Source organism: Kitasatospora sp. NPDC001159 (assembly GCF_053598235.1).
Window position 1 is genome coordinate 1 of sequence record NZ_JBSFJV010000065.1, and the last position, 48195, is coordinate 48195.

General features: G+C 69.4%; 49 protein-coding genes and 1 pseudogene. 26 read left to right on the forward strand and 24 right to left on the reverse strand.

The features are described 5' to 3' along the window. Positions 1–49: 49 nt before the first annotated feature. The 12 genes from ACWC9T_RS27875 to ACWC9T_RS27930 form a co-directional block, all read right to left on the reverse strand. Positions 50–1501, reverse strand: coding sequence for an ATP-binding cassette domain-containing protein (locus ACWC9T_RS27875; protein WP_449823809.1), 1452 nt, complete (start codon positions 1499–1501; stop codon positions 50–52). Between the two features lie 159 nt (positions 1502–1660). Continuing rightward, entirely contained in the window at positions 1661–2149 is a 489-nt protein-coding gene (locus ACWC9T_RS27880) for an NUDIX domain-containing protein (RefSeq protein WP_449823810.1), read from the reverse strand. A gap of 64 nt (positions 2150–2213) precedes the next feature. Next, a complete protein-coding gene (locus ACWC9T_RS27885; protein ID WP_449823811.1) occupies positions 2214–2798 on the reverse strand; it encodes an AAA family ATPase in 585 nt (194 codons plus the stop codon). After that, complete coding sequence (locus ACWC9T_RS27890; RefSeq protein ID WP_449808006.1) at positions 2795–3235, reverse strand: NUDIX hydrolase; 441 nt, start codon at positions 3233–3235, stop codon at positions 2795–2797. The genes ACWC9T_RS27885 and ACWC9T_RS27890 overlap by 4 nt, the downstream gene beginning before the upstream one ends. Before the next feature lie 499 nt (positions 3236–3734). Further along, complete coding sequence (locus tag ACWC9T_RS27895; RefSeq protein ID WP_449823812.1) at positions 3735–5630, reverse strand: glycoside hydrolase family 15 protein; 1896 nt, start codon at positions 5628–5630, stop codon at positions 3735–3737. 31 nt (positions 5631–5661) lie between these two features. Then, a complete protein-coding gene (locus ACWC9T_RS27900) occupies positions 5662–6141 on the reverse strand; it encodes a hypothetical protein (RefSeq protein WP_449823813.1) in 480 nt (159 codons plus the stop codon). Positions 6142–6260: 119 nt separating this feature from the next. Next, positions 6261–6506: a hypothetical protein gene (locus ACWC9T_RS27905; protein ID WP_449823814.1), complete on the reverse strand. Its 246-nt coding sequence runs from the start codon at positions 6504–6506 to the stop codon at positions 6261–6263. Next, the gene (locus ACWC9T_RS27910; protein WP_449823815.1) at positions 6503–7021 is read right to left on the reverse strand and encodes a helix-turn-helix transcriptional regulator; all 519 of its coding nucleotides are present in this window, start codon (positions 7019–7021) and stop codon (positions 6503–6505) included. Before ACWC9T_RS27910 ends, ACWC9T_RS27905 begins: the two co-directional genes overlap by 4 nt. Before the next feature lie 32 nt (positions 7022–7053). After that, entirely contained in the window at positions 7054–8565 is a 1512-nt protein-coding gene (locus tag ACWC9T_RS27915) for a glutamate ligase domain-containing protein (protein WP_449823816.1), read from the reverse strand. 98 nt (positions 8566–8663) lie between these two features. After that, on the reverse strand, positions 8664–10100 hold the full coding sequence (locus tag ACWC9T_RS27920) for a glutamine synthetase family protein (protein ID WP_449823817.1): 1437 nt from the start codon (positions 10098–10100) through the stop codon (positions 8664–8666). Next, positions 10097–11596, reverse strand: a complete 1500-nt coding sequence (locus ACWC9T_RS27925; RefSeq protein ID WP_449823818.1) for an amino acid permease — start codon at positions 11594–11596, stop codon at positions 10097–10099. Before ACWC9T_RS27925 ends, ACWC9T_RS27920 begins: the two co-directional genes overlap by 4 nt. A gap of 52 nt (positions 11597–11648) precedes the next feature. Beyond that, positions 11649–12554, reverse strand: coding sequence for a hypothetical protein (locus ACWC9T_RS27930; RefSeq protein WP_449823819.1), 906 nt, complete (start codon positions 12552–12554; stop codon positions 11649–11651). 454 nt (positions 12555–13008) lie between these two features. Between ACWC9T_RS27930 and ACWC9T_RS27935 the strand changes: the two genes are divergently transcribed. Continuing rightward, positions 13009–14334 carry a DNA-binding protein gene (locus ACWC9T_RS27935; protein WP_449823820.1) on the forward strand — a complete coding sequence of 442 codons (1326 nt, stop codon included), beginning with the start codon at positions 13009–13011 and terminating at the stop codon, positions 14332–14334. 64 nt (positions 14335–14398) lie between these two features. Here ACWC9T_RS27935 and ACWC9T_RS27940 read toward each other — a convergent pair whose 3' ends face one another. Continuing rightward, complete coding sequence (locus ACWC9T_RS27940; RefSeq protein ID WP_449823821.1) at positions 14399–15436, reverse strand: NAD-dependent epimerase/dehydratase family protein; 1038 nt, start codon at positions 15434–15436, stop codon at positions 14399–14401. A 253-nt stretch (positions 15437–15689) separates the two neighbouring features. Here ACWC9T_RS27940 and ACWC9T_RS27945 point away from each other — a divergent pair, with 253 nt between their 5' ends. From ACWC9T_RS27945 to ACWC9T_RS27970, 6 genes are read left to right on the forward strand one after another with little or no spacing between them, the layout of a single operon-like run. After that, positions 15690–15830 carry a hypothetical protein gene (locus ACWC9T_RS27945; RefSeq protein WP_449823822.1) on the forward strand — a complete coding sequence of 47 codons (141 nt, stop codon included), beginning with the start codon at positions 15690–15692 and terminating at the stop codon, positions 15828–15830. A 13-nt stretch (positions 15831–15843) separates the two neighbouring features. Beyond that, entirely contained in the window at positions 15844–17034 is a 1191-nt protein-coding gene (locus ACWC9T_RS27950; RefSeq protein WP_449823823.1) for a cupin domain-containing protein, read from the forward strand. Next, complete coding sequence (locus ACWC9T_RS27955; protein WP_449823824.1) at positions 17031–17876, forward strand: aldo/keto reductase; 846 nt, start codon at positions 17031–17033, stop codon at positions 17874–17876. The genes ACWC9T_RS27950 and ACWC9T_RS27955 overlap by 4 nt, the downstream gene beginning before the upstream one ends. Further along, on the forward strand, positions 17857–18705 hold the full coding sequence (locus tag ACWC9T_RS27960; RefSeq protein WP_449823825.1) for a hypothetical protein: 849 nt from the start codon (positions 17857–17859) through the stop codon (positions 18703–18705). Before ACWC9T_RS27955 ends, ACWC9T_RS27960 begins: the two co-directional genes overlap by 20 nt. A gap of 3 nt (positions 18706–18708) precedes the next feature. Then, entirely contained in the window at positions 18709–19539 is an 831-nt protein-coding gene (locus ACWC9T_RS27965; RefSeq protein ID WP_449823826.1) for a hypothetical protein, read from the forward strand. A gap of 52 nt (positions 19540–19591) precedes the next feature. After that, positions 19592–20362: a class I SAM-dependent methyltransferase gene (locus ACWC9T_RS27970; RefSeq protein ID WP_449823827.1), complete on the forward strand. Its 771-nt coding sequence runs from the start codon at positions 19592–19594 to the stop codon at positions 20360–20362. A gap of 50 nt (positions 20363–20412) precedes the next feature. On the opposite strand, the gene ACWC9T_RS27975 is transcribed toward ACWC9T_RS27970, so the two are convergent. Further along, positions 20413–20712: a DUF397 domain-containing protein gene (locus ACWC9T_RS27975; RefSeq protein WP_449823828.1), complete on the reverse strand. Its 300-nt coding sequence runs from the start codon at positions 20710–20712 to the stop codon at positions 20413–20415. Beyond that, positions 20709–21566 carry a helix-turn-helix domain-containing protein gene (locus ACWC9T_RS27980; RefSeq protein ID WP_449823829.1) on the reverse strand — a complete coding sequence of 286 codons (858 nt, stop codon included), beginning with the start codon at positions 21564–21566 and terminating at the stop codon, positions 20709–20711. The genes ACWC9T_RS27975 and ACWC9T_RS27980 overlap by 4 nt, the downstream gene beginning before the upstream one ends. 318 nt (positions 21567–21884) lie before the next feature. On the opposite strand from ACWC9T_RS27980, the gene ACWC9T_RS27985 reads away from it, so the two are divergent. From ACWC9T_RS27985 to ACWC9T_RS28015, 7 genes are read left to right on the forward strand one after another with little or no spacing between them, the layout of a single operon-like run. Continuing rightward, the gene (locus tag ACWC9T_RS27985) at positions 21885–23099 is read left to right on the forward strand and encodes a cytochrome P450 (RefSeq protein ID WP_449823830.1); all 1215 of its coding nucleotides are present in this window, start codon (positions 21885–21887) and stop codon (positions 23097–23099) included. Beyond that, positions 23096–23599 (forward strand): dCTP deaminase, encoded by a 504-nt coding sequence (locus tag ACWC9T_RS27990; RefSeq protein WP_449823831.1) that lies wholly within the window; start codon positions 23096–23098, stop codon positions 23597–23599. Before ACWC9T_RS27985 ends, ACWC9T_RS27990 begins: the two co-directional genes overlap by 4 nt. Beyond that, positions 23596–24135 carry a dCTP deaminase gene (gene dcd, locus ACWC9T_RS27995; RefSeq protein ID WP_449823832.1) on the forward strand — a complete coding sequence of 180 codons (540 nt, stop codon included), beginning with the start codon at positions 23596–23598 and terminating at the stop codon, positions 24133–24135. The genes ACWC9T_RS27990 and dcd overlap by 4 nt, the downstream gene beginning before the upstream one ends. Next, a complete protein-coding gene (locus ACWC9T_RS28000) occupies positions 24128–24781 on the forward strand; it encodes a hypothetical protein (RefSeq protein WP_449823833.1) in 654 nt (217 codons plus the stop codon). Before dcd ends, ACWC9T_RS28000 begins: the two co-directional genes overlap by 8 nt. Next, on the forward strand, positions 24778–26544 hold the full coding sequence (locus ACWC9T_RS28005) for an amino acid--tRNA ligase-related protein (RefSeq protein WP_449823834.1): 1767 nt from the start codon (positions 24778–24780) through the stop codon (positions 26542–26544). The genes ACWC9T_RS28000 and ACWC9T_RS28005 overlap by 4 nt, the downstream gene beginning before the upstream one ends. Beyond that, positions 26541–27386, forward strand: coding sequence for a class I SAM-dependent methyltransferase (locus ACWC9T_RS28010; protein WP_449823835.1), 846 nt, complete (start codon positions 26541–26543; stop codon positions 27384–27386). Before ACWC9T_RS28005 ends, ACWC9T_RS28010 begins: the two co-directional genes overlap by 4 nt. A 26-nt stretch (positions 27387–27412) precedes the next feature. Beyond that, complete coding sequence (locus ACWC9T_RS28015; protein ID WP_449823836.1) at positions 27413–27952, forward strand: AAA family ATPase; 540 nt, start codon at positions 27413–27415, stop codon at positions 27950–27952. Between the two features lie 95 nt (positions 27953–28047). On the opposite strand, the gene lysS is transcribed toward ACWC9T_RS28015, so the two are convergent. Then, positions 28048–29805: a lysine--tRNA ligase gene (gene lysS, locus ACWC9T_RS28020; RefSeq protein WP_449823837.1), complete on the reverse strand. Its 1758-nt coding sequence runs from the start codon at positions 29803–29805 to the stop codon at positions 28048–28050. 272 nt (positions 29806–30077) lie between these two features. Next, positions 30078–31439: a glutamate--tRNA ligase gene (gltX, locus tag ACWC9T_RS28025; protein ID WP_449823838.1), complete on the reverse strand. Its 1362-nt coding sequence runs from the start codon at positions 31437–31439 to the stop codon at positions 30078–30080. Positions 31440–31689: 250 nt separating this feature from the next. Between gltX and ACWC9T_RS28030 the strand changes: the two genes are divergently transcribed. The 3 genes from ACWC9T_RS28030 to ACWC9T_RS28040 all read left to right on the forward strand — a co-directional run bounded on the left by ACWC9T_RS28030 (position 31690) and on the right by ACWC9T_RS28040 (position 34209). Beyond that, on the forward strand, positions 31690–32094 hold the full coding sequence (locus tag ACWC9T_RS28030; RefSeq protein WP_449823839.1) for a GNAT family N-acetyltransferase: 405 nt from the start codon (positions 31690–31692) through the stop codon (positions 32092–32094). A gap of 425 nt (positions 32095–32519) precedes the next feature. After that, the gene (serS, locus tag ACWC9T_RS28035) at positions 32520–33818 is read left to right on the forward strand and encodes a serine--tRNA ligase (RefSeq protein WP_449823840.1); all 1299 of its coding nucleotides are present in this window, start codon (positions 32520–32522) and stop codon (positions 33816–33818) included. A 250-nt stretch (positions 33819–34068) separates the two neighbouring features. Beyond that, entirely contained in the window at positions 34069–34209 is a 141-nt protein-coding gene (locus ACWC9T_RS28040; RefSeq protein WP_449808036.1) for a hypothetical protein, read from the forward strand. Positions 34210–34226: 17 nt separating this feature from the next. Here ACWC9T_RS28040 and argS read toward each other — a convergent pair whose 3' ends face one another. Next, positions 34227–35951 carry an arginine--tRNA ligase gene (argS, locus tag ACWC9T_RS28045; protein WP_449823841.1) on the reverse strand — a complete coding sequence of 575 codons (1725 nt, stop codon included), beginning with the start codon at positions 35949–35951 and terminating at the stop codon, positions 34227–34229. Between the two features lie 346 nt (positions 35952–36297). Between argS and ACWC9T_RS28050 the strand changes: the two genes are divergently transcribed. Further along, on the forward strand, positions 36298–37095 hold the full coding sequence (locus ACWC9T_RS28050; RefSeq protein ID WP_449823842.1) for a methyltransferase domain-containing protein: 798 nt from the start codon (positions 36298–36300) through the stop codon (positions 37093–37095). Positions 37096–37155: 60 nt separating this feature from the next. Here the strand turns inward: ACWC9T_RS28050 and ACWC9T_RS28055 are convergent, their stop codons facing one another. Then, entirely contained in the window at positions 37156–37656 is a 501-nt protein-coding gene (locus ACWC9T_RS28055) for an NUDIX hydrolase (RefSeq protein ID WP_449823843.1), read from the reverse strand. A gap of 166 nt (positions 37657–37822) precedes the next feature. Between ACWC9T_RS28055 and ACWC9T_RS28060 the strand changes: the two are divergent. After that, positions 37823–37993 (forward strand): annotated as a pseudogene (locus tag ACWC9T_RS28060) (IS701 family transposase); the annotation flags it as partial. Between the two features lie 106 nt (positions 37994–38099). On the opposite strand, the gene ACWC9T_RS28065 reads toward ACWC9T_RS28060, so the two are convergent. From ACWC9T_RS28065 to ACWC9T_RS28080, 4 genes are all read right to left on the reverse strand, one after another. Then, positions 38100–39275, reverse strand: a complete 1176-nt coding sequence (locus ACWC9T_RS28065) for a cytochrome P450 family protein (RefSeq protein WP_449823844.1) — start codon at positions 39273–39275, stop codon at positions 38100–38102. Positions 39276–39277: 2 nt separating this feature from the next. Beyond that, the gene (locus ACWC9T_RS28070) at positions 39278–40522 is read right to left on the reverse strand and encodes an MAB_1171c family putative transporter (RefSeq protein WP_449823845.1); all 1245 of its coding nucleotides are present in this window, start codon (positions 40520–40522) and stop codon (positions 39278–39280) included. 18 nt (positions 40523–40540) lie between these two features. Beyond that, on the reverse strand, positions 40541–41038 hold the full coding sequence (locus ACWC9T_RS28075; RefSeq protein WP_449823846.1) for a regulator component: 498 nt from the start codon (positions 41036–41038) through the stop codon (positions 40541–40543). Positions 41039–41140: 102 nt separating this feature from the next. After that, positions 41141–41851: an SDR family oxidoreductase gene (locus ACWC9T_RS28080; RefSeq protein ID WP_449808043.1), complete on the reverse strand. Its 711-nt coding sequence runs from the start codon at positions 41849–41851 to the stop codon at positions 41141–41143. Positions 41852–42273: 422 nt separating this feature from the next. Between ACWC9T_RS28080 and ACWC9T_RS28085 the strand changes: the two genes are divergently transcribed. Then, complete coding sequence (locus ACWC9T_RS28085) at positions 42274–43098, forward strand: MmyB family transcriptional regulator (protein ID WP_449808044.1); 825 nt, start codon at positions 42274–42276, stop codon at positions 43096–43098. A gap of 4 nt (positions 43099–43102) precedes the next feature. On the opposite strand, the gene ACWC9T_RS28090 is transcribed toward ACWC9T_RS28085, so the two are convergent. Continuing rightward, entirely contained in the window at positions 43103–43546 is a 444-nt protein-coding gene (locus tag ACWC9T_RS28090; protein WP_449808045.1) for a Secondary metabolite protein, read from the reverse strand. A 579-nt stretch (positions 43547–44125) separates the two neighbouring features. Between ACWC9T_RS28090 and ACWC9T_RS28095 the strand changes: the two genes are divergently transcribed. The 6 genes from ACWC9T_RS28095 to ACWC9T_RS28120 all read left to right on the forward strand — a co-directional run bounded on the left by ACWC9T_RS28095 (position 44126) and on the right by ACWC9T_RS28120 (position 48037). After that, positions 44126–44281 carry a hypothetical protein gene (locus ACWC9T_RS28095; protein WP_449808046.1) on the forward strand — a complete coding sequence of 52 codons (156 nt, stop codon included), beginning with the start codon at positions 44126–44128 and terminating at the stop codon, positions 44279–44281. 1 nt (position 44282) lies between these two features. Beyond that, complete coding sequence (locus ACWC9T_RS28100) at positions 44283–45320, forward strand: hypothetical protein (RefSeq protein WP_449808047.1); 1038 nt, start codon at positions 44283–44285, stop codon at positions 45318–45320. Continuing rightward, complete coding sequence (locus tag ACWC9T_RS28105; protein ID WP_449808048.1) at positions 45320–46027, forward strand: ATP-binding protein; 708 nt, start codon at positions 45320–45322, stop codon at positions 46025–46027. The genes ACWC9T_RS28100 and ACWC9T_RS28105 overlap by 1 nt, the downstream gene beginning before the upstream one ends. Before the next feature lie 109 nt (positions 46028–46136). Further along, entirely contained in the window at positions 46137–46712 is a 576-nt protein-coding gene (locus ACWC9T_RS28110; RefSeq protein ID WP_449808049.1) for a WhiB family transcriptional regulator, read from the forward strand. After that, positions 46709–47728, forward strand: coding sequence for a DUF2637 domain-containing protein (locus ACWC9T_RS28115; protein ID WP_449808050.1), 1020 nt, complete (start codon positions 46709–46711; stop codon positions 47726–47728). Before ACWC9T_RS28110 ends, ACWC9T_RS28115 begins: the two co-directional genes overlap by 4 nt. A gap of 84 nt (positions 47729–47812) precedes the next feature. Next, positions 47813–48037: a hypothetical protein gene (locus ACWC9T_RS28120; RefSeq protein ID WP_449808051.1), complete on the forward strand. Its 225-nt coding sequence runs from the start codon at positions 47813–47815 to the stop codon at positions 48035–48037. The last annotated feature ends 158 nt before the right edge of the window (positions 48038–48195 follow it).

A 48195-nucleotide genomic window follows, 5' to 3' on the forward strand; every position in this document is an offset into this window, starting at 1 on the left:
CGAACAGCCCATCCTCGCCATGCACACCGGGATCATCCCGCACGAATGATCACGAGACGCAGGTGGGTTGCCTGTTACTGAGACACGCTCCTAGCAGGGCGACGCTGCTGAAGAGTTGGTCGCGGTCGGCGGTCGCGGTGTCGATGCCGTCCCACCGGACGCGGCCCTGGTGCGGCTGGTAGACCCCGCACAGGATGTTGGCCAGGGTGGACTTGCCCGAACCGTTGGCTCCCACCAGGGCGATGACCTTGCCCCGGGGGATCGTGAGGGTGACCTTGTCGAGCGCGGGGGTGTCGCGGCCGTCGTAGGTGAAGGAGACGTCCTCGACGGTGATCGTCTCGGGGCGCTCGGGCAGCGGGGTGCCGCCGGTGGGGATGGCCCGGCGGTGGCCCTCGCGGCGCAGCTGGTCGAGGTCGCGGACGAACAGGCTCTCCTCGTACAGGCCGTTGATCTGGGAGACGAGGCCGCCGATGCTCGCGGAGCCGGTGCGGATGGCGACGACGGCGGTTCCGGCGGCGGCGAGCGGGATCGTGCCGTTGATGACGAGCGAGCCGAGGAGGGCGAACGCGCCGAGGGTGGCGGCGCCGGCCAGGGCGGCGGAGAGCAGGTCGGTGCGGGCCTTCGCTCCGGCGAGGCGGGCCTGTTCCTGTTCGGCGGCGCGGGCCATCTGCTCGTAGTGGTGGAGGATGAACGGCCCGGCGGCGTGCACGCGCTGCTCGGCCGCGGAGTAGGGGCGGATGAGCATGTCCGCGAGCAGGGTGCTGGCCCGGTTGTGCTGGAGCCAGGCCCGGGTGGAGGCGTAGTGGCGGCGGGCGGTGCGTACCGCGCCCCATCCGCGCGGGGCGGCGATCAGCACCAGCATGGGCAGTAGGGCGGGGTGGAGGATGGACAGGACGCCGGCGGCGGAGACGAGGCCGAAGGTGGCGGTGAGGACGGAGGTGGCCTGGCCGATGATGCTTTGCAGCGACATCGCGCCCCAGCGGGCGCTGTCGACCTCGGCGAGGAATGCCGGGTCTTCGATGGCCTCCAGCTCGGAGCGGCTGACGATGCCGAGGAACTCGATGGTGGCCCTGCGGAAGACCGCTGGCTTGAGGCGCTCGCCCGCCCAGCCCGAGGCTGCGGACAGCACCGAGGACAGGCCCGCGATCACCCCGACCGCCACGATCGCCGGCACGGCGGCCCGCAGCACGTCGGCGACCTCGCCGGGAGCGAGCAGGGCCGTCAGCGCGTGGTTGGTGGCGATCAGCGCGACGGCCGCCGCCAGGCCGCGCAGCAGCTCGGCGCCGACCAGGGTCACCAGCGCCGCGCGGTCGGCGTCCCAGGCCATCCGCCCGGCCAGACGCAGGAAACCCGGCATCTGCCGCGCCACCGCCCAGAACGTCACCTTGCCGCTGGCCATCTCATGCTTGGCCCAGCCGTAGTCGTAGCGCATCGGCCCGCCGAACAACAGCTGCTCGCTGTCCGGCACCGGGTCCGTCGAGGTCTCGGGTGCGCTGGTCACATATTCCCTTTCGCAGAGGGGGGATCGCGATGGTCGGGGGCCGGTGCCGTCAGGGACCGGCGTAGCCGCGGGCGGTCGGCGCGGACCGGGCAGGGCCGAACCGGCTGGCACCGCGCCCGGCGGGCGCACCCGCCCGGCACGGTGCCGACCGGGCGCCGGTCACGTCTCGACGAGCTGCCGCTGTCCGGAGGCGGGGTCGAATCCGTGGGTGGAGAACGCTGGCCCGCCGGCCAGGTACGCCTCCACCGCGGCCTTGGAGGTCGGGAACATCGGGCTCGGCAGGACGCCTGCGGCCGGGTGCCAGCCCACCTCCAGGTGCTTGTCCGGCTCGACGTTGACCAGCTCGCCCGTGAACTCGCTAGTGGCGAAGACGAACAGCATGAACCCGCCGAGCCCGTCCCAGCCCTCCTTGGCCTGGATGGTGTGCACCAGGCGCAGGTCGGACGGCTTGACGATGAGCCCGGCTTCCTCACGTAGCTCCCGGGCGGCAGCATCGGGGATCTCTTCCCCGGGGTCGACCTTTCCACCCGGGATCGTCCACGCGGGGCCCGGGGTCCAACTGCGCTGGGCGTAGTGGACGGTGGCGATCCGGTCGGTGTTCAGGTCGTGGACGATGACGCCGACCGACAGCCTGTTCGTCTCGTGCATCAGGGGCTCCTGGTTGAAGGTTGAGGGGGTAAATGGAGGGGGCGACGGTCGAGTACCTGCGCTTCTACGTGTCGCGCGGGGGCAACTCCGAGAGCGCGGTCTCGCGCATGATGCGGTCGACCGTGTCGTGGAGGGTGCTGTCGGTGCCGATGACGGTCTCGATTCCGCCGGGAAGGACGTCGTGTTCGCGGTACCAGTCGCGCAGTTCACGCTCGGTGACGGCTGTCAGGTACTCGCGATCGGCCTTCGAGGCGTGCCGGACCAGCGTCTCGTCGATCGGGATGTCGAGGTAGTAGCAGCGGGTGACGCCGCGGTGGTCGCCCACCAGGCGGGTGAGCATCTCGCCGTAGTGGTCGGCGTACAGGATGCCTTCGATGACGACGTGGTAGCCGGCGCCCAGCGCGTACCGTGCCACGGTGTCGATAAGGCCGATGTTCGCGCCGCCGGGCCGGTCCCGCTCGCGCAGCACGATGCGGCGCAGGTTGTCCTGCCCGACGACGGCAAGGCCTCGCCCGAACCGGTCCCGGATGCCCGCCGCCACCGACGACTTGCCCGAGGCCGAGTTTCCCCGAATGACCACGAGCCGGGTCTCCGCGCTCCCCGCAGGCGTCCCGGCTGCCGGGAGCCCCGGGTGGCTCGTGGTGCTCATGCCGGCCATCCGACGACGGACAGCGGGCGGCCGGCGGTGATCTGCGCGAGCGCGTCGGCGGTGTAGCCGACGATCGGCTCCGGAAGGTCGTCCAGCGGCCAGAAGCGGAGGGCGGTGCATTTGTCCGGTTCGCGGTTGGTGATCTTGCCGGTGTAGGTGCGCGGGGCGAAGAACAGCTGGAGGCGTCCGGCACCGTCGTCGGCGTCGAGGTGGTGAAGGGTGTGCACCAGGTCGAGATCCTCTTCCCGAATGGTGATGCCGAGCTCCTCGTCGGCCTCACGGGCCATGCCAGCCAGGACGGACTCTCCCGCTTCGAGGTGGCCTGCCGGAGCATGCCAATGTTGAGCGGCGAACGTGGTGTTGGCGCGCTGTCCGAGCAGCACCCGGCCGTTCTCAATCAGGACCAGGTGGACTCCCACGACCAGCGTGTGCGGCACGGGACATCTCCTTCCCAGGGGGGAACCGGCGCGGGGAGCGTGGCCGGTTCAGGGCATGGCAAAGCTGCGATCAAACTGGTGATCGTTCGTCGTACGTGAGTGCGTAGGCAGGTTTCCCACCGTAGGCGGCCCGGCAGGGCCGGGTCGGCGTGTCGCGGCAGAAGCCACACGATCCGGTGAACAGCCCCAACTCGTCATACTGATAGGGCGGTTGCGGATCGAACAGGGCAGTGTGCCACGGGGGACTGACAATCGCGCCAAGCGGCGGGAGGCGGGCGTTCACATCTCCGCCAGGGCGCTGATCCGGCTCCGGAGACGCTCGGCGTCGCGGGTGCTTCCGCGGTTTTCGTACCGCCGGAGGCTCGCGGTGTACACGGCGTCCGGGCGGCAGAGCGTTCGGCGGCCTGCCCGAGGAGGTCGGCGGCGTAGGTCGATTGCGCCTCTCCGAGTAAGGCTCGGGCCCCGGCAACGTTCAGCCGACGCACCTCGCTGCTGCCCACTACGCCACCACGGTGGCGGGGAGCGCCTGGTCGACGGCGGCGCGCGGCCCGGGCAGTGCCGGGCGCCGGGCTTGCGGTCGGCTGGCCAGGCGAACGGCGGCGTCCGTCATGCTCCAGTGGGAGAAGCCCTGCGGGTAGTTCCCGAGCTGCCGCCGGGCGAGGGGGTCGTACTCCTCGGCGAGAAGCCCGAGATCGCTGTGGAGGGCGAGCAGGTGGCCGAGCAGCTCGCGGGCTTCGGCGTGCCGGCCGATGACGGCAAGGCTCTCGGCCAACCAGAACGAGCAGGCCAGAAAGGCTCCCTCATGGCCGGCGAGCCCGTCCACGTTGCCGTCGGCATCCCCGCGGGTGGCGTAGCGCAGCACCAGCCCGTGCTCGGTGAGCTCGCGCTGGACAGCCTCCACGGTGCGGATGACACGCTTGTCGTCCGGCGGCAGGAAGCCGACCAGGGGCAGGAGCAGCAGGGAGGCATCGAGGGCCCGGCCGCCGTAGGACTGGGTGAAGGTGCCGGTCTCGGAGCTGAAGCCGCGCGCGCAGACGTCGGTGTGGATCTCCGCGCGCAGGTGGGCGAGCTGGACGAGGACGGCAGGGTCGGTGGTGCTCCGGCGTTCCAGCAGCCGCAGCGTTCGGTCCACGGCTACCCAGCACATGACTTTGGAGTGGGTGAAGTGCCGTGCCGGGCCGCGGATTTCCCAGATGCCCTCGTCGGGCTCCCGCCACCGCTGCTCCAGCTGTTCGGCGAGCGCCAGGAGCAGGTCGTCGCACTGCGGGGACGGAGGGAGGCCGGCGTCCTCGGCGAGCAGCAGGGTGTCGGCGAGTTCGCCGTAGACGTCGAGCTGGAGCTGGTCGGCGGCGCCGTTGCCGATGCGCACCGGCCGGGAGCCGTCGTAACCGGGCAGGTGGTCCAGGGTCTCTTCGTCGAGGTCGGCGTCGCCGTTGACGCGGTAGATCGGCTGGAGGCGCTCGGGGTTGACGGTGTCGACCAGCCAGTTGCGCCACTGCCGGGCCTCGTCGAGGAAGCCGAGTCGCAGCAGCGCGGCGATGGTCAGCGCGCTGTCGCGCAGCCAGACGTATCGGTAGTCCCAGTTCCGTTCGCCGCCGAGCTGCTCGGGCAGGGAGGTGGTGGGCGCGGCGACGACACCGCCGCCCGGGTGGCAGAGCGCCTTGAGGGTGAGGGCGGAGCGCAGCACCGCCTCGCGATCGGGGCCGCGGTAGGTGCAGCCGGCTGCCCACTGCTCCCAGAACTCCGCGGTCGCATCGAGCTCGGAGAAGGCGTCGGGCGGAACGGGTGCGGGACGGTGAGAGGGAGCCCAGGCGAGGGTGAGCACGACGATCTGGCCGGCGTGGACGGTGAAGTCGGCCCGGCACACACCCCGCCCGTTGGCGGTGTGCTGGGGGCCGTCGAGCCAGTACGAGTCCGGGTGGGCGACCACCCACAACCGCGAGGCTCCGCGGGCGGTCCGCTCGATGCGCGGCCGGGTAGCGCCGTAGCCGGGACGGGGGCGGAAGACGCTGGCGACGCGGACCTCGCCGCTGATGCCTTCGACGATCCGGAAGATCCTCGGCTCCGCGTCGTCGCTGACCGTGGGTGCCGGCATGAAGTCGGTGACCGCGACCGCACCGGCGGGCGTGTCCCACTCCTGGCGCAGGACCAGGGAGTTGCCCACGTAGTGGCGGCGGTCGGCCGCCGGGGGCGGTGAACCGTCGTACACGGCCGGGCCGACCCGCCACAGGCCATGGTCAGCGTCGCCGAGCAGCGAGGCGAACACCGCAGGCGAATCGAAGCCGGGCAGGCAGGCCCAGTTGATGGAGCCGTCCAGGCGGACCAGGGCGGCGGACGCGGTGTTGCCGAGGAGAGCGTGGTCCTCGATCCGGGAAGGGGCGGTGGTGATGCGCATGGGGTCCTGACGTGGGTGGATGGGTGGGTGGTCAGCGGTGAGCGGGGGCGGGGGCCTTGAGCGCGGCGAGGGCGGCGGCGACGGTGTCGGCGAGCGTGTCGGCTACCGGCAACCACGGCATGAGGCTCGCGAGTAGCACGCGGTTGGCGCGCTGGACGGGGTCGGCCGGGTCGCAGCCGATGACCACTGTCCCGCCGTACGGGGAGAACAGACCGGCCTCGTAGCAGTCGTGCACGCGCACGTGGCCGATCGGGTTCCAGAACAGGACGACGTCGGTGCGCCGGATGTTGCGGTCCTGCCAGCCGAACGGCTGCCACACGCGGTAGGGGTCGGTGGTCGGGTTGCGCGACGGCCGGGGGTTGAGCACCGTGCCGTCGAAGCCCGCGGTCGCGAACAGGTCGACCGCTTCGCTCTGCCAGTCCGGGCAGCCAACGGTTGCCCCGGCGAGGAACACCGCCGGGCGGCCATCCCGCTCGTACGGCTGCGGTGCCTCGACGTATCGAAGGTTCACCGGGCGCCGCCGGAGGGAGTGGGTCCGTGGAGGACGGTGAGGATGATCATCTGTTCTCTAAGGTCGAAGGGGTGCGGCCCTGGCCCGAACGGCCGCCATGGGTTACTGCGGGTGTGCTTTCAGCCGGACCGGCGGCGGTCGCTCGGACGATCCGGGTCTTTCGGGGGCGGCGCGCGGTGGCTCACCAAGCGGTCGGCCACGCCGAGGGTGCAGAGGGCGACGACGGCGAAGGTGCCCAGGTAGAGCGGCTGTCTGAAGGCGGCGCGGTGATCCAGCAGATAGATGGCGCCGCCTCCGATCAGAACGCCGAGCAGGAAGCAGAGCGCAGCGAGCCCGATGCGCCCGATGCCTCGGTGAGCGCTCACGGGGCCACCGCCTGCGGTTCTGCGGTGGGAACGAGCGGGCCGGCCGGCCAGGCGGGGTCGATGTTGTTCAGCCAGACCAGCTGGGCGAGGACGCCGACGACGACGGCCTGCGGCTGGGAGTCGACGTTCAACTGGCTGAGCAGGCTCTTGGCGTAGGTGCGCATCGTGCTCGGCGCGATGCCGAAGTCGGCGGTCAGCTCGGGCGTGCTGCGCCCGCCCGCCCAGCCGCGCAGGATCTGCAACAACCGCGGGGCCAGCTGGGGGTTGATGGTCAGCGCTCCGCTGGGGTGCACCGGCTGGGTGACGATCCGGTGGGCGGTGGACCAGGCGGCGAGGTGCAGCACGGTGCGGGTGCCGGTGGTGACGAGCAGCGCCTCGATCGCGCTGCGGACGTCGTCCGGTTTCAGCTTCGTTTCGGGGTCGGCGGCGATCTGGTCGTGACTGGCGCCGGCGGCGACCAGGACGATCAGCCGGCGCTCGGCGGCGGTGAGGGCGGGCAAGGGGCCGATGGCCACGGCGTCGTCTCCAGCGGGATGGTTCGGGCGGGTCACAGTTGCTGAGGGATCGGCATGGCGGGGGCAGCGAGGTGGAACAGCAGCCTCGGACCGAGGCGCTCGGCCGCCTGGCCGGTGCCGATGACCAGGACGAGGTCGCCCTCGGCGGTCATCTCGAAGATCCGCTGCTCCGGGGCGGGTTCGTCCGGCCCGAGGTGGATGCGGTGGACCGCGCCCTGTCCGAGCTTGTGAACAGCGGCCTGCTCGACGGCCTCCAGCGGGTCGGGCCCGGCGTCCTCGGTCAGCGGTGTGCTGACCGGCAGCAGCACCGCGTGATCGGCGTCGCCGAGGGCGGCGCCGATTTCGGTGGCGTGCGCGCTGGTGCGGGCGATGCCGTCCGGTTCCACGACGACGACCAGCGAGCCCTCGGTGAGCATCCGGGCGGCCGTGACGTCCTGCGCGATCTCGCGCGGGTGCCGGGCGCGGGAGTCCACGACGGTGACGCCGGTCTGAGTGCCGAGCACAGCCAGCGACCGCTCGGCCCCGCGGAAGCCCCTGGCGCGCTGGGCGACGGCCTGCGGGTCCTCTCCGACGACGAGGGCGGTGGCGATGGCCGCGCACACCGCCAGGGCGTGGTGACGGCCGGCGACCGGCACGGTGAACTGGTGCCGCTCACCCCGGTGGTGGAGGGTCAGGAGGTACTCGGTGCCGAGCCAGCGGGGCGGGAGGACCCACACGTCGGTGCTCTCCTCCAGGCCGACCGTGACCACGGCGGGGCCGGGGCGGTCGCTGAGCCGCTCGTGCACGATTTTGGCGCCCTTGTCCCACAGCGGCAGCACCACCGTGGCGGAAGCGCGGGCGAGGGCGGTGGCGGCGTCCAGAGCCTCGATGGTGTCCGTGAAGTGCGGGGCGTTCATGGTGGCGGTGGTGATCAGCGTCACGGTCGGGGTCGCCCTGCGGACGGGCTGCGGGCCGTGCGGGAGGTGGCTCCAGGAGGCGGCCTCGTGCGTGCCGGCGTCCGGGCACAGGTCCACGACTAGGCGCTGGCTGTGGATGCCCTGTCCGGGAACGTTGCCTTGGGCCGCGGCGGTGAGAATCCAGGAGGTGCGTCCGTCGTCGAGGACAGCGGCCAGGGCCGCCGCCGCGGTGGCGGTGTCGTGGCTTCCGTAGACGGCCACCAGCGGCCCGCCGTAGCCCCCGGCCAGCATGGTGAGCGCGAGCGCGCGCGTGAGCACCGGCAGCCCCAGGGCCTGGGCCTGGTCGAGTTCCGGGAGCGGGCCGGTCGTCGCGCCGGACCACACCACGGCGGTTCGGTCGGCCTGGACGTGCTCGGCGTCGAAGCCCACGACAATCTTGACGCCGGCCGTATGCAGCCGAGCGGCGGCCGGGCTGTCCTGCTCGGCATGGGTGATGCTGGCGGTGACGTCCAGCTGGCGCGTGGCCAGCCACAGCGCGAGGCCCTCCATACCGGGGGCGGTGGCGTCGACCAGGTGGGCCCCGGTCAGCAGATCGGCGCCGGCAGGGCCCAGGTTCGTACGGGTTGGGGGGCGGGTGGTGGTGTCCATAGGAGGGCTTCCTCGGCAGGGTCGGAGACAGAGGGGTGGGGGTTGGAACCGGGCCGGTCGCGGGTCTCGGGGGTTTGGCGCCGCTACCGGCCCGGGGCTCATGCCTGGGTGAGACCGCGCTCCAGCTCGACATCGCTCACGGCGGCGGCGTGGTGGTCCAGGTCCAGGCGTGCGACGGCGGCCAGGTGGGCGACGACGTGCTCGTCGAGCAGCTCGCCGGCCAGCGGGCTGGTCTCGAACGCGGAAACGGCCTCGGCCAGTGACTGCGGTACGGGCTCGGCCTCGCGGTCCAGATAGGTGTCGCCGCGGGTGGCGGCAGGGGGCTTGAGCCCGGACTCGATACCGTGCCGGATCCCCGCCAGGACCGCCGCCGACGCCAGGTAGGGGTTGGCATCGGCACCAGGCAACCGCACCTCCAGACGCAGACTGCGGCCGTGACCGACCACCCGAACCGCACACGACCTGTTGTCCCGCCCCCAGCTGAGGCGAGTCGGGGCGAAGGAGTGGTCCCGCAGGCGCTTGTAGCTGTTCACGTACGGCGCCCACAGCGGGCCGAGGGCCGCAAGCGCCGTCAGGAGTCCGGCCACTGCCTGCTCGCCCAGCTCCGACAAGCCGCTGCCGAACTCGGGACCGGCCAGCAGCACCGGCTGGTCGTCGACGTCGTGCAGCGAGACGTGCAGGTGCATGCCGCTGCCCACCCCGCCCGGCAGGGCCGCCATGAACGACGCCGTCATGCCCAGCTCTTCCGCGACCGCCTTCACGGCGTGCTTGAACAGCACGTGCTGCTCGCACGCCGCCGCCACCGGCCCGTAGGGAAAGGTGACTTCGATCTGACCCGGCGCGCCCTCGCCTTTCACGGCCTCGACGGGCAGGTCGGCGCCGGCGAGGATCTGCCGCAGACGCCTGCTGAACTCCCGCACCGGCAGCGGCTGGTCGAGGGCATAGTCGCGGTTGTCCCACACGGCGGGGCGAAGTCCGCGGAAGCCGGCCGCCGCCGCGTCCCGGGCGGTGCCCTCGAAGAGGACGAACTCCGTCTCCACCCCCACCTTCGCCGTCAGCCCGAGACCGGCGAGACGCTGCTCCTGCTCGGCGAGCACGGCGTCCGGGGCAAGCGGGTGCGGCAGGCCCACGCTGATCGGCTCCGCGAGCACCAGGGCGGTGGACGGAAGCCAGGGCAGGACGCGGGCGTGCTGGGTGTCGGGCAGCAACGCGACATCCCCGAACCCGGACTCCCACGAGAACGACCCGCTGCGCGCAGCCGTCATCCCCAAGTCGGTACCGAGCACGTACCCGCACATCTCCGGCGAGAGCCCACCCGAGCGCATCCGCTGCACCAGCGAGGCCGCGTCGAATTCCTTGCCCTTGAGGCGGCCCTGCACGTCGACGGTCGCGAGCAGCACCGTCGTGATGTCGAAGGCGTCCACCAGTTGGTGCAGCGGTCCGGTCGGCGAGGGCGCCACCGGAGAGTTGCCGGTGGTGCGGTACCGGGCGGCCCGCATCGTCGCGGTACGGCCGGGGCGTCGGCGGCTGGTCACACGACCTCCTCGGTCAGCTCGACCAGCTCGGCCGACTGCTGGACCGGCGGCGAGTACAAGCGTCCCGCCTTGAGCCACCATGCCCAGGCCAGCAGCAGCACCACCGCGAGCGCCACGGGCGCGTAGTTGAAGGTGTCGACTGTCACCGGCGCGGACTGCGGCAGACACACCAGCACGCTCACCACGGCCACCCAGCCGACCGCGATCCACCCGATCACCGGACCCCGGCGACCCAGATTCCACGGCCCGGGCTTGAAACGGCGGCCCTTGCGCAGCCGGAGGTAGACCGGCACCGCGTACGCTGGCGTCATTCCCACCACGTTGACCGCGGTCACCGCGCCGTACGCGGTCGCGCTGTACAAGGACGGCAGCGCGAGCACCAGCGCGGCCCCGAGCGACAGCCACACCCCGGCCACCGGCGTCCCGGTGCGCTCCGACACCCGGCTCCACAGAGCCGAGCCGGGAAGCGCGCCGTCCCGGGAGAACGCGAACACCATCCTCGAGGCCGCCGCCGTCTCCGCGTTGCCGCAGAACACCTGCGCCACGATCACCACGGCCAGGAGCACCTTCGCCCCGGTCGTCCCGAGCGCGTCGATGAAGATCTGCGCGGGCGGCACGCCGGTGGGCGAGTTGAGGACGCCGTCGTAGTCCTGGACGGCGAACAGCATGCCGGCCAGCAGGACGGCGCCGGCGATCCAGCTCACCCAGATCGAGCGGACGATCCCGCGGGGCGCCGACAGCGACGCCTTGGTGGTCTCCTCGCTCATGTGCGCGGAGGCGTCGTAGCCCGAGAAGGTGTACTGGGCGAGCAGCAGCCCGACCGCGCTCACGTAAATCGGGTTGCTCCAACCGGTGTTGTTGACGAAGTGCCCGACGACCCAGCTGACGTCCTGGTGCTGGGTGGGTACGATCGCGAGCGCCCCGACGATCAGCACGACGCCGCCGATGTGCCACCACACCGAGATGCCGTTGAGCACCGACACCAGCCGCACGCCCCGCAGGTTCAGCACCGCATGGAGCAGCAGGATCGCGGCGAAGATCCCGAACAGCCCGGCAGGCGTCGGCGAGTACCCGAACTGCATGTTGAGGAACGCGCCGACGAAGGATGCGGCACCGTAGTCGATGCCGCAGATGCCGCCCACCAGGCCGAGCAGGTTGAGCCAGCCGGTCATCCAGCCCCACCGGGGACCGCCGAGCTGGTGGGCCATAAAGTACAGCGCCCCGCTGGTCGGGTAGGCGCTGGTGACCTCGGCGAGGGCGAAGCCGACGAACATGACCAGGCCGCCGACGCCGATCCAGCCCCAGATGATCACCGCCGGTCCGCCGGTGTTCAGGCCGAAGGCGAGCATCGTCATGCAGCCGGACAGGATGCTGATGACCGAGAAGGAACTGGCGAAGTTGCCGAACTCGCCCATCCTGCGGCGCAGTTTGGGCTGGTAGCCGAGCTGGAGTAGGCGTTCCTCGTCGGTCGGTGGTGCGGCCTGGGCGGGGGACATCGGGACAACCTCCATGCGGAAAGTCGGTGATGGGAACAGGAGTGGTCGGGGCTCAGGCCAAGGCGGTCGCGCGGCCGGCAAGAGCCTGGTCCCGGGCGGTCAGCAACAGAGCCTCCGCCTGGCCATGGGAGTCGGCGACATGGGCCCACGGCGCCTTGGATGCGAACTGGCCCAGAGCGCCGAATACCTCGACGGCGGCGCCCATCTGGGCCGACGCCCACAGCGCGTGGGCGAGATGGCTGAGATCGACGACCGGCCACGACCCCGGCGCCGCCACGGACCAGCTCTCGAACGCGCGCCGAGCACGGGAGAAGTGGGGCTCCCGGAGCCATTGCCGGAGCACGACCGCGGTGCGCCTCGGCTCGGTGCGGTACTGGTCGACCGACAGGTACAGCGGCAGAACTGCGAGCGGTGATCCGGTCGGAGCCTTCGACATGGCGAGGTGAACGAAGTCGGAAGCCGCCGGCCGGTAGACCCGGAGCCAGTAGCGGAGCATGCGATGGTGGGCCTCCCGGTTGCCCGGATCGCGTGTGAGCGCCTCGTCGAGAAGCCCCCACGGGCCGAGCGGCAGCATCGGGTCCGACGAGCGATACCGGTGCTCAGGGCGGCTCTTGGCGCGATCCAGTGTCGCCAAGGCGAGCAAGCACACCCACGGCACAGGGTCCGGGCGCACCGCTTCGGCGGCGGCCTGGCACGACTCGCGGGCCTCCTGCTCCAAGCGCTCGGCCTTCGGCGAGCCGGCCTCGGCTGCGGCCAAGGCGTGCTCGACCGTTACCCTGGTGCGCAGGATGGCGAGCTCGGGATCGTCCGGCTCCTCGCGCCCCCAGTCGGTGAGGACAGTCGAGCGGGCGGCGACCAGTGCCAGGACCTGCGTACGAGAGGTCCGCAGGTCGGCGTTCTGCGTCGAAGCCAGCAGCCGCTGCGTCGACAACCAGCGCCCGGCCCGCAGGTCGTCCACTGCGGTCCGGAGCGCACCGTCGAACCCGGCAGGGTGATAGACCGGTCTGGGCTGAGCAGCAGCGTTGGGCGCGGGTGGCATGACCTGTTCCCCTTTCATGGTCCACCGGGACGTCAATCCGCCTACTGTCTGCGGGGCCCGAGCACGTCAGCGTGAAGGTCGGCGGACAGCTGGGCACAGCCAGCGGTCGGGAAGAAGGGCGAGAAGCGTCTCGCTCACTTCGCGGACTGCGATCTAGGTGATCGGCCACCTACTGTCGCGCCCTGGCCGAAACAGCGCCACGGCACCCGGGTGTCATCTCACGCCTTGCGTAGCCATCACCCGGTCATCGGGGTGTCATCTCGTCAGATAAAGCTGTGAGAAAGGCGCTTGTCGGGTATGGCTGGACCAGGTCCTCCGCGCACAGGCGGCGGCCGGGCCGGGGTCGAGACCATTGGGGGCGGAGGCATGCGGAATGGCGAGTAAGACGCTACTGGGTGCCCTGGTCGAGAAGGCGGGATGGGAATTCCCGGACTTCCACAGGGAACTTCGACGCGCCGGGAACGAACTGGCACGAACGCTTAAAGACCCCCGGTTTCGCGACCTGGACATGTCGGAGGTGACGTTCAGGCGCTGGACTGCCGGGACGGTGAGCCGACCGACCTCCGTCTTCACTCAGACGATCCAGCACATGTTCGACAGGACGATCGCAGACCTCCTCGCGCCGCCAAGTGAGGAAGATCCTGCGGCAGTTACCCAGCAAGACCTCGAAAGAGAGCTCGCGATGACCGCACGCGAAGCATCCGACCACGCCGCTTCCGTGGCGTCCGCCTTCCTCTCAGACCTGTCCATCGACCAGGTCCAGGACGACGTTCGCCACCTCGCCCGCACCTACAACAACCGGTCACCCTTCGAGGTGCTCCGTGAAGCCCGGCAGCTTCGGACGAACGCCGAAGGTCTTCTGGATCGCACCCACATTCCCGAGCAGAAGCAGCTGCTGCTGATCGCGATCGGCCAGACGACGGCGCTGCTGGCCCTGGCCGCCTTCGGACTCGGCTCCCTTGGCGAGGCGAGCCGACTCGCTCGTTCCGCGGGCATGTACGCCGAGGTCACCCGCTTTACCCCGCTGGCCGCGTTCGCGGCTGGCACGCTCGGCATGTTCGCCTACTGGGAAGGGCGGCCTGGTGAGGCGCTCCGCTTCATCCGGCAGGCGCAGTCGTTCCCCGGTGTCGGTACGGCTGGCCAAGCACGCATCGCTTCGATCGAGGCCCGAGCTTACGGGCACCTCGGTGACCAGCGCAGGGCCGCAGCGGCGGTCGCACGCTTCCTCGACGTGGACGCCGTCGAACGCGACGACCTCCACGACGATGTGGCCGGCGAGTTCCTTCACGGTCCGGACCGGCTCGCCCGGTCGCACGGCACCACGTTCGTGCTCCTGCGTGATGGCGCCAGCGCGCTGGAGCACACCCGACGGGTGCTGGAGCTGCAAGCCAGCCTGCCTGCCGAGCAGAGGATTCCCCGGATCGACGCCGAGGCCAGGACCGACCTCGCCGCAGCGTTGATCCTCAACGGTGAGGTGGAGGAAGCAGCCGAAGTCCTCAAGCACATCGCGGACCTTGCACCCGACCGGCGCGCCAAGGGCCTCGTCGAGCGGGTCGTCCACGTCGGCAAGCTGCTCACCACCGAGTCCGTCCGGACGTCACCGGTCGCTGCCGCCCTTCGAGAGGGACTGGAGGAGTACACCCGAGTCGCGGCCCCGCGACAGTTCGGGGGCGCCGCCGCACGGCTAGCCATCGAGTAGAACAACAGAACCGCGACGGATGGGCGACCGCCACCATGGCGGTCGCCCATCCGTTGCATCCTGCTCAGCGAAGAGAGCCGGCAGCCGCCAGAATCGCCCGTTCCCGGTCCGCGTCGATTCCGAGAGCGGCTGCCCGCGGGTGCGGGATCGGGGCATTGCCGGCCTGGAGCCACTCCCAGGTGTCCCGGACCGTCTCCTCCAACGGGCGGCACCGGAACCCGGCCGCGTACGCCGGTTCGGAGTCGACCTGCCAGACGCCCTCACCCGTCCGCCACAGCGGCACTTCCGTCCACTGCCGGACGCCGTGCTCCAGCAGCACCTCATCCGGTACCCATCGGAGCTCTCCCTTGCCGCCTGTCACCGCGAGACAAGCCCCCAGGAAACTGCTCATCGTGTCTCGGTCGATCGGCGCGGTGGCGTTGTAGACGCCCCCTCCAGGCCGTTGAGCGAGATCGACGGCGAAACGCGCGACGTCACGGACGTCGACCGGCTGGATGGTCTTGCTCGCCGATCCGGGTGCCAGGATATGACCGCCGCGCTCGGTCCTCCGGAGCCACCACGGGAGCCGGCCGACATACTCACGGGGCCCGAGGATCACACCAGGGCGAACCAGGCAGGACCGCTCCGCGCCGAAGGTCTCGACCACTGCCCGTTCAGTGCCGGCCTTCTGTCGCCCATAATGCAGATTCGGGCCTCGCCAGCCCTTCGGGTTCCTGCCGTACTCGCGGTCGGCGTCGGCAGGACCGTCCAACACCGGATCCCCCACCTTGAGCGGGTGGTCCGGCCAGCCCGCGTACACCGACACCGTCGAGATGTAGACGTAGCGCGCGGTGGCGCTCTCCAGCGCCCTCGCCCCGGCGAGAACCACGTTCGGCGGCTGCTCGGCAGCTGACGTGTCGATCACTGCGTCCCACGGACCCTGCGCGGCCAACCTGGCCAGATCCTCGACCGACGTGCGGTCGCCAACGACGTGCCGCACGCCAGGCAGGAGCACGCCGGATCGCCCTCGGTTGAACGTCGTCACGCCCCAGCCGCGCCCCAGCGCCTCCTCAATCACGGCCGTGCCCAGAAACCAGCCTCCGCCGATCACCAAGATGTCCATGCCCGGAATCCTGCCCAGAACGAAGGCCCGTTGGCCACCCTGTCGTAGTGGCGAAGCCGAGACGCCGCAGCTCGCGGCCGTGATCGTGGTGAAGATGACACCCCGATGACACCTGCGTGCGAATCAACCCGCGAGATGACAGCTGGACGACATGGCCCTGCCACGCCGTGCTCGGAACACTGGGGCACTCAGCCGCTGCAACACCTTCCGGTCCCCGGAACGGCAGAGCAGCGCCAGGAGGAGAGGAGATCCGATGGAGAGCATCGCATCCGCGGTCCAGCCGGAGGAGGAGGGCGGCCTGCTGGTCGGCGTCCGCAACATCCAGGCCGCGCGTTCGCGGGCCGACGTGCCGTCCGACAACACCGGTGGCCGTTCCGACCAGAACGACACCTGAGAGACCGCCCACGATGCACAAGACCGCCTCGTGGGCGGTGCGCCTGGGTGGGGAGCAGTTCCTCACCCAGGCGCTCCACCGCTCCTACGCCGTGATCACTGCCGGGGGCGCCGACACCGCTCCCCTCTTGTCCTGGGACGATCTGAACACCATCCTCGCCACCCACCGCATCGACCCGCCGCGGCTTCGGCTGTCGATGGATGGGCAGACCGTCCCTGTCGGCCGGTACTCGACCCCGGCGACCAACCGGCGTGGGGTGACCTGGAATCGGCTGCACCCCGCGCAGCTCCACGCTCAGCTCGCCGAGGGCGCCTCGCTCGTGGTGGACGCGATCGACGAGATCCACCCGCCGATCCGCACCGCCGCCGAAGCGTTGGAGCGCTTCATCGGCACGCCCGTGCAGACCAACCTCTACGCTTCCTGGACGGAGAAGGAGGGCTTCGGCCGGCACTGGGACGATCATGACGTGGTCGTGGTCCAGCAGCACGGGGCGAAGCGCTGGCGGCTGTGGGAGCCGACCAGGCAGGCCCCGACCTTCCGCGACGTGGATTCCCCGGAGGAACCCGAGGGTGAGCCGGTCGCGGACGTCGTCCTCCACCCGGGCGACGTCCTGTACCTGCCGCGCGGCTGGTGGCACAGCGTCACTGCCGACCAGGGCAGCGAGTCGCTGCACCTCACCTTCGGACTGGTCGCCCAGACCGGCGCCACGCTCCTGGGCTGGCTGGTGGACGAGCTGCACGAGAGCACCGCCGTGCGGAAGGACGTGCCGCTCCATGCCGGAGCGGACGAGAAGGCCGGGTATCTGGCCGATCTGAGGACTGCGGTGCTCACCGCGCTGTCGGACCCTGACCTGATCGACCGCTGGGCCACGGCCTCCGGCACCACCCACTTCGGCCGACCGGCCCCGTCCCTGCCCTTCGTGGACACGCTCCCCGCGGAGCCGGAGATCAAGGTGCGGATCACCGCCCCTCGCGCCGAACTCACCAGCGACCCCACCGCCCGGACCGTCACCCTGTCCGCAGCCGGAACCGCATGGGACTTGTCCGAGCGGGTCGAGCCTGTCCTGCAGGCCCTGCTGACCGGCGACCCGGTCAGCCTCGGGGAACTCGCCGAAGCTGCCGGGCTGGAGGTCAAGGACGTGGCCACCGTCCTCACCATCCTCGTCCAGGGTCAGGCCCTCGCCGTGGTCGGGGTCGGCCGGTGAGCCCGGACCTCGGCCTGGGGACCTACCGGGTGCGCGCCGCCGGCGAAGCGGCGCGCACCGCCCTCACGGCCGGCGCGAAGTGGATCGACACCGCCCCCAACTACGGCCACGGCCGGGCACACCACGACCTGGCCCCGGTGCTCGCCGATCACCCGACCGCCAAGGTGACGACGAAGACCGGCTTCTACCCGGACGGCCACCACAGCATCGCCCCACTGGACGTCCGCGCCCAGACTGAGGAATCGCTCGCCGTCCTCGGTCGTGCCGACATCGTCTTCGTCCACAACCCCGAACGGTCCGACCACGACCAGCAGCAGCTACACCACAACCTCCGCGCCGTGTTCGCCGTGCTGGAGGAGTTCGCGCAGGCCGGCCGCATCGGGGGTTACGGCGTCGCCACCTGGGCTGGCTTCACCGATCAGGCGTTCACCATCGCCGAACTGATCACGCTGGCCATCGAAGCAGCCGGGTCGGCGAACCACCACCTCGCCGGCGTCCAGCTGCCGGTCAGCCTCGTCATGGCCGAGCCGATCACCCAGGCCCTCGACGGAGCCGGGCCGCTCGCCCATGCGCGCGACGCCGGGATCACCACGTTCGCCTCCGCACCCCTGCACGGCGGCGAACTGCCGGGCCTGATGACACCCGAACTGGTGAACCTCATCCAGCCGGGATCGACCCCGCACACCGCCGCGTTCCAGCTCATCGGCGCCTGCCCCGCGCTGGACGTCGTCCTCACCTCGACCAGCACCCTCCAACACTGGGAGGATGCCCGGAACGCTCTCGCCCAGCCGATCCCCGACGCACGACTCAGGACGGTGCTCGATGTCCTTTCAGCCGGATGACGACACCCGGCACGACCTGACAGTAGCCCACCAGAAGGCCGCCGGATTCCTCAGCTTGGTGTGCACCGGACCGCGGGTCTTCGGCACCTCCGGCACCACAGTCGGCCGCCAGGCCGAGAACCTCTGGCTCCGGGTCTCCAGAAGCAGCCGCCTCCGGGCGCCCCGGCCGACCGGCCAGGGCGCCCTCGGCGCTGAACAGCTCGTCCCCGCCTCCGTCCCGCGCCCCCGGCTCCACGACACCGTGGACTGGACGGAGGCTGGCTGGTTCTACCAGGCCGACGTTTTCGACCTGGTAGGTTCCGCGGTCTCCTCGACCCCGGACCTCCGCGATGACCCCGGCCTGGACAACAGCTGGTGGACCGGGCTGCGGGACGCGGTGGCCGGCATCGCGGAAGCACCGAGCACAAAGATCACTCTGCGCCAGACATGGGTTGAAGAGGTCTTCCCGAAGTACCTCGGCATCCCGGCCCCAGCCGAAATCGAGCGGACCACCGGCCACGGTGATCTCCAGTGGGCCAACCTGACTGCAACGCCGCTCAAGATCCTCGACTGGGAACGCTGGGGCCTGGTGCCGGTCGGCTACGACCCTGCGGTCCTGTGGGTCAGTAGCCTCCTCGTGCCCGTGGTCGCGGACCGCATCCGCACGGAGTTCGCCGACATCCTCGACACTCCGGCTGGACGCGTGGGTCAGCTCATCGCTCTCGCGGAGATGCTCCAAGCTGTCGATCGGGGGTACTACCCAGAACTCGCCCCGCTCCTCGCCGAGCGGGCACGTGAGCTGACCGGTGTCACCCCGCCGCAGGGCACCGACGCCAGCCTCGTCCGGTAGACCATGGACCTCCGGCAGGAGCCCGTCGATCACGTCCTGGACCAGGTGGAGCAGCGCCTCGGCACGAGGCTGGACCGGCGCAGCGTGGTGCGCAAGCGCCGGACGGTCGGAGCCGGCACCGACCGCGGCAGCTGGACCCGGGTCGAGCGCCGCCCCTGGTCGCGGGCGCGGGAACAGGGCTGGGGCGGATTCGAAGCCGCAGCGGTGTTGCCCGGCGTGGCGATGCCACGCTGGTACGGGTCGGCGACATGGCAGGACCCGGACGACCAGGCGATCTGGCACGCGGACGAGATCTCGCTGCTGCGCGAACTCCCGGTCGGACCCGCGGTGGTGACAGTCGACCCGGAGCTGCCGGACGATTGGTGGCGTTCGCTGAACGCCTCGCTGGCAGAGCTGGCCCTTCAACGAACGGCCCGGGTGGCGGCCCCGGACACCGAACGGATCACGCAGCAGCTGGTCGACGACACCATCAAGGCCGCCTTTCCCGGAGCGCACGACACTCGGGTGGAGCGGTGGTGTCCTGCTCACGCCGACCTGAACTGGGCGAATGTCACCGGCCCTGGTGAGTTCTGCATGTTCGACTGGGAGGACTGGGGAATGGCGCCAGGCGGACTCGACTCGGCGTCGCTGTACGCCGCCTCCCTCGCCGTACCGGCGCTCGCGGACCGGGTACGCAGGGAGCGCCGGGCAGACCTTGAGAGCCGCGACGGGATGGTGATGCAGCTGTTCGTGCTGGCGAAGATCGTCGGACCACACGCCGGTCCGAACGACCCGCGAATGGGGCCGGCGCGCCGGGAGGCCGCGCGGCTGGTCCACGCTCTTCAAGGGGACTGAACGTCACCCTGACTGCAAGGCGCCACCGTCAGCGAATAGGGAAGGAGAACGCATGGACCCCACCACACGCCGTCCGGTCGGCCACGAGGCCGAGGACATCGCGAGCGCGAAGGAGCGAGGCTGGCGCGATCTGGCACCCATCGACGACGCGTACCAGGCGGGCGAGATCACGGCTACCGAGTGGCACACCGCCGTCCTGGGCGTCATCGAACCGGCCTACCTCAACGGTGACAACCCGCGGGCCCAGTCCGGCCACAGCGGTGACGAGACGCGATGGCGAGAAGCCCGAGGCCTGCTCGTCGACCTGCTCCCGCCCCACGGCGGGACGTTCCTCGACGTCGGATGCGCCAACGGCCACCTGCTGGAGAGCCTGACCAACTGGGCGGCTGAAGCAGGGATCCCTATCGAGCCCTACGGAGTGGAGATCTCCACAGCCCTCGCCGACCTCGCCCGAACCCGCTGTCCGAAGTGGGCGCATCGGATCTGGACCGCCAACGCCATGGGCTGGAAGCCTCCACATCGCTTCAACGCCGTCCGCACCGGCCTGGACTACGTGCCGACGGACCTGCGTGGAGCGTACGTGGCCCATCTGCTGGACCATGTCGTCGCCCCTGGCGGGCGGCTGATCATCGGCGTCTACAACGAGGAACGAGGCCGGACCACGACGCAGGACTTGGTGCGATCCTGGGGCTACGTCCCGGCCGGCACTACCAGAGCAGACCACCGGCACCCCATGATCCAATACAAAGGGCTGTGGCTGGCCAACGCCCGAAGCTCCCAGGTGTGCGATACGGACGGCCCTGGAAGCTTCGGTACGCGGTGAGTCGTCAGTGGCTTGCCTGGGGGAGCAGGTAGTGACAGTCCGGCTCGGTATCAGGCGTCGGCAGGACCGGGGCGATCGAACCGGCCGGCCTTCGCGCCAGCGAGGAAGTCCGCCCATTCGCCCCACGAGAGGAGGAGCGGGTCCTTGGTCTTGTTCAGGGAGTCACGGAATCCGACCATGCCGCGGTCCAAGAAGGCGACTTCGAGGCAGTTACTTCCGCCGGTGCTGGCCGTCAGCCATTCCGCCTGTTCCAGCTGCTTGTTGACCCATGATGGATCGAGGTGGTTCTTCTCGTCGGCAGTGACGACGCTGTTGGAGTCAGCAGAAAAGAGGCGGGGGTCGTGAGTCACGAGAGATCCTTGGCGATTTGAGCGAGAAGTTCGAGCGATTCCTTCGGCGGCAGGGCGTCTGTCTTCAGGTGATCGCTGGTGGTGCGGTAGTCCGCCACCGTTGCGGGGTCGTTGAGGTGGAGTGCGGTCTTCATGCCCTCGATGGTGACCGAGTCGTGGCCGGTCGGGAACGTCCAGGCCATGAATGGACCGTCGCAGCCGGCGTGTGCGCCATGTGACAGGGGGATGACCTGAATGACGATGTTCCGGTGGGTACTGGCGAGTTCGATCAGGTGGAGCACCTGAGCGCGGGCCGTCGTCCGTCCTCCGACCTCCTGGCGTAGTTGTGCCTCGGTGAGCACTGCCCAAATCCGGAGTGGAGTCTTGCGGGAGAGGGCCGCTCGGCGGCTGTTCCGCCGCACGGTGATGAAGCGCTGGATGTCCGCGTCGCTCTTCCAAGCGCGGCCGGCGATGATCACGGCCAACTCATATTCGTCGGCTTGGAGAAGTCCGTGGACAGCGACCGGGGACCAGATGAACAAGCTATCGGCGATCTCCAAGTTCACCAGGTAGTCGCCGAGGGGATCGTCCGCGACGCCTGGGTACTGCTGGTGCCAGTTGCGGTCGCGCGCGTTTCGGACCATCTCACGCCATGCTGCTTGGACGACAGGATCGCCGATCTCCAAGACGGCGAAGTAGTGCGGAAGTTGTTGAAGCTTGATGCCCTGCGTGCCGTTCTCGATCTTCGAGATGGTTGAGGCAGAGCTGTACCCGAGCTTCTCGGCGGCCTCCTCGAGACTCCAGCCGAGGCGCTGACGGGCGTGCCGGACTTCCCTGCCGAGTCGGCGTCGTCGCGGGGTCGGCTCGACGGCCACCTTCCACCTCCTGTTCCTGCGTTGAGGAAAGGCTAGCGCTTGGGCAGAAGCTCGCATATGCCCGTTCACCGAAAGGGACAGGGTTTCCTTTTCGACCCTCTTGCCGTTTGTCTGACATAGCGTCATCATCGGTTCACGGTCGGGATCGGGACCGCGCGCCAGCTGCGACCGGCAGGCGCCTCCCGTCGCCCCTCGAACTTTGTTACGCCACGGCCTGATTGCCGCCCTGTGAGCCTCCCCGCCTGGTGCTACGTCCGTCCGGTTTCGCGACGGTCCGGGCTGGCTCCTCGCGACACCGGGCGGATGGGAGGCAGGAACATGGACCAGGCCACTGTCTTAAGGGCCCTCTCCTCGGGGGATGGGCGTGAAGCTGCGCTCACCGCTCTGGGGGGAGGGCCTCGGGCCATCGACTGCCCGGACCTGGGCAGCGGACGGCTCGTCTTCACACGGCACCAGGAAGTGCGCCACCTGCTCCGGCACCCGGGCTTCGTGTGCGCGCCGACCGCCGTCGGCATGTTGGATGAGATCCGCCCGGTGCTCCGCCCGGTGCTCGAACCAGTCGCATCCTGGGTGCTCTATGCGGATCCGCCGCAACACCCGCGGCTGCGGGGCCTTCTGGCTAAGGCGTTCGCGCCTCGCCGGATCGCCGCCCTGGAGCCCCAGATAGCGGTGGCGGCCGACGCGCTCGTGTCCCGGTTCGTGGCCTCCGGCGGCGGTGACGGGGTGGGCAGTATCGCGGAGCCCCTGCCGGTCCACACGATCTGCGCACTGCTGGGCATCCCGGACAGCGACCGGAACCTCGTCAAGAGTTGGTCCGACGACGTCATCCTGCTCACCGAGCCCGCGCTCACCGACGACCAGGAGAAGCGGCTCGCTGGCGCCTGGGCCGGCCTGTGGGACTACTTCACCGGCCTCGTCGAGCACCGCCGCACCCGGGCGACCGTAGACATCGTCTCGGACCTGATCGAGGTGGAGGAGCACGGGGAGCGCCTCACCCTGGAGGAGGCGGTGGCCAATCTGATCGCATTGCTGATCGGCGGCCATGAGACGACCACCGGGTTGATCGGCGCGCTGCTCGCTGCGATGGCGGATCACCCGGAACTGGCGGAGGCAGCGGTCGGCTCGGATCAGTCCGTAGCCGGGTTCGTCGAGGAGGTCCTGCGCCTGGACGGCCCGGCGTTGATCACCGCCCGGACGGCGACCGCGGACTGCGAGGTCTTCGGTATCCCGGTGTCGGCGGGCCGACGGTTGGTGCTGCTGCAGGCGTCTGCGAACCGCGACCCGGAGGTGTTCGAGCGGCCGCAGGAGTTCCGGCCCGGACGGCGGCCGAACCCGCACGTAGGCTTCGGCCACGGCCCGCACGCCTGCTTCGGTGCCGCGCTGGCCCGTATGGAGGCCGCCGCCGTGATGCGCTCCGTTCTGCGGCGGGGCAGTCGGCTTCACGTGGAGGACGGAGCGACCTGGAAACCCTCGCAGGTGATCCGCTCCGCGACCTTCCTGCCGGTGCGCGTCGAACGGGAGGCGAAACGGTGATCCTCACCGGCGAGGCCATCCGGCGGTTCATCGCTCAAGGCCACATCGTCTTCTCTCCCTACGACCCGGCCGCCGTCAACCCCAACTCGATCAACTACCACCTGGGCCGCGGGCTGAAGGTCTTCGACGACCACACCGGCACGTGGCTGGAGATGAAGCTGCCGGACGAGGGCTTCGTGCTGGAGCCGCACCGGATGTACCTCGGACACACCGAGGAGACGATCGGCAGCACCCTGTTCGCGATGCGGCTGATCGGATGCAGCAGCAACGGCCGCCGCGGGCTGTTCCTCCAGCTGTCGGCAGACCTCGGCCACACCACCTCCTGCCACCGCTGGACGCTGGAGATCGTCGCAGCATTGCCGATCCGGATCTACCCCGGCATGGTCGCCGGCCAGGTCAGCTTCTGGCACAACACCGGGCTCATCCAACCCAGCTCGGCGACCTACGCCCGCTTCAACCACCCCTGCGAGTCCCAGATGCTGATTGGAGCACTGTCGTGATCCTCACCGGCCCCCAGATCGCCCGGGAAGTCGAGCAGGGCCGCATCAAGATCGACCCGTTCGACCCGCGCCGCTGCACGACCAACAGCTACGACCTGGCCCTGGGAAACCGCGTGGGCGTCTACTTGGACCAGGTCCTCGACCCGACGTGCGAGCCCGAGGTCGAGTACCGCGAGATCCCCTCGGCCGGCTACCAGCTCGAACGCGGTGACTTCGTCCTGGGCCACACCGTCGAACGCTTCGGCAGCGACACGCTCGTCCCCATCGTGCATGCCACATCCGGGTTCGCCCGCCGCGGCACGTTCGCCCACTGCACCGCCGACCTTATCGACCTCGGCTTCTACGGGCGCTCCACGCTGCAGCTGTACGCCACCCTTCCCACGGTCCTCTATCCCGGCATGCCGGTGGCGCAGGTCAGCTGGTGGGAGACCTACGGCGAGATCGACCAGCTCTACAACGGCAAGTACCAGGGCGCGGACGGACCACTGGCCTCGCGCAGCCACCTCGACGCCTGGGCGGTGGCCACCCGTGGCTGACGACGGCTTCGCCGCCATCCAACGCGGCTCCGCCTGCCTGTTCGCCGCCCGGGCCCGCATCGAGGCCGTCCCCGCCTACCCAGGGGCCGACCCGTACGAGGTCGGCCGAGCAGCCTGGCCAGCCCTCGCAGATTTCGCGTGCCGCATTGAGCACGAGGAACTCGACGGCCTGGTCCTCCAACTCACCAACCCCCGCCTCGGCGCCACCCTCGACGCCCTCACCACCACCGTCCGCGCGACCGTCACCAGCTTGCTGGCCCAGTCCGGAGCCGACCCAACCGCCGAACTCGCGCACGCGGGCGCCGACGGCTGGTGGCTGAGCCTCGCCGGCATCCGCTGGTTCTTGGTCGTCTTCGCGCCCTGCTACCCGGCGACCTCCCCGCGCTCGACCCGCGGATCGGCCTCCACCTTCCTCCTTCTCCAACCCGTCCACTCCTTCGACCGGCACGCCACCCCCAAGGGCACCGTCATCGCCCCCGCTATCCGGAAGCGCATCCGCGAGGCCCACCGCGCCGCAGGCAGCCCCTACGACGCCGACCTCGCTCAACAAACCTGCGAGGCCGCCAAGTTCGTCGCCGCACTCAAACCCGGCGACCCGCCCGTCACCTGGTGGAGCCCCAGCCCGACCAACCCGGAGACGACATGACCCCCACCAGCCTCACCACCCTGACCAACGCCATCACTGCCACCCACGCCTCCACCCCGCCCTCAACCTGGGACGCGCCCGTCGACCTGCTCAGCGCCGCTGCCGTGCTGTTCACCACCCACCCCGCCGACGGCACCGACGAGCTCCTGGCCGGCATCGCCCGCCTCCTCGGCCACGGCCCCCACCCCGCCGTCACCCTCCACACCGACCCGGCCACCCGCGGCCCGCGCGAACTCGACATCCTCCACCACGCCCTCGTCGCCGCCGCCGAACCCGGTCGGCCGCCCTGGCCCCACGGCACCGCCGACCCCACCCGGCTGGCCGTCGCCGCTCGTACCCTCACCGCCGTCATCCCCTGCCGCCTCACTGCCCTGCGCGCCGCCGCCGTCCTCCACCTCCTGCGCCTGCTGCCCGACACCGACAACCGTCTCCACCGCGACCTGCTCCGCCGCACCGCCTGGCTCCTCGACCCCCGCACCGACGACCCGGTCACCCTCCTGCTGACCCTCACCGCCCCCAACGACCCGCTCGCCCCCGTTCCGCGAAGCCACGCCCGGACCGGCGAGCGCGGCTCCGACCTGCTGCCGACCGCCGACTGGATTGCCTGGCCGGCCTCCGACCAAGTCCTCACCCTGTCCGGCCGCGTCACCGCCGTCCGCACCCACAGCCACGTCGCCTTCGCCGACCTCGCCTGGGACCGCCACACCGCCCAGCTCGCCTTCGACCCCGCCGCCGCCGCGGGCCTGCACACCGGAGACCTCGTCGTCGTCCGAGGCACCTGCTCGGCCAGCCGAACCGGCCGCCCCACCCTCTTCGTCCGCCACCTGGAACGCCACGAACCCGGAGCACCACCGCCCTTACCGCCTGCCGCCCACCTCACCCCGGTCCTCGGCCCGCTGCGCGATCACCTCGCCGCCGGAGGATTCCGCGAGACCATCAGCCCCGTCCTCACCGACGGCTACTTCGGCGGATCGGCACGGCCGTTCACCACCTGGGCGCACGCCGCCGAACGCCGCCAGTACCTGCGCGTCACCAGCGAACTCGACCTCCTCGCTGTCATCGCGTCCGGCACCACCCGCTGCTACGAGATCGGCCCCTCCTTCCGCAACGAGGGCCAACGAGCGCGGCCCGCAGTCGAGTTCGTGATGCTGGAGGCGTACGCGGCCGACCTCACCCTCGATCAGGCCACCGTCTACCTCGCCGACCTCGTCACGGCCACCACCGGCATCGCGGCCCCGCTGACCCACCGGACCTTCGACGACGCCTTCCGCGAGATCACCGGAATCGACCCCGCCGACACCACCGCTGTCCAGTCCCTCGCCGCCGAACGCACCCCCTACACCGCCGAGCGAACCGACGACCCCGACCGCCTGGCCCGACGGCTGTGGCGCCACAGCGTCCGACAGCAGCTGAGCGGCCTGACGGCGATCACCGACATCCCCGGCCCCGCCTCGCCCCTGATTGCCGGCACCGGCCGCCAGGCCCAGCGCATCTGGCTGTACTCCGACGGCCTCGAACTGGCAGAGATCGCCGCCAACGAACGGGACCCCCACCTGCTGGCCGACGCCTTCGCCGCCCAGTTCACGGCCGATCGTCACCTGGTCCGCCGCACGTACCAGAAGGTCATCGACCTGTACGACAGCGGACTACCCCCATGCACCGGATTTGGCATGAGCGTCACCCGCCTGGCCGCCCTCCACCCCCGCCGCGTACCAGCCCAACGCCGCATCCCGACGCTGCCCACCACAGAGAGGACTCCATGACCACCACGCTCACCTGGCCCCTGCCCACGGTGCCCAGGTCCTCCGCCGAAGTCTGGGCCGCCAGCTACCCCGACTTCGTCGCCATGATCAACCAGACCAACGTGATGCCCGGTGCCCACGCCACGCTCAACACCTGGGCCCTGCACTCGCGCCTCGGCCCCCAGCACCACCTGCTCGACGTTGCCTGCACGACCGGATTCACCTCGCGTGAACTCGCCCGCCTCACCGGCTGTACCGCCACCGGCTTCGACCTCAGCGTCGACTCGGTCGCCCTCGCCCGCTTCAACCACGGCCTCCTCGACCCCGCCCTGCGCCTCACCTACCACCAGGCCGACGGCACCACCTACCAGCCCGAGCACACCTTCAGCCACATCGCCATCGGCGCCGCACTCGGCTTCTTCCCCGACCCGCCCGCGATGGCGACGCGGCTACTCGGCTTCCTCGACGATGGCGGATACGTCCTCGCCGCTCCATTCTGGGCCCCCGAGCCCCTGCCCGAGCACGCCGCCGCCGTCCGCCGCGAGGTCTTCGGCATCACCAGTCCCATGGAGACCCGCGACCAGGCCCTCACCCTCTTCACCGGCCTCGACGTCCTCCACCAGACCGACCACGCCCTCACCCCCGAGCCCGACGACGCCATCGACCACTACTGCCGCTCCACCGTCGACCGCGCCGTCGCCCAGAGCGGCAACACCGACCCCGCCGTCCGCACCGCCATGACCGACCGCTTGCGCGAGATCAAGCACGCCACCAACACCCTGCGCGCACAGCAGCGGTACACCGTGCTCGTCCTGCGGTACGACGCCCACGCCTACCCGAACCGCTACGTCGAGCTTTTCTGACCATCCAGCAGAAAGGCCCCGCTTCCGTGATCATCTTCGTCAACGGCCCGTTCGGCGTGGGCAAGAGCACTACCACAGCCCTTCTCGCCGAACGCCTGCCACAGGCCCTGGTCATCAATCCCGAGGACCTCGGGCACATGCTCTGGGCCCAGCTTCCCGCGCCCCTGCGCACCGAAGAGTTCGAGCTGGAGCCCCTCTGGCCGCCGCTCACCCACTGCATGATCGACCAGGCCGCCCGCACCTACGACCGCCCGATTGTCGTCCCCATGACCATCGCCCGCCACGCCGTCTTCGACCAGATCGTCCAACCACTGCGCGACGCCGGCCATGACGTCCGGCACTTCACCCTGCTGGCCCCGGCCGCTGCCATCCGCAACCGTCTGCGAGAGCGCGGCGAACGCCCCGACAAGTGGGGACCGCTCAGCTGGGAGGGCAATCAGGTCGAACGCTGCCTCGAAGCCTTGAGCCAGCCGGCCTTCGCCGACCACATCGACACCGAACACCGCCCAGCCACCGAGATCGCCGACGAGATCCTCACCCGCACCAGGCGCCAACCGGCAGCCTGACCAACACCGAGGGCCGGGCCGAAGCATCACGCTCCGACCCGGCCCTCGGGGGTGATCAGCGAGGAGGCCCGCGATCAGCCTCCGCAGCCTCCCGTCTACGCCACGGTCAGCAGCGACCGAATCCGGTCCGCACCGAGCGCCAGCAGCAAGGTAGGAAGCCGAGGACCGGTGTCCCGACCAACCAGCAGCTCGTACAGCAGCACGAACAGCTCCCGCTGCGCGGCCTTCAGCTCCGGCGACGCCGGAGCATCCAAGGGCAGTCCCGACTGGATCTTCGGCACCCCGTAAACCAGCGACGTCAGCCCGTCGAGCGACCAGTGCTCGTCCAAGCCATCCAGAAGCAGCTTCAGCGCCTTCCGCTGCGCAGGGGCCAGCTGTTCCAGCCGGGCCCGGTCGGGCTCAGTGCGAACCTGCGTACGGTCCTCGGCCGGGACGTAGGTGGTCACCCACGTCTGCGCGCGGTCCAACCGGGGCTGGGACTCCGCCAAACTGGCGAGCGGTTCCTCAACAGTGAAGTCCCGGAGGATGCGCAGCGTCTGCTCCGGGTCGCCGGCCGCCACGTCCGCCACCGACGCCAGCGTGCGGAACGGCAGAGGCCGGGGCGTGGACGGCAGTGGTCCGGCCGCCGGACCGACCGAACGGGCCCGTACCGCGACATCAAGGTCCGTCGCCGTCCCCGCAGTCACCTTGCGCTCGAGTGCGTCCCACTCGTCGTAGAGCCGCAGGATCTCCTGGTCCAGCGCGATCTGGAACGACTGGCGCGGTTGGCGGCGGTTGTAGAGCCACCGCAGCACGGCAGGCTCCAAGACCTCCAAGATGTCGATCGGGGTGGGGACACCTCCCTTCGACGAAGACATCTTCGCCATACCGCTGATCCCCACGAAGCTGTACCCGAGATACGACGGGGGGAGCCCGTCGAAGACCTCGCGCACCAGCTGCGATCCGACGGTGAACGACGAGCCCGGTGAGGAGTGGTCGACGCCGCCGGCCTCGAAGGTCACGCCCTCGAAGGCCCAGCGCATCGGCCAGTCCACCTTCCAGACCAGCTTCCCGCCGTCCGTCTCGGAGAGCGCGAAGTCACCTGAATGACCGCACTCGCACCGGTACCGCATCTGCGTGCTGGCGTCGTCGAAGCTGGTGACCGCGGTGGAGTCCCGTCCGCAGACCTCGCAGTACGGCCGATATGGGTAGTAGTCCCCCGCGCTGGCGGCGGCCAGGTCCTCCTCGTCCTGCTCCGCCTCCACCTCGGCCTTCTTCGTTCGGTACCGGCCGAGGACACCGTCGATCTGCTGCCGGTGACGCATCGCGTGCACGATCTGCTCACGGTAGGCCCCCGACGTATACATCTGCGTCTGGCTGATCTCGTCAACCTCGACACCCAGTTGGGCCAAGGCCGAACGAAGCGGCGCCTTGAAGTGCTCCGCCCAGTTCTCGTGTTCACCGCAGGGATCGGGCACCGCGGTCAGCGGTCGGCCGATGTGCTCAGAGAAGCTCGCCGGGACGCCAGCTGGCACCTTCCGGAGCCGGTCGTAGTCGTCCCAGGACAGTAGGTGCCGGCACTCCAGACCTCGGCGGCGAATCTCGTCCGCGACGAAGTGCGGCACCATAATCTCGCGCAGGTTCCCAAGATGGATCGGGCCGGACGGGCTGACCCCGGATGCGCACACCAGCGGAGCCCCGCCACGGCGTTTTCCCTCGGCGATCACCTGGTCCGCAGCTGCGGCCACCCAATCGCTCTGCTTCACGCCCACGTCAAGATCCTCCAGCTGATGGTCCTTCAGGTGTATATAGGGTAGAGGCGGTTGAACCTGGTTGAGACCGCGCCGCGACAGGCAGCGGAAAGCCTCGGGCATGCATCGGCTGCATGCGACAGCAGGGGGACGAGTTCGCGCAACACCTCGACCAGCAGCCGCGCGCGCTGGGACGATGCCACAACAGCGCTCGGCCGCTCGATTCCAGAAGAACGACTCAAGGTGCTCAATGTCATCTCGACCGGATGACGAAACCTGACGCCGCTTGGAGGGCGGACGCCAAGGCCGCTGGCTTCCTTGGCCCCGTCTATTCCGGGTCGTCCGCGTCGATCTGCGCTGAGCAGCCGGAAGGCGCACAGTGTCGCCCCCGGGCATCACGCCAACTCGGCCAGAGCCTTGTCCAGACGCACCAAGGTCCGCTCGCGGCCGAGCACCTCCAACGACTCGAACAGCGGCAGCCCCACCGTCCGGCCGGTCACTGCCACCCGGACCGGAGCCTGGGCCTTGCCCAGCCTCAACCCGAAGACGGCCGCTGTCTCCTCCAGAACCGCCTTGAGCGAGGCCGTCTCCCACACGGCCTCGGCGAGCCGCCGCCGCGCTTCCCGAAGCAGGTCCGCTGACCCCTCCTTCATGGCCTTCGCCCACGAGGCCTCGTCGCGCACCGGCTCGTCCAGGAACAGGAAGTCGACGTACGCGGTGATCTCCGACAGCACTGAGATCCGCGTCTGCGCCAGGCCGGCCACGGCGGCGAACTGCGCCGGATCAAACGCGTCCGCCGACCACGGGACCCGAGGCGCGGACACCCACGGCGCGCACGCCGCCACGAACTCGTCCACCGAAAGTGCCCGAAGGTACTCGCCGTTGAACGAGGCCAGTTTCTTGACGTCGAAGAACGCCGAGGAGCCGTTCACGTCCTCCATGCGGAACAGCTGTTCCAGCTCGGTGTAGGGACGGATCTCGACGTCGTCCTTCGGGCCCCAGCCCAGCAGCATCAGGTAGTTGACCATCGCCTCCGGCAGGTAGCCCTCGGCCAGGTAGTCCTCAAGAGCCACCTTGTCGCGCCGCTTAGAGAGCTTCTGCCGCTTCTCGTTCACGATGACCGGCAGGTGCGCCCACATCGGGGGCTCGGCGCCCAGAGCGCGCCACAGCAGCTGCTGCTTGGGGGTGTTCGAGAGGTGTTCCTCGCCACGGATCACCTGGGTGATCCCCTCGTCGAGGTCGTCCACCACGTTGGCCAGCAGGAAGACCGGGCTGCCGTCACCCCTGGCGATCACGAAGTCCTCGATGGCGGCGTTGGGGAACTCGGGATTGCCGCGGATCAGGTCGACCACTACGGTGACCCCCCTGTCAGGGGTGCGGAATCGCAGGGCCCGGCCGGCCTCGAAGCCCAGGCCGCGTTCGCGGCAGAACCCGTCGTAGCCGAGCTGCTGGGAACCGGTGCGCTCGGTCACCTGCTCGCGCGTGCAGTCGCAGTAGTACGCGAAGCCGGCCTCGTACAGTCCGGCGGCGGCCTCGCGGTGCCGGGTCTCATTCTCCGATTGGAAGTAGGGGCCTTCGAACGCCGGGTCCGCCTTCGAGATGCCGATGGACGCGAGCGCGCTGATGATTCCCTCGGTCCACTCCTCGCGGTTACGAGCCGCATCGGTGTCCTCGATCCGCAGGACGAACTTGCCGCCGCGCTGTCGTGCGGTCGCCCAGTTGTAGAGAGCCGAGCGCGCGCCACCGACGTGGAACATGCCCGTGGGGCTCGGAGCGAAGCGGACGCGAACAGGCGAAGGGGCAACGGTCATGCGAACACGGTAGCGGCGCCGGTGGGTTCGAGTTGCCGTTCACTGTGATCGGTGTTCACCTGATGGTGGACAGGTGCCTCGCCCCCGGGCGTCCAGAGGCGTATCGCGAGGTCACCCGATCGAAGGACGAGCCGATGTGGATGTACGGAGAGCGACAGGCACTGATGCGCTGTCGATAGCCCACTTCCGCGCGGAGATGATCAAGGCAACCCCGACTGGCCGGTGGTTCGAGGATCTCACCGCCTACCTGATGGATGGACTCACCCGCGCTGAGGACATGGCCGGATTCGTCGTCGACGGGCCAGCCGGCAGTCTCGTCTCGGTAGCACTCGGAAGCATCTACCAAGCGCCGCCAGGGCCGACGTATAGCGGGCGGACTGGGTACGTGCATCTTCTCTGGACGACACCGGGCTACCGCCGCCAAGGGAACGGCAGAGCGGTCACGACCAGGCTCATCGGCTGGTTCTGGGAGCAGGGCTGCGGGTTGGTCAGTCTCAACGCAAGCACTGACGGCGCAGAGCTGTACCGTTCGCTCGGCTTCGAGAAGAACGCGCGCTCCATGAGGCTTTTCGGGCCCGGCAAGGTCGCCAAGCGGCGCTGATCAGCTTCGGTCGCCAGTTTCACGAGGACTGGCGGCAGGGGGCTGCTGAGCTGGCAAGACAGCGATCCGCACCCAGCGCGACGTCACTCAGGGTGATCGGCTCAAATCTAGACGCGGCAATTCTGCGTTGCTCGCGGTGCCCGAGCGTCCTATCCTCTGGGCAATGCGCTGACGGAGACAAGTAGCCGCAGGGCACGCGAGCCGAGAGAGCTGCCGGCAGCTGGGAAGGCAGTCTCGCGTCCTACGGTGAATCCCCTCCCGAGTGCGGGGAGGAACGGTCGGCTGCGGCCCAATGCCCCGCCGGTTCGCTCCCGTTATCGAGCTGTCGAGGCCGTCACCTCCGGATGACGGCGAAGGCGTGGTGGCACCGCGAGTTCCCTTCTCGCCCACGCCCCCAAGGGATCACGTCGCACTCCGACTGATCGATGGGACCCGAAATGCTGGACATCACCGTGATCCGCGAACGCCCCCAGCGCGTCGAGCGCGCAATGGCGAAGCGAGCCGTTCACATCGACCTCAACGCTTTCCTCGCCCTGGACGAGAAGTACCGGCACGGCACGACCGAGGTCGAGACGCTTCGCGCCGAGCGCAAGCAGATCTCTCGCGAGATCGCGCGGCTCGACCCGGCGGACCCAGCCGCCGTCGCCAAGCGCGCCGAGGCAACCGAACTCGGTACCCGCCTTGCCGCACTCGAAGAGCAGCTCACCGCCCTGGCCAGCGAGCGCCAGGCGTTCCTCGACCAGCTGCCCAACCTGCCCGACGAGGACGTGCCGACCGGTGGCAAGGAGCAGAATCAGGTCGTCCGCGAGCACGGCACTCGTCCGGACTTCGACTTCGAGCCGCACAACCACGTCGATCTGGCCCGCCGACTCGGGCTGATCGACTACGAGCGCGGCGTCAAGCTCGCCGGCACCGGCAACTGGGTCTACCGAGGCAACGGCGCCCTCCTCGAATGGGCGCTGCTCAACTTCTTCATCGAGACCCACGTTCAGGACGGCTACGAGCTGATCCTGCCGCCCCACCTGCTGACCTATCAGGCTGGTTACGCCGCAGGCCAGTTCCCCAAGTTCGCCGAGGACGTCTTCGCACTCGAACAGGGTCCGGCCGGGCCGCAGCGGTTCCTGCTGCCGACCTCGGAGACCGCCCTGGTCAACCTCCACCGCGACGAGGTCCTGACGGAGGACGAACTTCCGCGCAAGTACGTCGCCTACTCGCCCTGCTACCGGCGCGAGGCCGGAAGCTACCGCGCCGCCGACCGTGGAACCCTTCGCGGCCACCAGTTCAACAAGGTCGAGATGTTCCAGTTCGCGCACCCCGACGCCTCCGACGCCGCCCACGAGGAACTCCTGACCAAGGCGGCCAACTTGGTCGAGGCACTCGGCCTGCACCACCGAATCACCCGGCTGGCCGCCGAGGACACCAGCGCCTCGATGGCCAAGACCTTCGACGTCGAGGTCTGGCTGCCCAGCATCGACGGCTATGTCGAGGTGAGCTCGGTGTCGAACGCCCGGGACTACCAGGCCCGGCGCGGCAACATCCGCTACCGCGCCGCAACAGGAAAGCCCGGCTACGTGCACACCCTTAACGGCTCCGGGCTGGCTACCAGCCGCCTGGTGCCGGCCCTGCTGGAACAGCACCAGCAGCCGGACGGCACCGTCGCGGTGCCGTCGGTGCTGCAACGCTGGCTCGGCTGCAAGTCCTTGACCCCGGCAGCACCTAGGTAGTCGTACCGCCGGCAGGCCCGGAACAGCACATCCGGCGAGTGGACTACACCCGGTCCCGCACAGGTCGGCGATGCGGGACACATGGCCGTTACGGCCGTCTGGGAGATGGTGCGCGCGGACATCGACGTATTCACGGACCAGGCGCGCCAGACCCTCAGCGCCAACAGTCGGCGACGCAACTGGAGAAGGATCCGACCGAACGCAGTCGCATGATCCGCCGGGTCCCCATCATGCGCCTCAAGGAGGCGCTGTGGAGCGGGGTGCATCGGTGATCGACGTCTACCGTACGGCGCTCGACTACGGGGTGGAAAGCGTCGAGGAGTACGACCGGCGGTACCGGTCGTACTCCTCGACGGAGCTGATCAACTGGCGTCCTGCCCCACCGCGGTAGCCGGTGGGGCAACCGCGTCACATCTGGTTGGGCGCGTCGATCCCGAGCACTTCCAGGCCGAGCGCCAAGGTCCGCGCGGTGAGGTCGCACAGCGCCAATCGGCTCTGCCGGATGTCACCCTCGGCACGGAGCACATGGCACTTCTCGTAGAACGACGTGAAGGTGCTGGCCAGCCCGTAGAGGTAGTGCGCGAGCCGGTGGAACTCCAGGTTCTCCGCGATCTCGGAGATCAGGGTGCCGAAGCCGAGCAACTCCAGTGCCAGGGCACGCTCGGCCGGCTCCGCGATGACCAATGTGTCGATGGTGCGGTCGGGCTCGACCCCGGCGCGGCGGAAGATCGAGCAGATCCGGGCCCGTGCGTATTGCAGGTAGGGGGCTGTGTTGCCCTCGAACGAGAGCATCCGGTCGTAGTCGAAGACATAGTCCTTGAGGCGGTCGGTCGACAGATCGGAGTACTTGACCGCGCCGATCCCCACAGCCCGCGCAACGGCGGCACGGGTCTCCTCGTCCAGCTCCGGGTTCTTCTCCGCGATGACGGCAGAGGCCCGGATGATCGCCTCCTCCAGGAGGTCGACGAGCTTGACGGAGATGCCGGCGCGGGTGCGCAGCATCTTGCCGTCACTGCCGAGGATCGAGCCGTGGCCGATGTGCTCGGCACGGGTCGGCGGGGCGAGCCAGCCGGCCTCGCGGGCGGTCTCATAGACCATCTCGAGGTGCTGGTGCTGGGGCAGGCCAACGACGTAGAGCAGCCGGGTGGCGTGCAGGTTCTTCAGGCGGTGCCGGATGGTGGCGAGGTCTGTGGCGCCGTAGCCGAACCCGCCGTCGCCCTTCTGGACGATGATCGGCAGCGGGTCGCCGTTGCGGTTGAGGTAGTCGCCGGGGAAGACGCACTTGGCGCCTTCACTGTCACGGAGCAGCCCGAGCTCGTCCAACTCGTCCAGAACCGACTGGAGCTGGTCGTTGTAGTAGCTCTCCCCGAAGAAGTCATCCGAGTTCAGGCGCACGCCCAACGTGCTGTAGACGGTGAGGAAGTACTTCTTCGACTCGTTGACCAGGGTGCGCCACAGGCGCAGCGTGGTCTCGTCCCCACTTTGTAGCAGAACCACGCGCTTGCGGGCCCGGTCCTTGAAGGTCTCGTCGGTGTCGAACTTCGTGCGAGCGGCCCGGTAGAAGCCGTTGAGGTCACCTACGGACAGCTCGTGGGCGGCCTCGGACTCGCCGATGTCCAGGAGGTGTTCGACGAGCATGCCGAACGGCGTGCCCCATTCCCCGATGTGGTTCTGGCGGATCACCGTGTGCCCCTGCCATTCGAGCAGGCGTACGGCGGCGTCGCCGATGATCGTCGACCGGAGGTGGCCGACGTGCATCTCCTTGGCGGCGTTCGGGGCCGAGTAGTCGATAGTGATCGTCTCGGGGGCCTCGACCTGCGAAACGCCCAGACGGGCGTCATCGAGCGTATCGGCCAGCAACTGGCCGAGGAGCTCGTCGGAGATGGTCAGGTTGATGAAACCCGGTCCGGAGATCTCCACGGACGAGCACAGATCGTCGAGCTTGGCCTTTGCTACCACCTGCGCGGCGATCTCGCGCGGGTTGCCGCCGATCTCGCGGACGAGGGGCAGGGCGGCGTCGGACTGGAAGTGCGTGTGCCGGGATCGTCGGAGGAGGGGGTCCACGGAAGTTCCCGCCACTGCCTCGAACGCCGACTTGAGCCGCTGACCCAGCAGCTCTTCCAGGTTAGCCATTTCAAAAATCTAGCCGAGCCGAAGGAGAGGCGTCCAATCCCAGCCGCAGATCTGACGAGGAGTAGATCCGGTGATCGCCCTCTTGTTGCTGCAGAGCCCGACTGCCCTACCAGCTGTCGGGCTCGCCGCTGCGAAATCATCCGGACGGGCTGCGGCAAGGGTCGATTGATTGACCGTCAAGGACGTATAGCTTATGAATCACCACAGGTCAGAACTGCCCGAGATGTCATGGCCGGTACCGCCCTCCGCTCACCCAGAACAGCCGTCGCGCTACTGGCCGGCGGTGAGAAATCCGTGCTTCCGGCTTCACGCAGCCGGTCACCGTTCTTCTTGCAAGGATGGTCAGTTGTCCGCTGCCCGCAGCACCGATGGAGAAGCCGGGATGTCCGAAGAGGATGAGCCAATTCACCATCACCTGGTCGACTCGGCGAAACCACCGCCAAACGGGCGAGTGATCGATCTCGGCTGTGGAAGGGGACCCACGCTGGCGGCCTTCGCCCGTCGGTTCCCGACAGTGCATCTGACCGGCGTCGATCGCTCTGCCGCAAGTGTCGAAGCAGCCCGGGAGCTGCTTGCTGATCACGCCGGCGGTAGCGAAGTTCTGGTGACGGACCTCCGCCAGCCCGTTCCCCTGCCAGATGGCTGTGCTGATGCGGTTGTCTCGTACAACGTGCTCGAGTGCCTTCCGGACGCGCCTGCGTTCCTCGCGGAGACCTGGCGGCTACTCAAACCTGGCGGCCGCGCGGTCGTGGCGCACGTGGACTTCGACTCGATCGTGATTGCAGGGGCGCACCGCGACCTGGACAGACGGATCTGCCATGCCTTCACCGATGATCAGCAGCAGTGGATGGATCACGCAGATGGACGAATTGGCCGGAAGCTGCCCGGGCTGGTCCGGGCATCGCCGTTGGTCTCGGAGCGGGTTGCCACCTGGGTCACGTCCTCAACTGAGCTGGTCGGCCAAGCAGCACGGCGCATCGAGAACATGAGGCAAGCGCTGACCCACACAGCCTCGCAGGGGAAGGGCCTTGTAGACGTCGAGGAGGTCGAGGCATGGCACGCGGCGGTGCAGGAGGCGGCTGCGGGCGCGCGGTTCTTCTTCGCTGAGACGGCAGTAGTCGTAACTGCCAAGCGTCTGGCGTAGTGTGAGGCGCGCTACTCCAGCCATAGATCGTGATCTTCGTGTGGTGGCCACTGGCTGGCATCACCAGCGGGCGACGAGCGTCTCCTCCTTGCCCCGGTTGCGGTACAACCAAGTGGTTCCTGGCGCGACACCCCCGGTCAGATAGCCAACGATGGGCTCCCGCTGCGTTGCGCTGTCCAGCTCGCCGAGCAGCTTCAGGGCGTCGGGCAGGGGGAAGAAGGCGGCCTGTTTGATGTCCTCGTCCTCCGGCGCGACGTTCCCCGACCACTCGTCGATCTCGAAAGCAGCTGCCAACGCCGAAGGGTACTGCTCGGAGTCGATGTGCATGAGGAATGCGGTGCGCACTGGGTCGCCCACCAGCCCGGTCTCCTCCTGTAGCTCGCGCCGGAGGGCTTCGTGCATGAGCTCGCCGTCCTCGACCCCGCCACCGGGGAGGGACCAGAGAATCTCGCCGTCGGCGCCGAGGTTCTCTCGCACGAGCAGGATCTCGTTGCCTCTGCGGACGATGCCAATGACCAGCTGTACCCGGGGTACTGGGGTCTTCGAAACGTCTACCGTCATGCCACAGACCGTACGTGATGGCCAGTCCGCCGGTATTCAGGGCCGACGCGAAGACGGCTGCGGCCACCGGTGATCACCGCAAGTTGTGTGGACAAACGAAGATCAGGCGGTGGCCGCAGGTCACAGCGTGGTGCCTGCCCGATGGCGGTCGATGTTCGACCAGGCGATGGACCGGATCGCTGGCCGGTTTGCCCGGGTCGAACCCCGACGCCGAGCACGGGCGTTGGTGCTGGGCCTGCTGTCTGACCTGCCGCGCAAGAACTGCTGGACTCTGGCCGAGCACGCGGGCGACGCCACCCCGGACGGCATGCAGCACCTGCTGCACCGGGCGAAGTGGGGCAGGCGGGTCTATGAGGCTCCGCGACGCCGGAGCATCCAACGGTAGCCCCGTTTGCAGCTTCGGAAAGCGCAGTAGGCCACCACAATGCCCTTGCCCGCTCCGCTCACGGTATGACTGGCAGGGACTCCAGTCCTCGCATCAACCGTGTGTGCCGCCAGCGCAGTTTGCTGTTGGGGATGGCGAGGTGAAGCTGTGGAAAGCGCGTGATGAGTGCCCGAAGCGCAATCTCGCCCTCCGCCCGTGCCAGCGGAGCGCCGAGGCATCGGTGAATGCCGTGCCCGAACGCGAGGTGGCCCTGGGCGTCGCGGTCGAGGTCGAGTCGGTCCGGCTCGGGGAAGCGGGCGGGGTCGCGGTTGGCGGCGCCGGGCGCGATCAGCACCGGTGAGCCTGCCGGGATCTCCGTGCCACCGAGGCTGATCGCTTCGGTGGTGAACCGGAAGGTGGCCGTGCTCAGCGGAGAGTCGAGCCGAAGAAGCTCGTCGATGGAGGCCTCGACGAGGTCGGGTCTCTCGGGCAAGCGGTGAAGTGCGTCGGGGGCCTGGAGCAGTGCGAGGAGGCCGTTGCCGATCAGATTGGTGGTGGTCTCGTGGCCGGCTACCAGCAGGAGCACCGCGAGGGATACGAGTTCGTCCTCGCTGAGCTTGTCCTGGCCGTCGCGGGCGCGGATCAGGTCGTGGAGCAGGCTGTCGTCGGGCGTACGGCGCTTGGCGGCGATGAGGTCGGCCATGTAGTCGGCGACGGCGTGCGAGGCGGCGTCGATCCGGTCGGGTTGCCCGGCGGCGAACAGGTCGTTCGACCATCGGCGGACCGACTCCCGGTCGGTCTCTGGTACTCCCAGGAGCTGGCAGATCACGGTGACGGGGAGTGGGACGGCGAAGGTCTCGATGACGTCGACTTGTTCGCCGGGCGTCCAATGGTCGAGCAGTTCGTCGACCACGTTCTCGATGTACGGGCGCAGGCGGTCAACCGCACCGGGGGTGAACGCCTTCGTGACCAAGCGCCGCAGCCTGGTGTGGCCTGGCGGATCGGTGGCCAGCATGCTTTGCGATACGGCTGGGTGGAGGTTGCGCCCCGTCTCCTTGCCGGCGAAGAAGCGCTTCGTGTCCTTTGACAGCCGCGGGTCAGCGAGCGCCTGCTTCGCCTCGGCGTAGCCCGTCACCACGTAGCCAGCCTTGTGCCCGGCGCCTGGGAGCTTCTGCACGGCTCCGTTGCGCCGGAGCGCCGCGTACGTCGGGTACGGATCCCGGAAGAAGCCGGGGTCCTGGAAGGGATTGCTCATGGTCATCCGTTCGCGGTCTCGGGAACCAAGTGGGGCTGTCGTACGGATCGGACGATGCTGCTCGCGGCGTAGGCCCGCGCGACCGAGCGTAGCCAGGCCGTCTCGGCGCGGAGGTCTCCCGCGCGGGCCTCAGTGCCGGGCGCCTGCGGAGCACGCTCGGATTGGGGGCAGCCACCGCCGACCATCGTCCGCAGGGCGACGGCCAGCACCGCAGCCTCGACAACGGCGCCACCCTCGGCCGAGCCGGCGAGTCCATGGCGTTCCACCTCTCTGGTTGCCTCCTGCTGAGCCGCGAGCGACCGGTAGGGCCGGAGAGTGAGGACGGCGTCGCTGATCTCAACGACTCGGCGCTGCAGGAGGAAGTCGGCTTCGGCCGTGCTGGCGTCCGGTTGGAGGACGAGTCCGGGCATCGCGGCGGTGAGGTCGAGCCAGAGCGGCTCGAGGTCGGCGAGCGACCGAAGCTCCCAGCGCTGCTGGAGGTAGCGCGTCAGCGGCCAGAGGAGCGCCGGGAGGGTCAAGCCCAAGGTGATGAGCAGCACGCTGACTGCTGGAGCGGTGACAGCGAAGGCACAGTTCACCGGAGTGATCAGGCTCGTGCAGCGGTCATGCCCGGGGATCGCTTCCCAACCGAGGGTCGCTGCAACGGCATTGATCGTCTTGTACGCCGTGTAGACGAGAGCGAAGACGCAGCCGACGGCGGTGGTCCGAAGCCCGACTCGCTGGCTGGTGCGAGTGGCGGTGCGCGACCGGGTCCAGGTCTGGGCGAGGCAGTCGAAGATCGCGTAGGCGAGGAAGCAGATGTAGGCCAGCGAATACAGGTGCAGGGTGACGGGGGCTTCGTCGAGGGAGCCTTGACGCTCGGAAGCGCTCCACACGAGAGAGGGCGGCGTGAGCGCGAAAGCCGCTGTCATCGTCGCGACGGCCAGGGCTAGGAGCCGGAGACGGATCCGGAGCCGGCGGCGGGCCTCCGCAGCGGGGTAATTGAGGAAGAGCAGGACCGAGGTCACACTCGCTGCCGCGGAAAGGGTCGCGGAGTTGCTCACCAGCCGGGAGAAGTCGAGCGCGATTGAGTCCTCCAGCTTGCGAACCACCGGAGCGTAGGCGCTGAATGCAACGGCGAAGCAGGCGAGGAAGGCGGACATGCTCATTGTGCCGGCCGGGCGCTGGCCAGCTCGGCGTCTGAGCGCCCAGTAGAGGGAAGCTGCCAGCAGGAGGATGGGCATCCCGCCGAAGATGGCGCTGATCACGTGAGTTCCTTGGAAGGGTCAGGAGAAGATGGCGTCCCAGCGCTCGTCGGCTCGAGCCGGACGAGGCGATGGGTGGAGCCTCTCGCGGTAGGCGCGCTGGCGGATGAGCGTGGCCAGGAGTTCGGCCTCGCGCTCGTCTGCCGTGGTGTAGGTGGTACGGCCCGACATCCGCAGCGCGAGTGTCGGGTTGAACCCGATGCTCTCGGCGACGCCGTCGCCCAGAGCCAGGGAACCCGGGTGGTCGCAGAGGATGTGGCTGATCTCGTGCGCCAGGATGTGCATCTGGTGCGCGGCGGATGTGCCCTGCTCGACGAAGAGCAGGTCGGCCGACGGCGTCTCGACTCGGATGCCGCACGGCGTGGAGTTGCCGGCGTCTGCCGGGAGCTGGCGGAAGACGATCGGCTTGCCCCGCAGGGTGGCTACCGCTTCGCGGAGTTGCTGGGTGCCAAAGCGATGGGGCAGTTCGAGGAGGGCGAGGCGCTGCTCGCATGCAGCTCGGAGCTGGCTGCTGTCCATGGTCACCCCTGGAAGAAGACGAGCCTGTTGCGGAACCCGTACAGGACGTGGTCGGGCGATCAGCACGGTGCGGGACTTGAAGCCCGCGTCCGGGAAGGAGCGTCAGTGACCCATGGCGGCGCCGCCGTCGACCGGGATGACCGCCCCCGTGATGTACCCGGCCTCGGTGCTTGCCACGAAGCGGACCGCCGCCGCGATCTCGCTGGGCTGGGCGATTCGGCCCAGCGGAACCCGGGCGACGATCTCGTCGAGCCGCTCCTGGCCCAGGACGGTGGTCATATCGGTCGCCGTGAGACCAGGGGCCACCACGTTCGAGGTGATGCCCCTGCTGCCGTACTCCCGAGCCACGGAGCGGGCGAACCCGATCAGGCCGGCCTTGGACGCGGCGTAGTTGGCTTGGCCGGCCTCGCCCGCAAGCGCAACTGCCGACGAGATGAACACCAGCCTGCCGCCTCGCCGTGCGCGCAGCATCGAGCGCAGGGCTCGCTTGGCACATCGGAAGGCCCCGGTCAGGTTGGTCTCGATGGCCGCAGCCCAGTCGTCCTCTGACATGCGGAGAAGGAGGGTGTCGCGGGTGACGCCAGCGTTGACGACGACCGCCTCGACCGGGCCGTGCTCGGCTTCCACTACCGCGAACGCCTGCTCGACATCCGCGGGCGACGTCACGTCGCACTTCACGGCGAACAGCCCCGCAGGAGCCTCGCCGGACCGGGAGGTGACCGCCACCTGGTCTCCGTGGTCGGCCATCTGGCGAGCGACCTCAAGACCGATCCCGCGGCTTCCGCCGATGACCAGAACAGAACGACCCGACATGGTGCTTCTCCCGTACACGCGCTGACGACGACAGGTGGGGGCAGGCAGCCCGTCACGGCTCTGCGCCGGAGGACACTCGAACCTGCGCTCTAACCATGCCGGGCGTTAAGAGGAAGTGACGCTTCCGGGAAATCATGCTTCCGCTTACGCATCGTGACGAGGCGCCGCCAGATCACCTCGCCGACCTGAGCGCGCGAGATGCGCCGCGCGCCGATTGCTGGGCGTAGTCGACCCTTAACCATGGCGGTCTACGCCCGTTGCATTCCAGCGGCGGCAGGCGGTGGAACGTTAAACATTCGCATGCGCTGAGTAGCGAGCGAAGTGTAAATCAGACGCTCTGACAAACTGTCAGTTGATCTGTGAGTTGCGCCACGACTTTAGGGGAGCCTGGAAATCGGGAGCGGAGGAATAAGCTCTCGGCTGTGGATAATCCGGGAATCGGGTCGGGTCTGCATGATGATCCCGCGCAGTCTCTGAGTGAGCTTCTGCGTTCGTGGCGTGCGCGCGTGGATCCTCGACGAATTCCGGGGCTGGTCCGTGAGGGCCGGCGCGGCTCGGGGCTGTCTCAGATGGACGTTGCCTGGCTCACCGGCGTGACTGATCGCTGGTATCGCGAGCTGGAGCTGGGGCGCCAAGCGAACTTTAGTCCGGACTTTCTCGACCGGCTCGCCCTAGCCTTGAGGCTGTCCGAGGCGGAGCGCGAGGTGCTGTATCTGAGGACTGTGGGGCACCCGCCCCGCCAGCGCCCAGCCGTCGACGCGGAAGCAGTCAAGATCCTCGACGAGGGGATGCAGCAACTGCTGGATAACCAACTGCCCAATCCCGCCTATCTGTCGGATGAGGCGTGGAACGTCTTTGGGCACAACCAGCCCCAAATCGAGTGGTTTCCCTGGATCCCCTACGAGCCCAATGTCATGAAGTGGGCTTTCCTGTACCCAGAGGCGCGCGTTCAGCTCGTCCGGTGGGCAGAGGACTGGGCCGGCCCGATGCTTGCTCAGCTGCGGTACGCCTGCCTCCAGAATCCTGAAAAGGCGGATCTCCAGCAGGTTGCGCGCGAAATTCTCCAAGGCAGCCCGGAGGCGCGGGAGATGTGGGAGCATGCGGAGCTGATCCATCATCCGGACGGCGACATTCGGCGGCTTCGGCTGCCGTATCACGGCGAGCAGGAGATCGCCGTCCGGATGATGGTCCTCGCGCCGCTTCGGCGGACCACCGTGCGACTCATGATCCTTATGCGCATGGACTGAGCGGCTATTCGCTCAGGTCGACGCCTGGAAGATCGTCGGACGGGAGCCCTTCCAGTACTCGGGCCTGCTCGATGACGGTGTGCACCATCTTGAGGCTCGCGGTGGAAAGGCCGGCGGACCGAAGGGCGACCGTCGCGATCTGCTGGTCCCGCATCGCGGCGACGAGCTGGATCTCAGCGGCGGTGCGCTCGGCCACCTCATCGTCGAAGAAGTAGCCGGCGGGCACGCCGAAGAAGTCGGCGAGGGCCTTGATGGTGGCCATCTTGGGGTTGCTTCGTGCACCGGTACGCAGTTGCTGGATGCCGCTGGCGGTGATGGCGCCTTCGCCGGCCTCCTTGATGGCGTTGGCCACCTCGGCGTACGTGTACGGGCCGCGACCCTTTGGGTGAACCTCCCGGAACAGCTTGTCTAGCCGGTCGGCGAACGTTCGCCCTGCTCCGTTGATCATGCCCACCTCCTGTCGTCACGACCAGTGTAGCCACTGCAGTGTGTGGTCTCGGCCCCGTGAGGCTCAAATCTCGACACAGCAGTTGACTCGGTGGCGCAACTGGAGTGTACGTTGGTCCTGCCGAAGCGGGCTCAGCAGTGGAAATCCCCTGGTGGGGCGCCAAGCAAACGCTCTGGACTGGCCGCGCGGGTGCCCCCTATGGTGCTGCTCCCGCAAGCAGCCCGGGAGGGGGCAGCAGGTTGGCCCCAGCCGCACCGGGCCTTGTACAGACCCAGAACTGAGCGGAAATGAGACCGGCGCCCGGGAGCTACCAACTCCCAGGCGCCGGGCCGGCATCCCGAAGGGTGCCGATTCACAACCACGCACGCAGCGGGACTTCTTTGCACGAGACCGCTGCATGCGCTCCTACGAGCCACGGAGTATCGCATGCCTGCCACGCCCAGGGGAACTGCCCACACGGATCAAGAGCGTCACCGTCGGCTCGCGTCCCAGCTCAACGACATGATCCCCGGCGCTGCCGCTTTGCGGATCAGCCTGACTGATCCGAACCACCGGTGGCCCCACCCCCATGCCTCCGCAGTGGACACGGCCGGTCAGCCGATCAACATCACCCGCGTCACCGCCAAGGTCGCCGCCCGCTGGGTGCTGCGGACGTGGCCCGACGCCGACTGGAGCCTGCCCCACACCCTGGACCTCGACACCGCAGAGCTCGCCCTCGCCGGTCGGGGCTGCTGACATGGCTCGCATCCGATCGGTCAAGCCGGAGACCTGGGTTTCCGAGACGCTGGCCGAGGTGTCCATACCGGCGATGGTCACCTTCCTCGGCATGACCAACCATGCCGACGACCATGGCAGGCACCGCGACCAAGCCGCGATCATCTACGGCCTGATCTGGCCGCTGCGCGACGAGATCAGCCGGGCGGACGTTGAGGACCACCTTCGTCAGCTCGCCGCCGTTGGCGCGATCTGCCGGTACACCGGCTGCGACGGCCGCAAGTACTTCCACTACCCGACCTGGCACAACCACCAGAAGATCGACAAGCCGAGCCTGTCCCGGCTGCCCGCGTGCCCGCACTGCGAGCCGGAGCGGTGCGGCGTCTGCAAGGGCCCCTGCATCCAGCGGGCCGCCCTCGTCGACGCTGCGGGAACCGTTGACCAGCAAGCCCCGAGTGCTCGCGGCGAGTTCGCCGAGCCCTCGGCGAACGCTCTCGCCGGGCTCGACCAGCTCCCCGAGCCCTCGTCGGCACCGCCCGCTCGCCTTGATTCTGGCGATGGCGCTGACGCAACTGCCCACCCGGCGACGGCTCCGATGCAGAGGAAAACCGCAGGTCAGGCGATATTCGCCGAGGGCTCCCCGAAGGTTCGCCGAACCCTCCCGGAGCCCTCGGCGCCTGGATCTAGGATCTTGGATCCTGGATCTTCTTTCCCTACGGGGCGCCAGGCGCCCGACGCGGACACCGTCTCGGCGAACCGGCTGATCGGCGAGTACGTGGCCGCCTGCGCCGAGCGCCCGCCGGGCGACGTGCTCGGCCACCTCGGCCGCGTCACCAAGAAGCTCCTGGACGAGGGCATCGCCGCCGAGCACGTCCGCGCCGGGCTGCGGCGCTTCGCCGAGATGCAGGGCCACCCGTCCCGGCTGCCGAGCCTGGTCAACGACGCCATGAACGCACGAGGCGCCGGTTTGGCGCGGCCGGGAATCCGGCCTAACGTGCCCGCTCACCAGGCGTGGACCAACCCGGTCGACGCCGTCGCCGCCTACGCCGAGGAGCTGTGATGCGTACCCACCGCGACCCGCAGACCCTCGCCGACGCCCCCTCGGTGCTCGACCGGATGGCCCGAATCCTCGCCGCACGGGGCATCGACCAGCACGCGGTCGACGCCCTCCCGGACGAGGCGGAGCCGTACTCGCCGGAGGCGATGCTGTCGGCCGGGCTGCCGCCGCGCTACCGCGACGCGGTCGCCGAGCACCCGCAGGTGCTGGACTGGGTGCGGCAGGTCGCCGTCCAGGCCGTCGCCCCGAGCCTCGGCGCCCGCCGCCAGGTCGCCACCGGCCCGAGCCTGCTGATGGCCGGGGTCGTAGGCGCGGGCAAGACCCACGAGGCGTACGGCGCCGTCCGCGCCCTGGTACAGGCCGGCATCGGCGTGCGCTGGCGGGCGACCACCGCCGCCGACCTCTACGCCGAACTGCGGCCGACCTCGGACACCGATGCCGAGCGGGTACTGGCCACCTACAGCCGGGTGCCGCTGCTGATCCTCGACGACCTCGGCGCCGCGAAGTCGAGCGAGTTCGTCGAAGAGCAGACCTACCGGCTGATCAACCGCCGCTACAACCACATGCTCCCGACCTTGATCACCAGCAACCTGCCGATCAAGGACCTCCGTACCTGCCTCGGTGACCGCGTCACCTCCCGGCTCGCTCAGATGACCACCCGGGTCGCCTTCGAGCCGGTCGACCACAGACGCCTCCAGCGCGCGGCCTGACCGCTGCCGCGCGCCTGGCCGCCCACGGCGAGCCGCCCAACCTTCACCGACCCAGCGCACCTCTCCGCCGACGCCGCCCGCGCGCGGAGAGCGATCGGAGCAACCCCGCATGACCACCACCACGACCGGCCCTGTCCGCCACCGCTCGCTCGGTGACCACACCTGGCAGGACCAGGCCGTCTGCACCCCGACCGAGTACAACCCCGTCGACCCGGAGACCTTCTTCCCCGGCCCGGAGGAAGCCGACAAGATCGCCATCGCCAAGGCCCTGTGCGCCCAGTGCCCCGTCGCCCGCACCTGCCTGGACGCTGCCCTGGAGACGGGCGACACCCACGGCATCCGGGGCGGCCTCACCGAGGAGGAACGCGAACCCCTGCACACCAGGCTGGCCCACCGCCTCGACTACAGCCGCGTCAACGCCACCCTCGCCGGACGCGACATCCACCTCACCAAGGCCGAGCGCCGCGCGGTCGTCCTCGCCGGGTACCGTCAGGACGTCCCCGTCGAACGCCTCGCCTGGCTCCTCAAAATCTCCCCCGAGCACGCCCTCAAGCTGTACCGCGAAACCCGCCGCGCGATCCGCCACCGGCAGATCGCCGAAGAGGCCGCCCGCGCCGCCTCGGTCGACCACGGCGATACCAGCATCGAGCAGCTGACCCGCGACGACTTCGGGACGGCCGCATGAGCACCACCACCGTGACCGCCCCGGCCGCCGCCCACGTCACCGGCTGGGACCGGGCCGTCGTAATCGCCCTCGGCGCAGCAGGCTGCGCGCTCTCCTACGACGCGCTGCAGCAGATGGCCATCGCCATCCACGTGAGGGGCTTCCTCACCTACCTCTTCCCGATCATCGTCGACGGGTTCATCGCCTACGGGGTACGCGCCCTGCTGGTCCTGCGCACCGCACCGCTGAGGGCCCGCGCCTACGTGTGGACGCTCTTCGGCGCGGCCACCGGGACGAGCCTGTGGGCCAACGCCCTGCACGCCGTCCGACTGAACGAGCAGAACACCACCATGGGCCTTCGGCTGGGCGACACGGTGGTCGCGGTGCTGTCCACCATCGCCCCGCTCGCCCTGGCCGGCGCCGTCCACCTCTACATCCTCATCGCCCGAGGACCGGTCAGCCCCACTGACCGGGACGGTCACGGCGGCCGACCGGCCGAGGCTGACCCCGGTCAGGTCACCACCGAGGAGGTCGCACTGACCGAGCGTCCGGCGGCGCTGACCGCCGGTCAGGACAGCGCGGGTCACCCCGCCTCCGGTCAGCCGGTCAGCAGCCCGGTCACCGTACCGACGCCGCAGCCGCAGCTGACCCGGGTCAGCGCGGTCAGCCTGCACAAGCCCTCTGACCTGGGCGGTCACCCGGCCGCCGACCGGCCGGTCACCGACCGGCCGCCGGTCAAGCCGCCGGTCACCGCCCCGCCGGTCAGCCGCACCGAGGCCACCGGTCAGCCGGTCAAGACCCCGGTCACCGCTCCGCCGGTCACTGACCGGGACAGTGACCGCCGCACTGACCTGGACACCGAGGACCTGCTGAAGATCGCCCGGCAGGCGGTCAGGGAGGAGGACAAGCTGACCCGCAAGGTGGTCGCCGAGGCGATCCGCGGTCAGCAGATCCCCCTGTCCAGCGACACCCTGACCCAGCTGATGGCCCAGCTCCGCGCCCAGCACGGTCAGCCGGTCACCGCAGACCAGGACTGACCTCCACCCGACCGCCGGGGTGACCGACACGGTCACCCCGGCCGGTCACCCACCCGAACCACCACCGAACGGGAGCACCCCCGCATGCGCACCACCCCCGCCACCTGGGCCGAGGCGGACTCCTGGCTCGCCGTCCTGCACCAGCGCGGCCACCTCCACCGCGTCGAAACCGGCCCGGACGGCACCCGCAGCGTCCAGCGTGGCCGGCACTCCCGCCCATGGACCCTCCACCACCCCGTCCTCGCCCTCGACTTCGTCGAGGACCTCGTCCGCGAGATCCGCCAGCGCGACACCGAGGCCAGCCGGTGACCGCGCCCGGCCAGGACGGCACCACGGCGGGACCGGAGCGTGACCGTGATCAGGCTCCTGGCGGAGCAAGTTGTGGGGTAAGGAGTCCTTACCCCACCCCCGCCCCGAAGGGGGCGGAGGCTCCCCGGTCGTCGGCAGGCCCAGGGGTGCCTGCCGAC

What these genes read in the sequence shown, in the direction of transcription:
- ACWC9T_RS28115 (WP_449808050.1), top strand. Translation starts at nt 46,709, where the DNA reads ATGAGCACCACCACCGTGACCGCCCCGGCCGCCGCCCACGTCACCGGC.
- ACWC9T_RS28110 (WP_449808049.1), top strand. Translation starts at nt 46,137, where the DNA reads ATGACCACCACCACGACCGGCCCTGTCCGCCACCGCTCGCTCGGTGAC.
- ACWC9T_RS28120 (WP_449808051.1), top strand. Translation starts at nt 47,813, where the DNA reads ATGCGCACCACCCCCGCCACCTGGGCCGAGGCGGACTCCTGGCTCGCC.
- ACWC9T_RS27965 (WP_449823826.1), top strand. Translation starts at nt 18,709, where the DNA reads ATGGACCTCCGGCAGGAGCCCGTCGATCACGTCCTGGACCAGGTGGAG.
- ACWC9T_RS27915 (WP_449823816.1), bottom strand. Translation starts at nt 8,565, where the DNA reads ATGGACACCACCACCCGCCCCCCAACCCGTACGAACCTGGGCCCTGCC.
- ACWC9T_RS28100 (WP_449808047.1), top strand. Translation starts at nt 44,283, where the DNA reads ATGGCTCGCATCCGATCGGTCAAGCCGGAGACCTGGGTTTCCGAGACG.
- ACWC9T_RS27895 (WP_449823812.1), bottom strand. Translation starts at nt 5,630, where the DNA reads ATGCGCATCACCACCGCCCCTTCCCGGATCGAGGACCACGCTCTCCTC.
- ACWC9T_RS27985 (WP_449823830.1), top strand. Translation starts at nt 21,885, where the DNA reads ATGGACCAGGCCACTGTCTTAAGGGCCCTCTCCTCGGGGGATGGGCGT.
- lysS (WP_449823837.1), bottom strand. Translation starts at nt 29,805, where the DNA reads ATGCCCGAGGCTTTCCGCTGCCTGTCGCGGCGCGGTCTCAACCAGGTT.
- ACWC9T_RS27925 (WP_449823818.1), bottom strand. Translation starts at nt 11,596, where the DNA reads ATGTCCCCCGCCCAGGCCGCACCACCGACCGACGAGGAACGCCTACTC.
- ACWC9T_RS27885 (WP_449823811.1), bottom strand. Translation starts at nt 2,798, where the DNA reads ATGAGCACCACGAGCCACCCGGGGCTCCCGGCAGCCGGGACGCCTGCG.
- ACWC9T_RS28030 (WP_449823839.1), top strand. Translation starts at nt 31,690, where the DNA reads ATGATCAAGGCAACCCCGACTGGCCGGTGGTTCGAGGATCTCACCGCC.
- argS (WP_449823841.1), bottom strand. Translation starts at nt 35,951, where the DNA reads ATGGCTAACCTGGAAGAGCTGCTGGGTCAGCGGCTCAAGTCGGCGTTC.
- ACWC9T_RS28010 (WP_449823835.1), top strand. Translation starts at nt 26,541, where the DNA reads ATGACCACCACGCTCACCTGGCCCCTGCCCACGGTGCCCAGGTCCTCC.
- ACWC9T_RS28065 (WP_449823844.1), bottom strand. Translation starts at nt 39,275, where the DNA reads ATGAGCAATCCCTTCCAGGACCCCGGCTTCTTCCGGGATCCGTACCCG.
- ACWC9T_RS27960 (WP_449823825.1), top strand. Translation starts at nt 17,857, where the DNA reads ATGTCCTTTCAGCCGGATGACGACACCCGGCACGACCTGACAGTAGCC.
- ACWC9T_RS27880 (WP_449823810.1), bottom strand. Translation starts at nt 2,149, where the DNA reads ATGCACGAGACGAACAGGCTGTCGGTCGGCGTCATCGTCCACGACCTG.
- ACWC9T_RS28005 (WP_449823834.1), top strand. Translation starts at nt 24,778, where the DNA reads ATGACCCCCACCAGCCTCACCACCCTGACCAACGCCATCACTGCCACC.
- ACWC9T_RS27940 (WP_449823821.1), bottom strand. Translation starts at nt 15,436, where the DNA reads ATGGACATCTTGGTGATCGGCGGAGGCTGGTTTCTGGGCACGGCCGTG.
- ACWC9T_RS27970 (WP_449823827.1), top strand. Translation starts at nt 19,592, where the DNA reads ATGGACCCCACCACACGCCGTCCGGTCGGCCACGAGGCCGAGGACATC.
- ACWC9T_RS28075 (WP_449823846.1), bottom strand. Translation starts at nt 41,038, where the DNA reads ATGGACAGCAGCCAGCTCCGAGCTGCATGCGAGCAGCGCCTCGCCCTC.
- ACWC9T_RS28105 (WP_449808048.1), top strand. Translation starts at nt 45,320, where the DNA reads ATGCGTACCCACCGCGACCCGCAGACCCTCGCCGACGCCCCCTCGGTG.
- ACWC9T_RS28055 (WP_449823843.1), bottom strand. Translation starts at nt 37,656, where the DNA reads ATGACGGTAGACGTTTCGAAGACCCCAGTACCCCGGGTACAGCTGGTC.
- ACWC9T_RS28090 (WP_449808045.1), bottom strand. Translation starts at nt 43,546, where the DNA reads ATGATCAACGGAGCAGGGCGAACGTTCGCCGACCGGCTAGACAAGCTG.
- ACWC9T_RS27950 (WP_449823823.1), top strand. Translation starts at nt 15,844, where the DNA reads ATGCACAAGACCGCCTCGTGGGCGGTGCGCCTGGGTGGGGAGCAGTTC.
- gltX (WP_449823838.1), bottom strand. Translation starts at nt 31,439, where the DNA reads ATGTTCCACGTCGGTGGCGCGCGCTCGGCTCTCTACAACTGGGCGACC.
- serS (WP_449823840.1), top strand. Translation starts at nt 32,520, where the DNA reads ATGGGACCCGAAATGCTGGACATCACCGTGATCCGCGAACGCCCCCAG.
- ACWC9T_RS27945 (WP_449823822.1), top strand. Translation starts at nt 15,690, where the DNA reads ATGGAGAGCATCGCATCCGCGGTCCAGCCGGAGGAGGAGGGCGGCCTG.
- ACWC9T_RS27935 (WP_449823820.1), top strand. Translation starts at nt 13,009, where the DNA reads ATGGCGAGTAAGACGCTACTGGGTGCCCTGGTCGAGAAGGCGGGATGG.
- ACWC9T_RS28080 (WP_449808043.1), bottom strand. Translation starts at nt 41,851, where the DNA reads ATGTCGGGTCGTTCTGTTCTGGTCATCGGCGGAAGCCGCGGGATCGGT.